Source organism: Acidovorax sp. MR-S7 (assembly GCF_000400995.2).
Classification (GTDB): domain Bacteria; phylum Pseudomonadota; class Gammaproteobacteria; order Burkholderiales; family Burkholderiaceae_C; genus MR-S7.
The window spans coordinates 231,377-287,572 of record NZ_DF238950.1 but is presented as its reverse complement, the minus strand read 5'-3'; the positions used below and the strand labels follow the sequence as shown (position 1 = coordinate 287,572).

49 protein-coding genes, 2 pseudogenes and 1 riboswitch (2 of these 52 only partly in view) are annotated in these 56,196 nt (G+C 69.7%); of the genes and pseudogenes, 33 read left to right on the top strand and 18 right to left on the bottom strand.

The genetic code is table 11. From position 1 onward, the window contains the following. The 14 genes and pseudogenes from murF to thiC form a co-directional block, all read left to right on the top strand. Positions 1-857, top strand: partial view of a UDP-N-acetylmuramoyl-tripeptide--D-alanyl-D-alanine ligase gene (gene murF / locus AVS7_RS17505; RefSeq protein WP_024001753.1) — the 3' portion only. 505 nt of this gene lie to the left of the window's left edge; only the last 857 of its 1,362 coding nucleotides appear in the window; its start codon lies beyond the left edge, outside the window; the stop codon is at positions 855-857. Continuing rightward, positions 848-2,026 carry a phospho-N-acetylmuramoyl-pentapeptide-transferase gene (mraY, locus tag AVS7_RS17500; protein WP_020230906.1) on the top strand — a complete coding sequence of 393 codons (1,179 nt, stop codon included), beginning with the start codon at positions 848-850 and terminating at the stop codon, positions 2,024-2,026. The genes murF and mraY overlap by 10 nt, the downstream gene beginning before the upstream one ends. After that, on the top strand, positions 2,023-3,825 hold the full coding sequence (gene murD / locus AVS7_RS17495) for a UDP-N-acetylmuramoyl-L-alanine--D-glutamate ligase (protein ID WP_020230905.1): 1,803 nt from the start codon (positions 2,023-2,025) through the stop codon (positions 3,823-3,825). The genes mraY and murD overlap by 4 nt, the downstream gene beginning before the upstream one ends. After that, positions 3,822-5,099, top strand: a complete 1,278-nt coding sequence (gene ftsW / locus AVS7_RS17490) for a putative lipid II flippase FtsW (protein ID WP_020230904.1) — start codon at positions 3,822-3,824, stop codon at positions 5,097-5,099. Before murD ends, ftsW begins: the two co-directional genes overlap by 4 nt. Before the next feature lie 107 nt (positions 5,100-5,206). Then, entirely contained in the window at positions 5,207-6,247 is a 1,041-nt protein-coding gene (gene murG, locus AVS7_RS17485) for an undecaprenyldiphospho-muramoylpentapeptide beta-N-acetylglucosaminyltransferase (protein ID WP_034691841.1), read from the top strand. After that, positions 6,244-7,677, top strand: a complete 1,434-nt coding sequence (gene murC / locus AVS7_RS17480; protein ID WP_020230902.1) for a UDP-N-acetylmuramate--L-alanine ligase — start codon at positions 6,244-6,246, stop codon at positions 7,675-7,677. The genes murG and murC overlap by 4 nt, the downstream gene beginning before the upstream one ends. Then, a complete protein-coding gene (locus AVS7_RS17475) occupies positions 7,674-8,645 on the top strand; it encodes a D-alanine--D-alanine ligase (protein WP_020230901.1) in 972 nt (323 codons plus the stop codon). The genes murC and AVS7_RS17475 overlap by 4 nt, the downstream gene beginning before the upstream one ends. Before the next feature lie 9 nt (positions 8,646-8,654). Beyond that, positions 8,655-9,497 carry a cell division protein FtsQ/DivIB gene (locus AVS7_RS17470; protein ID WP_020230900.1) on the top strand — a complete coding sequence of 281 codons (843 nt, stop codon included), beginning with the start codon at positions 8,655-8,657 and terminating at the stop codon, positions 9,495-9,497. A gap of 9 nt (positions 9,498-9,506) precedes the next feature. Continuing rightward, positions 9,507-10,736 carry a cell division protein FtsA gene (ftsA, locus tag AVS7_RS17465; RefSeq protein WP_034691838.1) on the top strand — a complete coding sequence of 410 codons (1,230 nt, stop codon included), beginning with the start codon at positions 9,507-9,509 and terminating at the stop codon, positions 10,734-10,736. 159 nt (positions 10,737-10,895) lie between these two features. Next, complete coding sequence (ftsZ, locus tag AVS7_RS17460) at positions 10,896-12,122, top strand: cell division protein FtsZ (protein ID WP_020230898.1); 1,227 nt, start codon at positions 10,896-10,898, stop codon at positions 12,120-12,122. Between the two features lie 126 nt (positions 12,123-12,248). Further along, positions 12,249-12,503: pseudogene (locus tag AVS7_RS25255) on the top strand (IS110 family transposase); the annotation flags it as partial. 81 nt (positions 12,504-12,584) lie between these two features. Beyond that, positions 12,585-13,508 carry a UDP-3-O-acyl-N-acetylglucosamine deacetylase gene (gene lpxC, locus AVS7_RS17455; RefSeq protein WP_020230897.1) on the top strand — a complete coding sequence of 308 codons (924 nt, stop codon included), beginning with the start codon at positions 12,585-12,587 and terminating at the stop codon, positions 13,506-13,508. 15 nt (positions 13,509-13,523) lie between these two features. Beyond that, positions 13,524-13,700 (top strand): hypothetical protein, encoded by a 177-nt coding sequence (locus AVS7_RS24930; protein ID WP_020230896.1) that lies wholly within the window; start codon positions 13,524-13,526, stop codon positions 13,698-13,700. Positions 13,701-13,704: 4 nt separating this feature from the next. Next, a riboswitch (TPP riboswitch) is annotated at positions 13,705-13,814 on the top strand. Positions 13,815-13,894: 80 nt separating this feature from the next. Then, complete coding sequence (gene thiC, locus AVS7_RS17450) at positions 13,895-15,751, top strand: phosphomethylpyrimidine synthase ThiC (protein ID WP_020230895.1); 1,857 nt, start codon at positions 13,895-13,897, stop codon at positions 15,749-15,751. A 6-nt stretch (positions 15,752-15,757) separates the two neighbouring features. Here thiC and AVS7_RS17445 read toward each other — a convergent pair whose 3' ends face one another. From AVS7_RS17445 to AVS7_RS17425, 5 genes are all read right to left on the bottom strand, one after another. Next, positions 15,758-17,377 carry a methyl-accepting chemotaxis protein gene (locus AVS7_RS17445; RefSeq protein WP_020230894.1) on the bottom strand — a complete coding sequence of 540 codons (1,620 nt, stop codon included), beginning with the start codon at positions 17,375-17,377 and terminating at the stop codon, positions 15,758-15,760. A gap of 167 nt (positions 17,378-17,544) precedes the next feature. Beyond that, positions 17,545-18,840: a TRAP transporter large permease gene (locus tag AVS7_RS17440; protein WP_020230893.1), complete on the bottom strand. Its 1,296-nt coding sequence runs from the start codon at positions 18,838-18,840 to the stop codon at positions 17,545-17,547. Further along, complete coding sequence (locus AVS7_RS17435) at positions 18,833-19,339, bottom strand: TRAP transporter small permease (protein WP_020230892.1); 507 nt, start codon at positions 19,337-19,339, stop codon at positions 18,833-18,835. Before AVS7_RS17435 ends, AVS7_RS17440 begins: the two co-directional genes overlap by 8 nt. 18 nt (positions 19,340-19,357) lie before the next feature. Beyond that, positions 19,358-20,341, bottom strand: a complete 984-nt coding sequence (locus AVS7_RS17430) for a TRAP transporter substrate-binding protein (RefSeq protein ID WP_020230891.1) — start codon at positions 20,339-20,341, stop codon at positions 19,358-19,360. Positions 20,342-20,586: 245 nt separating this feature from the next. After that, positions 20,587-21,258, bottom strand: coding sequence for a GntR family transcriptional regulator (locus AVS7_RS17425; protein WP_020230890.1), 672 nt, complete (start codon positions 21,256-21,258; stop codon positions 20,587-20,589). A 79-nt stretch (positions 21,259-21,337) separates the two neighbouring features. Between AVS7_RS17425 and AVS7_RS17420 the strand changes: the two genes are divergently transcribed. From AVS7_RS17420 to AVS7_RS17400, 5 genes are all read left to right on the top strand, one after another. Further along, positions 21,338-22,090 carry a LamB/YcsF family protein gene (locus tag AVS7_RS17420; RefSeq protein WP_020230889.1) on the top strand — a complete coding sequence of 251 codons (753 nt, stop codon included), beginning with the start codon at positions 21,338-21,340 and terminating at the stop codon, positions 22,088-22,090. 4 nt (positions 22,091-22,094) lie between these two features. Beyond that, entirely contained in the window at positions 22,095-23,708 is a 1,614-nt protein-coding gene (locus tag AVS7_RS17415; RefSeq protein ID WP_020230888.1) for a 5-oxoprolinase/urea amidolyase family protein, read from the top strand. After that, positions 23,708-25,432, top strand: a complete 1,725-nt coding sequence (locus AVS7_RS17410; RefSeq protein ID WP_034691923.1) for a biotin carboxylase N-terminal domain-containing protein — start codon at positions 23,708-23,710, stop codon at positions 25,430-25,432. The genes AVS7_RS17415 and AVS7_RS17410 overlap by 1 nt, the downstream gene beginning before the upstream one ends. Before the next feature lie 153 nt (positions 25,433-25,585). Continuing rightward, positions 25,586-27,217, top strand: coding sequence for a methyl-accepting chemotaxis protein (locus AVS7_RS17405; protein WP_020230886.1), 1,632 nt, complete (start codon positions 25,586-25,588; stop codon positions 27,215-27,217). Between the two features lie 122 nt (positions 27,218-27,339). Next, positions 27,340-27,816, top strand: coding sequence for an RcnB family protein (locus AVS7_RS17400; RefSeq protein ID WP_020230885.1), 477 nt, complete (start codon positions 27,340-27,342; stop codon positions 27,814-27,816). Here the strand turns inward: AVS7_RS17400 and ruvC are convergent. From ruvC to AVS7_RS17375, 5 genes are all read right to left on the bottom strand, one after another. Beyond that, the gene (ruvC, locus tag AVS7_RS17395) at positions 27,810-28,358 is read right to left on the bottom strand and encodes a crossover junction endodeoxyribonuclease RuvC (RefSeq protein WP_034691916.1); all 549 of its coding nucleotides are present in this window, start codon (positions 28,356-28,358) and stop codon (positions 27,810-27,812) included. The genes AVS7_RS17400 and ruvC overlap by 7 nt on opposite strands. 165 nt (positions 28,359-28,523) lie before the next feature. Continuing rightward, positions 28,524-29,225: a monofunctional biosynthetic peptidoglycan transglycosylase gene (mtgA, locus tag AVS7_RS17390; protein WP_020230883.1), complete on the bottom strand. Its 702-nt coding sequence runs from the start codon at positions 29,223-29,225 to the stop codon at positions 28,524-28,526. Continuing rightward, complete coding sequence (gene aroE / locus AVS7_RS17385; RefSeq protein WP_049696959.1) at positions 29,222-30,025, bottom strand: shikimate dehydrogenase; 804 nt, start codon at positions 30,023-30,025, stop codon at positions 29,222-29,224. The genes mtgA and aroE overlap by 4 nt, the downstream gene beginning before the upstream one ends. A 22-nt stretch (positions 30,026-30,047) precedes the next feature. Then, positions 30,048-30,902, bottom strand: a complete 855-nt coding sequence (locus AVS7_RS17380) for an energy transducer TonB (protein ID WP_020230881.1) — start codon at positions 30,900-30,902, stop codon at positions 30,048-30,050. A 94-nt stretch (positions 30,903-30,996) separates the two neighbouring features. Further along, on the bottom strand, positions 30,997-33,057 hold the full coding sequence (locus AVS7_RS17375) for a ribonuclease catalytic domain-containing protein (RefSeq protein ID WP_020230880.1): 2,061 nt from the start codon (positions 33,055-33,057) through the stop codon (positions 30,997-30,999). Positions 33,058-33,127: 70 nt separating this feature from the next. Between AVS7_RS17375 and AVS7_RS17370 the strand changes: the two genes are divergently transcribed. Continuing rightward, the gene (locus AVS7_RS17370; RefSeq protein WP_082176590.1) at positions 33,128-34,687 is read left to right on the top strand and encodes a PglL family O-oligosaccharyltransferase; all 1,560 of its coding nucleotides are present in this window, start codon (positions 33,128-33,130) and stop codon (positions 34,685-34,687) included. A 1-nt stretch (position 34,688) separates the two neighbouring features. Here AVS7_RS17370 and AVS7_RS17365 read toward each other — a convergent pair whose 3' ends face one another. After that, on the bottom strand, positions 34,689-35,273 hold the full coding sequence (locus AVS7_RS17365; protein ID WP_020230878.1) for a YqiA/YcfP family alpha/beta fold hydrolase: 585 nt from the start codon (positions 35,271-35,273) through the stop codon (positions 34,689-34,691). A 34-nt stretch (positions 35,274-35,307) separates the two neighbouring features. Between AVS7_RS17365 and rodA the strand changes: the two genes are divergently transcribed. The 5 genes from rodA to AVS7_RS17340 all read left to right on the top strand — a co-directional run bounded on the left by rodA (position 35,308) and on the right by AVS7_RS17340 (position 40,257). Next, positions 35,308-36,468 (top strand): rod shape-determining protein RodA, encoded by a 1,161-nt coding sequence (rodA, locus tag AVS7_RS17360; protein ID WP_020230877.1) that lies wholly within the window; start codon positions 35,308-35,310, stop codon positions 36,466-36,468. 43 nt (positions 36,469-36,511) lie between these two features. After that, positions 36,512-37,972: a metalloprotease TldD gene (tldD, locus tag AVS7_RS17355; RefSeq protein WP_020230876.1), complete on the top strand. Its 1,461-nt coding sequence runs from the start codon at positions 36,512-36,514 to the stop codon at positions 37,970-37,972. A gap of 45 nt (positions 37,973-38,017) precedes the next feature. Continuing rightward, positions 38,018-38,569 (top strand): hypothetical protein, encoded by a 552-nt coding sequence (locus AVS7_RS17350; protein WP_020230875.1) that lies wholly within the window; start codon positions 38,018-38,020, stop codon positions 38,567-38,569. A gap of 228 nt (positions 38,570-38,797) precedes the next feature. After that, complete coding sequence (locus AVS7_RS17345) at positions 38,798-39,913, top strand: 3-deoxy-7-phosphoheptulonate synthase (RefSeq protein WP_020230874.1); 1,116 nt, start codon at positions 38,798-38,800, stop codon at positions 39,911-39,913. Between the two features lie 35 nt (positions 39,914-39,948). After that, positions 39,949-40,257 carry a hypothetical protein gene (locus AVS7_RS17340; protein ID WP_020230873.1) on the top strand — a complete coding sequence of 103 codons (309 nt, stop codon included), beginning with the start codon at positions 39,949-39,951 and terminating at the stop codon, positions 40,255-40,257. A gap of 55 nt (positions 40,258-40,312) precedes the next feature. Here AVS7_RS17340 and mpl read toward each other — a convergent pair whose 3' ends face one another. After that, complete coding sequence (gene mpl / locus AVS7_RS17335) at positions 40,313-41,713, bottom strand: UDP-N-acetylmuramate:L-alanyl-gamma-D-glutamyl-meso-diaminopimelate ligase (RefSeq protein WP_020230872.1); 1,401 nt, start codon at positions 41,711-41,713, stop codon at positions 40,313-40,315. 194 nt (positions 41,714-41,907) lie between these two features. Between mpl and AVS7_RS17330 the strand changes: the two genes are divergently transcribed. The 8 genes and pseudogenes from AVS7_RS17330 to AVS7_RS17300 all read left to right on the top strand — a co-directional run bounded on the left by AVS7_RS17330 (position 41,908) and on the right by AVS7_RS17300 (position 48,096). Beyond that, positions 41,908-42,519 (top strand): hypothetical protein, encoded by a 612-nt coding sequence (locus AVS7_RS17330; protein WP_034691831.1) that lies wholly within the window; start codon positions 41,908-41,910, stop codon positions 42,517-42,519. After that, positions 42,516-43,070 (top strand): TlpA disulfide reductase family protein, encoded by a 555-nt coding sequence (locus AVS7_RS17325; RefSeq protein WP_020230870.1) that lies wholly within the window; start codon positions 42,516-42,518, stop codon positions 43,068-43,070. Before AVS7_RS17330 ends, AVS7_RS17325 begins: the two co-directional genes overlap by 4 nt. Before the next feature lie 109 nt (positions 43,071-43,179). Next, on the top strand, positions 43,180-43,635 hold the full coding sequence (gene accB, locus AVS7_RS17320) for an acetyl-CoA carboxylase biotin carboxyl carrier protein (protein ID WP_020230869.1): 456 nt from the start codon (positions 43,180-43,182) through the stop codon (positions 43,633-43,635). A gap of 45 nt (positions 43,636-43,680) precedes the next feature. Next, complete coding sequence (gene accC / locus AVS7_RS17315) at positions 43,681-45,030, top strand: acetyl-CoA carboxylase biotin carboxylase subunit (protein ID WP_020230868.1); 1,350 nt, start codon at positions 43,681-43,683, stop codon at positions 45,028-45,030. An 85-nt stretch (positions 45,031-45,115) separates the two neighbouring features. After that, positions 45,116-46,006: a 50S ribosomal protein L11 methyltransferase gene (gene prmA / locus AVS7_RS17310; protein WP_020230867.1), complete on the top strand. Its 891-nt coding sequence runs from the start codon at positions 45,116-45,118 to the stop codon at positions 46,004-46,006. Between the two features lie 56 nt (positions 46,007-46,062). Then, positions 46,063-46,167, top strand: a pseudogene (locus AVS7_RS25355) (zinc-ribbon domain-containing protein); the annotation flags it as partial. A gap of 333 nt (positions 46,168-46,500) precedes the next feature. Then, on the top strand, positions 46,501-47,175 hold the full coding sequence (locus tag AVS7_RS25245; protein WP_234450031.1) for a DUF3426 domain-containing protein: 675 nt from the start codon (positions 46,501-46,503) through the stop codon (positions 47,173-47,175). A gap of 24 nt (positions 47,176-47,199) precedes the next feature. Then, on the top strand, positions 47,200-48,096 hold the full coding sequence (locus tag AVS7_RS17300; RefSeq protein WP_020230865.1) for a carbohydrate kinase family protein: 897 nt from the start codon (positions 47,200-47,202) through the stop codon (positions 48,094-48,096). Between the two features lie 69 nt (positions 48,097-48,165). On the opposite strand, the gene AVS7_RS17295 is transcribed toward AVS7_RS17300, so the two are convergent. The 6 genes from AVS7_RS17295 to AVS7_RS17270 form a co-directional block, all read right to left on the bottom strand. Beyond that, positions 48,166-48,657: a hypothetical protein gene (locus AVS7_RS17295; RefSeq protein WP_024001749.1), complete on the bottom strand. Its 492-nt coding sequence runs from the start codon at positions 48,655-48,657 to the stop codon at positions 48,166-48,168. 183 nt (positions 48,658-48,840) lie between these two features. Further along, positions 48,841-50,034, bottom strand: a complete 1,194-nt coding sequence (locus AVS7_RS17290; protein ID WP_020230863.1) for a ribonucleotide-diphosphate reductase subunit beta — start codon at positions 50,032-50,034, stop codon at positions 48,841-48,843. Between the two features lie 142 nt (positions 50,035-50,176). Continuing rightward, the gene (locus tag AVS7_RS17285; RefSeq protein WP_020230862.1) at positions 50,177-53,086 is read right to left on the bottom strand and encodes a ribonucleoside-diphosphate reductase subunit alpha; all 2,910 of its coding nucleotides are present in this window, start codon (positions 53,084-53,086) and stop codon (positions 50,177-50,179) included. Between the two features lie 351 nt (positions 53,087-53,437). Next, positions 53,438-54,028: a 1,6-anhydro-N-acetylmuramyl-L-alanine amidase AmpD gene (ampD, locus tag AVS7_RS17280; RefSeq protein WP_020230861.1), complete on the bottom strand. Its 591-nt coding sequence runs from the start codon at positions 54,026-54,028 to the stop codon at positions 53,438-53,440. Next, the gene (locus AVS7_RS17275; RefSeq protein ID WP_020230860.1) at positions 54,012-55,493 is read right to left on the bottom strand and encodes a sigma-54 dependent transcriptional regulator; all 1,482 of its coding nucleotides are present in this window, start codon (positions 55,491-55,493) and stop codon (positions 54,012-54,014) included. Before AVS7_RS17275 ends, ampD begins: the two co-directional genes overlap by 17 nt. Then, positions 55,493-56,196 carry the 3' end of a PAS domain-containing sensor histidine kinase gene (locus AVS7_RS17270; RefSeq protein ID WP_034691909.1) on the bottom strand. 973 nt of this gene lie beyond the right edge of the window, so 704 of the gene's 1,677 nt are visible here — the last part of the coding sequence; its start codon lies off the right edge, out of view; the stop codon is at positions 55,493-55,495. Before AVS7_RS17270 ends, AVS7_RS17275 begins: the two co-directional genes overlap by 1 nt.

The following is a 56,196-nucleotide window of genomic DNA, read 5'->3' as shown; positions in this document are numbered from 1 at the left end:
TGAACCATCCCGGCGAGATCGCCTACCTCGCGGACATCGCCCGGCCGACGGTGGCGCTGGTCAACAACGCGCAGCGCGAGCATCTCGAATTCATGCACACCGTGGAAGCCGTGGCGCGCGAGAACGGCAGCGTGCTCGCCGCGCTGCCCGCCGACGGCGTGGCCGTGTTCCCCGCCGCCGATGCGTTCACGCCGCTCTGGCGCGAACTGGCGGGCGCGCGCCGCTGCGTCACGTTCGGCGATGCGGGCGAGGTGCGCTGCGCATCCGCGCAGTGGCGGGGCGGCGGCTGGGCCGTGCGCATCGCCACGCCGCAGGGCGTCTTCGATACGCACCTGTCTATCGCGGGCCGCCACAACGTGACGAACGCGCTGGCTGCCACTGCCTGCGCCGTCGCGGCGGGGGTGCCGCTCGATGCGATCGCGCAGGGCCTTGCGGCCTTCGTGCCGGTCAAGGGCCGCTCGCGCGCCTTCAGCGTGCGTGGCATCACCGTGGTGGACGACAGCTACAACGCCAACCCCGACTCCGTGCGTGCGGCCATCGACGTGCTGGCCGGCCTGCCCGGCCCGCGCCTGCTGGTGCTGGGCGACATGGGCGAGGTGGGCGAGCAGGGCCCGCAGTTCCACGCCGAGGCCGGCGCGCATGCGCGCGCGAGCGGCATCGAGCAGGTGTTCGCGCTGGGCGCCTTGAGCGCCCACGTGGCGGGCGCGCGGCATTTCGACGACATGGCATCGCTCATCGCGGCGGTGCGTGCATGCCTGCCCGAGGTGGGCAGCGTGCTGGTGAAGGGATCACGATTCATGAAGATGGAACAGGTGGTGCAGGCCATCGAAACCCAGGGGGAGGCCGCATGCTCCTGATGCTGTCGCAGTGGCTGCAAGGCCTGTCGCCGGAATTCAGCTTCCTGCGCGTGTTCCAGTACCTCACCTTCCGCGCGGTAATGGCGGCCCTGACAGCGCTGCTCATCGGCCTGTTCGTGGGGCCGAAGGTGATCCGCATGCTCACCGCGCTCAAGATCGGCCAGCCGATCCGCGGCTATGCGATGCAGTCGCACTTGTCCAAGAGCGGCACGCCCACGATGGGCGGCGTGCTGATCCTGGGTGCCATCACCCTCTCGACGCTACTGTGGTTCGATCTTTCAAACCGCTTCGTGTGGATCGTGCTGGCCGTCACGCTGGGCTTCGGCGCCATCGGCTGGGCGGACGACTGGCGCAAGGTGGTCAACAAGGACCCCGAGGGCATGCGCTCGCGCGAGAAGTATTTCTGGCAGTCGCTGATCGGCCTGGCGGCGGCGCTCTACCTCGTGTTCTGCATCTCCGAGAACTCCAATGCGCGCGTGTTCGAGCTGTTCATCACCTGGGTGCAGTCGGGCTTCTCGCTGGACCTGCCGCCGCAGGCCGGGCTGCTCGTGCCCTTCTTCAAGGAGGTGAGCTACCCGCTGGGCGTGCTGGGCTTCGTGATCCTGACCTACCTCGTCATCGTGGGGTCGAGCAACGCGGTCAACCTGACCGACGGGCTGGACGGCCTGGCGATCATGCCCGTCATCATGGTCGGCTCGGCGCTGGGCATATTCGCCTACGTGACGGGCAACGCGGGCCATGCCAAGTACCTGCTGTTCCCCTACATCGCGGGCTCGGGCGAGCTGCTGATCTTCTGCGCCGCCATGGCCGGCGCGGGCCTGGCCTTCCTGTGGTTCAACACCCATCCCGCGCAGGTCTTCATGGGCGACGTGGGTGCGCTGGCGCTGGGCGCGGCGCTGGGCACCATCGCCGTCATCGTGCGCCAGGAGATCGTGCTGGCCATCATGGGCGGCATCTTCGTGGTCGAGGCGCTGTCGGTGATGCTGCAGGTCACCTGGTTCAAGTACACCAAGCGCCGCTACGGCGAGGGCCGGCGCCTGCTGAAGATGGCGCCGCTGCACCACCATTTCGAAAAGAGCGGCTGGAAGGAGACGCAGGTCGTCGTGCGCTTCTGGATCGTCACCATGCTGCTGTGCCTCGTGGGCCTCACGACACTGAAACTGCGATGAACGACGAGCGCCACGACCTCCCGAACCCCGAGGTGCCCGCTGCCGAAGCGGCGGCCCCGGCGCCTGCGCCCGTGCCGGCGCCCCTGCCGGCGCCCGCGTTCGACTACACGGCCCCCGCGGTTTCCGCCGCGGCGCAGGCCAAGGAGTTCGTCGCGCGCATCTTCGCGGACGTGGGCGCCGCCGACGAGCCCGCCGAGGCGCACCAGGAAGCCACGGAAGGCGCGGCGGCCGAGGCGCCTCCGGAAAGCCCGCTTCCTGCCATCCGCCCCGGCGAAGCGCTGGACTACATGGCGGGCCGCAGCGTGCTCATCCTGGGCCTGGGCGCCTCGGGCCTGGCGATGGCGCGCTGGTGCGCGCGCTCCGGCGCGCAGGTGACGGTGGCCGACACGCGCGAGAACCCGCCGCAGCTCGCCCAGCTCCGCGCCGAGCTGCCGCAGGCGCAGTTCATCGCCGGGCCGCTCGACGCAGACCTGGTCGAAGGCCGCGCGCTGCATGCGGTGTACCGCTCGCCGGGCCTGGCGCCAGCGGAGATTGCTCCTGTAATGATAGCTGTCAGCGCTTGCCAGATAAGCGCTGATGGCGAATTGGGCTTGTATTCCGAGGCGCTGCGCGAACTGCGCGCGCGCCACGGCTACGCGCCCGCCGTGCTGGCCATCACGGGCACCAACGGCAAGACCACGGTCACCTCGCTCACCGGCCTGCTCGTCGAATGCGCGGGCAGGAGCGTGGCCGTGGCGGGCAACATCGGCCCCACGCTGCTCGATACGCTGGGCCAGCGCATCGACGCGGGCACGTTGCCCGAGGTCTGGGTGCTGGAGTTGTCCAGCTTCCAGCTCGACGGTGCGCGCGGCTTCGCGCCTGCGGCAGCCGCCGTGCTCAACGTCACGCAGGACCACCTGGACTGGCACGGCAGCCTGCAGGCCTACGCGCAGGCCAAGGCGCGCATCTTCGGCGAGGCCGGCCTGATGGTCCTGAACCGCGAGGACGCGCTGGTCATGGACATGCTGCCCCCGCCCGTGCGCGTGAAGCTGCAAAAGCCCCAGCTGCGCGCCCACGTCACCTTCGGCGCCGACATGCCGCAGCGCCCGGGCGACTTCGGCATCGAGGTGCTCAAAGGCATGGCCTGGCTGGTACGCGCGCAGGACGCGGACGAAACCGCCAAGCGTTCCAAGGCGCACGAGGAAGAACTGCACGTGCAGCGCCTCATGCCCGCCGACGCGCTGCGCATCCGCGGCCGGCACAACGCCACCAACGCCCTGGCCGCGCTGGCCCTGGCGCAGGCCGCGGGCTGCGCGCTCGCGCCCATGCTGTACGGCCTGAGCGAATACCGCGGCGAGCCGCACCGCGTGGAGCCCATCGGCACCGTGCGAGAGGTGGAGTATTTCGACGACAGCAAGGGCACCAACGTGGGCGCCACGGTGGCTGCCCTCGCGGGCCTGGGCGCGGACCGGCGCCTGGTGGTCATCCTGGGCGGCGACGGCAAGGGGCAGGACTTCTCGCCGCTGGCCGCGCCCGTGGCGCGCCATGCGCGCGCCGTGGTGCTGATCGGGCGCGACGCGCCGCAGATCCGCGCCGCGCTGCAGGGCGTGGGCGTGCCGCTGGCCGACTGCGCCACACTGCCCGAGGCCGTGCAGGCCGCCGCGCAGCGCGCGCACGCGGGCGACGCGGTGCTGCTCTCGCCCGCCTGCGCCAGCCTGGACATGTTCGACAACTACGGCCATCGCGCCCGCGTCTTCCGCGAGGCCGTGGAGGCCCTGGCGGATGCTGCCGGGCAGCCGCTGGAAGGGGGGCTGGCATGACCGCCGCAGCAGCGCCGCGCACCAATGCCTGGCAGCGCCTGCTCGGCTGGCTGGGCGCGCTGCCCGCCAAGACCGCCGACGTGCTGCCCGTGCGCGTGGGTGGCACCGAATACCGCCGCACCACCGCCACGCCCGCGCGCGTGCTGGGCTTCGACCAGGCGCTGTGCTGGGTGGTGGTGCTGCTGCTCGCGTTCAGCGTGGTCATGGTGTATTCGGCCTCGATCGCCATGCCGGACAACCCGCGCTTCGGCAAGATCGCGCCCACGCACTTCCTCGTGCGCCACGTGCTGGCGATCGGCGTGGGCTTCGTGGGCGCGCTCATCGCGTTCCAGATCTCCATGAACACCTGGGAGCGCATGGCGCCGTGGCTGTTCGTGGCCTCGATCGTGCTGCTCATCGCGGTGCTGATCCCGCACGTGGGCACGGTGGTCAACGGCGCGCGGCGCTGGCTGTCGCTGGGCATCATGAACTTCCAGCCGTCCGAGCTGGCCAAGTTCGCCGTGCTGGTCTACGCCTCGGACTACATGGTGCGCAAGATGGAGGTCAAGGAGCGGTTCTTCCGCGCCGTGCTGCCCATGGCCGCCGCCGTGGCCGTGGTGGGCGCGCTGCTGCTGGCCGAGCCCGACATGGGGGCGTTCATGGTGATCGCCGTGATCGCCATGGGCATCCTGTTCCTGGGCGGCGTGAACGCGCGCATGTTCTTCCTGATCGCGTTCATCCTGGTGATGGCGTTCGCGGCCATGGTCTGGTTCTCGGACTGGCGGCGCGAGCGCATCTTCGCCTACCTCGACCCGTGGAGCGAGAAGCACGCGCTGGGCAAGGGCTACCAGCTCTCGCACGCACTGATCGCCATTGGCCGCGGCGAGATCTTCGGCGTGGGGCTGGGCGGCAGCGTGGAGAAGCTCCACTGGCTGCCCGAGGCGCACACCGACTTCCTGCTGGCCGTGATCGGCGAGGAGTTCGGCCTGGTGGGCGTGCTCACGCTCATCGTGGCCTTCCTCTGGATGACGCGGCGCATCATGCACATCGGCCGCCAGGCCATCGCGCTCGACCGCGTGTTCTCGGGGCTCGTGGCGCAAGGCGTGGCGATCTGGATCGGCTTCCAGGCGTTCATCAACATGGGCGTGAACCTGGGCGCGCTGCCCACCAAGGGGCTGACCCTGCCGCTCATGAGCTTCGGCGGCTCGGCCATCCTCATGAATCTTGTCGCCATCGCGGTCGTTCTGCGCGTGGACTATGAGAACAAGCTGCTGATGCGGGGAGGCCGCGCATGACGCACATGAGCGCCGCACGGCCGCCCGAAGGTGCGAAGGCCCCCTTGGGGGGCAGCGAGGACACGCCAGTGCCGAGCGTGGGGGCTCCAGTTCTGACCGCCCTCATCATGGCCGGCGGCACCGGCGGCCACATTTTCCCTGGCCTGGCCGTGGCCGAGGAGCTGCGCGCGCGCGGCTGGCGCGTGCACTGGCTGGGCACGCCGGGCAGCATGGAGTCGCGCATCGTGCCCCCGCATGGCTTCGCCCTGGAGACCATCGACTTCTCCGGCGTGCGCGGCAAGGGCCTCGTCACGCTGGCGCTGCTGCCGCTCAAGCTGCTGCGCGCGTTCTGGCAGGCCCTGGCCGTGGTGCGGCGCGTGCGGCCCGACGTGGTCGTGGGCCTGGGTGGCTACGTCACCTTCCCCGGCGGCATGATGGCCGTGCTGGCCGGCAAGCCGCTGGTGCTGCACGAGCAGAACTCCGTGGCCGGCATGGCCAACAAGGTGCTCGCGGGCGTGGCCGACCGCATCTTCACGGCCTTCCCCGGCGTGTTCAAGAAGGGCCAATGGGTGGGCAACCCGCTACGCGCGGCGTTCACGCAGAAGGCCGGCCCCGCCGAGCGCTTCGCGGGCCGCACGGGGCCGCTCAGGCTGCTCGTCGTGGGCGGGAGCCTGGGCGCGCGCGCGCTCAACGAGATCGTGCCGCAGGCGCTCGCGCTGATCCCCGAGGGGCAGCGGCCCACCGTCACGCACCAGAGCGGCGCCACGCAGATCGACGCATTGCGCGCGAACTATGAAGCCGCGGGCGTGCAGGCCGAGTGCACGCCGTTCATCGACGACACGGCCACGGCCTATGCCGACGCCGACCTGATCGTCTGCCGCGCGGGCGCCAGCACCGTCACCGAGATTGCCGCCGTGGGCGCGGCGGCCGTGTTCGTGCCCTTCCCGCATGCGGTGGACGACCACCAGACCGCCAACGCGCGCTTCCTCGTCGACGCAGGCGCGGGCTGGCTCGTGCAGCAGTCCGACCTCACGCCGCGCTGGCTCGCCGATTTGCTATCGACTACGGAGCGCCCTGCGCTTGTCCACAAAGCGCTGGAGGCCAAAAAGATGCAAAAGACCAACGCCACCCGCGAGGTGGCGACCGCCTGCGAGGAGCTGGCCGCATGAAGCACGCGATTCGCCACATCCATTTCGTCGGCCTGGGCGGCGCGGGCATGTGCGGCATCGCCGAGGTGCTGCACAACCTGGGCTACCAGATTTCGGGCTCGGATCTTTCCGACAGTGCCACGCTGCGCCGCCTGCAGTCGCTGGGCGTGGCCACGCACGTGGGCCACGCGGCGGCGAACATCGAGGGCGCCGATGCGGTGGTCACCTCCACGGCGGTGCAGGCGGACAACCCCGAGGTGCTGGCCGCACGCGAGAAGAAGATCCCCGTGGTGCCGCGCGCCATCATGCTCGCCGAGCTGATGCGCCTGCGCCGCGGCATCGCCATCGCGGGCGCGCACGGCAAGACGACTACGACCAGCCTCGTCGCCTGCGTGCTGGCCGAGGCGGGGCTGGACCCGACCTTCGTGATCGGCGGGCGCCTCAACAGCGCGGGTACCAACGCCAAGCTGGGCCAGGGCGAGTACATCGTGGTGGAGGCCGACGAGTCCGACGCCTCCTTCCTCAACCTGCTGCCCGTGATGGCCGTCGTGACCAACATCGACGCCGACCACATGGAGACCTACGGCCACGACTTCGGCCGGCTCAAGCAGGCGTTCGTCGACTTCCTGCACCGCATGCCGTTCTACGGCACGGCCATCCTGTGCGTGGACAGTCCGGCGATCCGCGACATCCTGCCGAGCGTGACCTGCCCGGTCACGCGCTACGGCCTCACGGACGACGCCGAGGTGCGCGCCATCGACGTGCGCGCCGTGGGCACGCAGATGCACTTCACCGTGCAGCGGCGCAACGGCGTCACGCTGCCCGACCTGCAGGTGAAGCTCAACCTCGCGGGCGAACACAACGTGCTCAACGCGCTGGCTGCCATTGCGGTGGCGGTGGAGCTCAACGTGCCCGACGACGCGCTGCTGCGGGCGCTGGCCACCTTCACCGGCGTGGGCCGGCGTTTCCAGGGCCATGGCGACCTGCCCGCTCAGGGCGGAGGGCGCTTCACGCTGATCGAGGACTACGGCCACCACCCGGTCGAGATGGCCGCCACGCTGGCCGCCGCGCGCGGCGCATTCCCCGGCCGCAGGCTGGTGCTGGCCTTCCAGCCGCACCGCTACAGCCGCACGCGCGACTGCTTCGAGGACTTCGTGAAGGTGCTGGGCAACGCCGACGCCGTGCTGCTCACCGAGGTCTATGCGGCGGGCGAGGCGCCCATCGTCGCGGCCGACGGCCGTTCGCTGGCGCGCGCGTTGCGCGTGGCGGGCGCGGTGGAGCCGGTGTTCATCGACAAGGTGGCCGACCTGCCCCAGCGCATTGCCGCGCTCGCGCAGGGCGGCGACGTGGTGCTCTGCATGGGCGCGGGCTCCATCGGCGCGGTGCCCGCCAAGGTGGTGGAGTTGCTTCGAAAAAATGAGCTTCCTGCGCTTGAAGGACGGGCGTTATGAGCCAATTTGATTCAAAGATCGACGTGCGTGCACTGGGCAAGGTGGCCGTGCTCATGGGCGGCTCGTCCGCCGAGCGCGAGGTGTCCCTGATGTCCGGCGGCGGCGTGCTCCAGGCGCTGCGCGCGCGCGGCGTGGATGCGCATGCGTTCGACCCCGCGCACGCCGACCTGTCCGAACTCAAGACCCACGGCTACGCGCGTTGCTTCATCGCGTTGCACGGCCGCCATGGCGAGGACGGCACGGTGCAGGGCGCGCTGGAGCTGCTGGGCATTCCCTACACGGGCCCGGGCGTCATGGCCTCAAGCATCGCCATGGACAAGATCATGACCAAGCGCATCTGGCGCTTCGAGGGCCTGTCCACGCCGGACTGGCGCCTGGTCGCCGGCAGCGCCGAGACGGCGCAGGCGTTCCGGGAGCTGGGCTCGCCGATGATCGTCAAGCCCTCGCGCGAGGGCTCCACCATCGGCCTGACCAAGGTGACCTCGCTCGGCCAGTGCGAGCAGGCCTACCGCCTCGCCGCGCAGCACGACCCCGAGGTGCTGTGCGAGCAGTTCATCGAAGGCGACGAAACCACCTGCCCCGTGCTGGGGCAGGGCGCCGGCGCCACGGCGCTGCCCGTGATCCGCATCGTCGCGCCCGAGGGCAACTACGACTACCAGAACAAGTACTTCACCGACGTCACGCAGTACCACTGCCCGAGCGGCCTGCCCGAGGACGAGGAGCGCGAGATCCAGCGCATCGTCGTCGCGGCCTTCCGCACGCTGGGCTGCCGCGGCTGGGCGCGCGCGGACATCATGATCCGCGCCGGCGACCGCAAGCCCTTCCTGCTGGAGATCAACACCTCGCCGGGCATGACCGGCCACTCGCTCGTGCCCATGTCGGCGCGCGCGGCCGGCATCAGCTACGAGGACCTGTGCCTGCGCATCCTCGCGGGCGCGTCGCTGGACGCGCTGCAGGGACGGAGCTAGGAGCCCAGCATGGCCACCGCGCTGCCCGCACCGCTCGACGTCAAGCTCATGAACCTGACCGCCACGGTCCTGTTCATGGGCGCGGTCGTGGGTGTGCTGGCGGCGGGCGGCGGCTGGCTGTTGCGGCATCCGGCCTTCGCGATCGGCCGCATCGCCGTGGAGGGCGAGCTGGTGCACACCAGCGCCGTGGCCCTGCGCGCCAACGTGGCGCCGCAGCTCGTGGGCAACTTCTTCACGCTGGACCTGGAGGCTGCGCGCCGCGCGTTCGAGCAGGTGCCCTGGGTGCGGCGCGCCTACGTGCACCGCGAGTTCCCGAGCGGTTTGCGCGTGCAGCTGCAGGAGCACGACGCGGTCGCCTACTGGGGCGCGGAGGGCAGCGCCACGCTGGTCAACAGCCATGGCGAGGTGTTCGAGGCCGGCAGCGACGACCTGGAGCAGGACAACCTGCCGCGCCTGGTGGGCGTGCCCGAGCGCTCGGCCGAGATGCTGCGCGTGTACCAGCGCCTGGCGCCTGTGCTTGCGCCCCTGCAATCGGACATCGACACGCTGGAGCGCACCGGCCAGGGCGGCTGGCGCGCCACGCTGGACAGCGGCGCGGTGCTGGAGCTGGGCGGCGGCGACGAGGCCGCGCTGATGGAGCGCGTGCGCCGGCTCGTGAACACCCTGCCGCGCGTGGCGCAGCAGCAGGGGCGGCGCGTGGACGCCCTGGAATATGCGGACCTGCGGCACGCCAGCGGCTACGCGCTGCGGCTGCGCGGCGTGACCACCGTGAGCGGCGATGCGCCCGCGCCCAAGCCGGCGGCCAAGCCCAAGGCACCCGCCAGGCCCGCACAGAACAACCACCGGGGGTAGGACTCAAAGATGGCAAGAGAATACAAAGACGTAGTCGTGGGGTTGGACATCGGCACCGCCAAGGTCATGGCCGTGGTGGCTGAGGTGATGCCGGGCGGCGAGCTCAAGCTCGCCGGCCTGGGCGTGGCCCCGAGCAACGGCCTCAAGCGCGGCGTGGTCGTGAACATCGACGCCACGGTGCAGAGCATCCAGCAGGCGCTGAAGGAGGCCGAACTGATGGCCGACTGCAAGATCCAGCGCGTCTACACCGGCATCACCGGCAGCCACATCCGCGGCCTCAATTCGAGCGGCATGGTGGCCGTGAAGGACAAGGAAGTCACCCAGGCCGACGTGGCGCGCGTGGTGGAGACGGCCAAGGCCATCAACATCTCCAGCGACCAGCGCCTGCTGCTCGTGGAGCCGCAGGAGTTCGTGATCGACGGGCAGGACGTGAAGGAGCCCATCGGCATGAGCGGCATCCGCCTGGAGGCCAAGATCCACATCGTCACCGGCGCGCAGAGCGCGGCCGAGAACATCATCAAGTGCGTGCGCCGCTGCGGGCTGGAGGTCGAGCAGCTCATGCTCAACCCCCTGGCCAGCAGCCAGGCCGTGCTGACCGACGACGAGCGCGAGCTGGGCGTGGCCGTGGTGGACATCGGCGCGGGCACGACCGACGTGGCCATCTTCACCGGCGGCGCGATCCGCCACACGGCCGTGATCCCGATCGCGGGCGACCTCATCACCAGCGACATCGCCATGGCGCTGCGCACGCCCACCAAGGACGCCGAGGACATCAAGGTCGAGAGCGGCTATGCCAAGCAGCTCCTGGCCGACCCCGAGGCGCAGGTGGAGGTGCCGGGCCTGGGCGACCGCAGCCCGCGCATGCTGAGCAAGCAGGCGCTGGCCGGCGTGATCGAGCCGCGCGTGGAAGAGATCTTCTCGCTCGTGCAGCAGGTCGTGCGCGAGTCGGGCTACGAGGAAGTGCTGTCGTCAGGCATCGTGCTCACGGGCGGCAGCGCTGTCATGCCGGGCATGGTGGAGCTGGGCGAGGACATCTTCCTCAAGCCCGTGCGCCGCGGCATTCCCAAGTATTCGAGCGCGCTGGCCGACATGATCGCCCAGCCGCGCGCGGCCACCGTCATGGGCCTGCTCGAAGAGGCGCGCCTGGCGCGGCTGCGCGGCTTCAAGGTGGCGGCCAAGAGCGGCTCGGTGAAGACCGCGTTCGGCCGCATCAAGGACTTCATCGTGGGGAACTTCTGACATGGCCGCCACACAGCTCTGGCTGGCCCGTGCGGGCCCGCCCCGCCGCAAGAGAGGGCGATGGCGAAGTACCGCGCCGCCGCCCGACGGGACCACCCGCCACAAGCAAGCACACAACCCCTATTCGCACATCACAACGCAAGTTTCAGGAGCACCAACATGACCATCGAAATGATCGAGTCCGAAGAGTTCAACCAGGGCACGCAGATCAAGGTGATCGGTGTCGGCGGCGGCGGCGGCAATGCGGTCGCGCACATGATCGCGCGCAGCGTGCAGGGCGTGGAATTCGTCTGCGCCAACACCGACTCCCAGGCACTCGCACGCAGCCCAGCGCACCGCACCATCCAGCTGGGCAGCAACGGCCTGGGCGCCGGCAGCAAGCCCGACAAGGGCCGCGAAGCCGCAGAGGCCGCGCAGGAAGACATCCGCCAGGCCATCGCCGGCGCGCACATGCTGTTCATCACGGCCGGCATGGGCGGCGGCACGGGCACCGGCGCCGCGCCCGTGATCGCGCGCGTGGCCAAGGAGATGGGCATCCTCACCGTGGGCGTGGTCACCAAGCCGTTCGACTGGGAAGGCGGCCGCCGCATGAAGAACGCCGACGAGGGCCTGACCGAGCTGGAGGCCAACGTCGACTCGCTGATCGTCGTGCTCAACGAGAAGCTGCTCGAGGTGCTGGGCGACGACATCACCCAGGAAGAAGCCTTCGCGCACGCCAACGACGTGCTCAAGAACGCCGTGGGCGGCATCGCCGAGATCATCAACGAATACGGCCAGGTGAACGTCGACTTCGAGGACGTGCGCACCGTCATGGGCGAGCCCGGCAAGGCCATGATGGGCACGGCCACGGCCAGCGGCCCTGACCGTGCGCGCATCGCCGCCGAGCAGGCCATCGCCTGCCCGCTGCTGGAGGGCATCGATCTGTCGGGCGCCAAGGGCGTGCTGGTGCTGGTCACGGCCAGCAAGGGCAGCTTGAAGCTGGCCGAATCGCGCCTGGCGATGAACACCATCAACGCCTATGCCTCGCCCGATGCGCACGTCATCTTCGGCGCCGCCTACGACGACACGCTGGGCGACGAGATCCGCGTGACCGTCGTGGCCACCGGCCTGTCGCGCGCCAACGCCCGCCGCCAGCCCATGCAGGTGGTGCAGGGCAGCCTGCGCACCGGCACGGACAACGTGGCCTACCAGATGCCCATGGCCGGCGCCGCCGTGGCCGGCGGCGTGCTGGGCGGCACGGCGGCCCAGGCCGACTACGGCAACATGGCCGTGCCCAGCGTGTGGCGCACCAACCGTACCCAGGCCGCGGCGCGCGTGGACGCGCTGTCCTCGGGCGGCATGGACGACCTGGAGATCCCGGCCTTCCTGCGCAAGCAGGCCGACTGAGCCTCTTCTGTCGTGCACCTGCCGGCCGCGCCTTCCTGGGCGCGGCCGGCTTTAGTGAGATGGTCACCCCTTTCAGAGGGGGGCGAAGCACACCATCTTTGTCTCCGCTCACCCTGGTAGCGCAAGCTGCCAGGGTGTTGTTCCTGCAGTGGAGGCCATCATGGACACAGTGACGTTGGTCTCGACCTGGGCAAACATACCTTCCACCTACACGGCCAGGATCGTAAGGGCCTGCCAGTGTTCCGCAGGAAGCTCAACTGCAAGCAGCTCTTCGAGTTCTTTGCCACGCTCCTCCGTTGCACGGCCGCCATGGAAGCCTGCGCCGGAAGCCCACTACTTGGCGCGCAAACTCATCGTCATGGGCCAGAGGTCAAGCTGATCTAGCCGAATTGCCTGTGCGGCTATCGCGCCGATAGCGTGATTTCCCGTGCCCCATAAGGGGGCGCCCGGTAAAATCGCCGGATGCTCCAGCAACGCACCATCAAGACCCTGACCCGCGCCGTCGGCGTGGGCCTGCACAGCGGCCAGCGGGTCGAGTTGACGTTGCGCCCGGCTCAAGCAGACACGGGCATCGTGTTCCGCCGCGTCGACCTGCCGGAGCCGGTGGACATCCCCATCACCGCGATGGCCGTGGTCGATACGCGCATGGCCTCGACCATCGGCGCGGGCGGTGCCAAGGTGCACACGGTGGAGCACCTCATGTCCGCCTGCGCGGGCCTGGGGCTGGACAACCTCTACATCGACATCACGGCGGAGGAAGTGCCCATCCTCGACGGCTCCTCGGCCTCGTTCGTGTTCCTGCTGCAGAGCGCGGGCGTGGAGTTGCAGAACGCGCCCAAGCGCTTCATCCGCGTCAAGCGCCCCGTCGAGGTGCGCGAGGGCGACGGGAACCATCTGAAATGGGCGCGGCTCGACCCGTACCACGGCTTCAAGCTGCGCTTCGAGATCGACTTCGCCCATCCGGCCGTCGATTCCACGGGCCAGAGCGTGGAGTTCGATCTGGGCAGCGGCAACTACACGCGCGACATCGCGCGCGCGCGCACCTTCGGCTTCACCAAGGACGTGGAGATGCTGCGCTCCAACGGCCTCGCGCTCGGCGGCGGCCTGGACAATGCCATCGTCATGGACGACTACAAGGTGCTCAACAGCGACGGCCTGCGCTACGACGCCGAGTTCGCGCGCCACAAGATCCTCGACGCCATGGGCGACCTGTACCTCGTGGGCAAGCCGCTGCTGGCCGCCTACAGCGCCTTCCGCTCGGGCCACGCGATGAACAACCTGCTGCTGCGCGAACTGCTCGCGCACGAGGACGCGTGGGAGATCGTCACGTTCCAGAACGAGCGCCACGCCCCCGCGGGCTTCGCGCAGCCTGCGCGGGCTTGGTGACGGGGCGGCCGTGCGATGCTGATCTTCCGCTGGGCCGTGATGCTGCTACTGCTCGCGGCGGCCGTCTCCTTCGCCTTCTTCGCTGCCACGGGCCAGCAGCACTACAAGCGCTTCGGTCTGGTCATCGTCAAGTGGACGATCATCGCGGCCTTCATGTTCTTCGCGGTGCTGGTCCTGGAGCGTTTGGCGTAAACTGCGCCTCGCTCCGGGGTGCACGTAATGGCGTGCTGAGACGGCGGACCTGACCGCCGGAACCGCGAACTTGATCTGGTTAGTACCAGCGTAAGAAGAGCTGCAGTGGGAATCCGTGCGTGTGCCATGGCACGTGCGCGGGCCATCCCGCCGATTTGCGGAGCATTCCATCCACCTTCACTGGAGTGCCCGCCATGAACGCCCCCGACAAGTTCGCCCAGCTGCTCGCCCTTACGCGCGAGCCCTTTCCCGCATCCACCAAGTCGTACATCGGCGGCAGCGCGCCGGGCCTGCGCGTGCCCGTGCGCGACATCGCGCTCACCAACGGCGAGGTGGTGAGCGTGTACGACACCTCGGGCCCCTACACCGATCCCTCCGTGCAGATCGACGTGCGCCAGGGCCTGGCCAGCGTGCGCGGCGCCTGGATCGCCGCACGCGGCGACACCGAGAGCTACGAGGGCCGGGTGCGCCAGGCGCTCGACGATGGCCAGAAGGGCGAGGACGGCGAACGCCTCGCGCGCCTGCGCGCCGAGGCGGCCGCGCTGCAGCGCCGGCCGCTGCGCGCCAGGAACGGTGCCAACCACACCGGCAACGTTACGCAGATGCACTACGCGAAGCGCGGGATCGTCACGCCGGAGATGGAATACGTGGCCCTGCGCGAGAACGGCCGCCGCGAGTGGATGCAGCAGTACATGCAGGACGTGGCGCGCGAGCAGCGCCTGGCCGGCAACCCCCTGGGCGCGAGCATCCCGAAGTTCATCACGCCCGAGTTCGTGCGCGACGAGGTGGCGCGCGGCCGTGCCATCATCCCCGCCAATATCAACCACCCCGAGGTGGAGCCGATGGCCATCGGGCGCAACTTCAAGGTGAAGATCAACGCCAACATCGGCAACTCCGCCGTCACCTCCAGCATCGAGGAAGAGGTGGAAAAGATGGTCTGGGCCATCCGCTGGGGCGCGGACAACGTGATGGATCTCTCCACCGGCAAGAACATCCACACCACGCGCGACTGGATCGTGCGCAACGCGCCCGTGCCCATCGGCACCGTGCCGATCTACCAGGCGCTGGAGAAGGTCGGCGGCATCGCCGAAGACCTGACCTGGGAGATCTTCCGCGACACGCTGATCGAGCAGGCCGAGCAGGGCGTGGACTACTTCACCATCCACGCGGGCGTGCGCCTCGCGTTCATCCACCTCACGGCGCAGCGCCGCACCGGCATCGTCTCGCGCGGCGGCTCCATCATGGCGAAATGGTGCATGGCGCACCACCGCGAGAGCTTCATCTACGAGCACTTCGAGGACATCTGCGACATCATGAAGCAGTACGACGTGTCCTTCAGCCTCGGCGACGGCCTGCGCCCCGGTTGCGCGAGCGACGCCAACGACGAGGCGCAGTTCGCCGAGCTGCGCACGCTGGGCGAACTCACGCAGACCGCGTGGAAGCACGACGTGCAGACCATGATCGAAGGCCCGGGCCACGTGCCCATGCACATGATCCAGGCCAACATGACCGAGCAGCTCAAGCACTGCCACGAGGCGCCGTTCTACACCCTGGGCCCGCTGACCATCGACATCGCGCCGGGCTACGACCACATCGCCAGCGCCATCGGCGCGGCCATGATCGGCTGGATGGGCACGGCCATGCTCTGCTACGTGACCCCCAAGGAGCACCTGGGCCTGCCCGACCGCGACGACGTGAAGCAGGGCATCATCGCCTACAAGATCGCCGCGCACGCGGCCGACGTGGCCAAGGGCCACCCGGGCGCCCGTGCGCGCGACGACGCATTGAGCCAGGCGCGCTTCGACTTCCGCTGGCAGGACCAGTTCAACCTGGGCCTGGACCCGGACACCGCGCGCGAATTCCACGACGAGACGCTGCCCAAGGACTCGGCCAAGGTGGCGCATTTCTGCTCGATGTGCGGCCCCAAGTTCTGCTCGATGAAGATCACGCAGGAGGTGCGCGAGTTCGCGCAGCAGGGGCTGCAGGAGAAGGCGGCGGAATTCAACCGCACGGGCGGCGAGCTGTACGTGCCGATCCAGCCCGTGGCCTGACGGCGTTCAGGCGCCGGGCAGCAGGGCGGGCTGCGGCGGCTCGCCCGCCCGCGGCGCGGGCAGCACGAAGCGGCTGATCAGCGCGCTCAGCTCGCGCGCCTGGGTGTGCAGGCCCTCGGCCGCGGCGGCCGATTCCTCCACCAGCGCGGCGTTTTGCTGCGTCATCCGGTCCAGGCCCGAGACGGCCTGGTGGATGGCGGCGATGTCGCGGTCCTGCGCCTGGGCATGGGCGGTGATCTCGCCCATGGTCTGCGCGGCATGCCCGACCGCCGCGACGATGCGCTGCATGGTGGCGCCGGCCTGGCCCACGAGGTGGCTGCCCGCCTCCACCTGCTGCACCGATGCGCCGATCAGCGCCTTGATCTCCCGGGCGGCCTGGGCCGAGCGGTTGGCCAGGCTGCGCACCTCCTGCGCCACCACGGCGAAACCGCGGCCCTGCTCGCCTGCGCGCGCGGCCTCCACGGCGGCGTTGAGTGCCAGGATGTTGGTCTGGAACGCGATGGAGTCGATCACGCCTGTGATGTCGGCGATCTTGCGCGAGCTGGCCGTGATCTGGCCCATGGTGCCCACCACCTGCGCGACCACGCCGCCGCCCTCGCGCGCCACCCCCGCAGCCTCGGCCGCGAGGGCCTCGGCGCGGCGCGCCGCATCGGTGGATTCGTGCACCTTGCGCGTGACGTGCTCCAGCGCCGCGGCCGTCTGCTGCAGGCTCGCGGCCGCCTCCTCGGTGCGGCTGGAGAGGTGGGCGCTGCCGCCCGCGATCTCGTGCGAGGCGCCGCTGATGTTCTGCGCGGCGGACTGCACCTGCCGCGCGACGGTGCGCAGCGCGTCCTGCATCACGGCCAGCGAGGCCAGCATGCGGCCCGTCTCGTCGCGCGCATGGCCTGTGATCTCCTGGCGCAGGTCCAGCCCCGCCACGCGGTCGGCCGTGGCGCTGGCCAGCGCGATGGGGCGGGTGATGCTGCGCACGAGCCACAGCGCCAGCAGCGTGCCCAGCACGAGCGAGAGCGCGCCGAAGGCGATCTGGGCGATGCGCGCCAGCGCGCTGAGCCGGGCGACCTCGGCGGCGGCGGCGTCGATCGCCGTGCGCTGCGCCTGCGTGAGCGCCTGCAGCGCATCGAGCAGGCCTGCGGCAGCGGGCACGAAGCGCTCGGCATAGGTCTTGCGGATGCGCTCGGTCAGGCCCGCGTCGCGTGCCGCGACGAGTTCGGTGCGTGCCTTCAGGAAGCCCTGGCCGGCTGCCTGGATGCGCGCGAGCCGCTCGGCGTCCTCGGCGGCGTCGAGCCGCTGCGCGAGCTGGGCGACGAGCGCGTCGTACTGCGCCTGGGTGCGCGCGATGTCGGCGCCCAGGATCTCGCCCACCTCGGGCTCCGAGCTCAGCGCCACGGCCTTGTCGCGCTCGGCATTGATGGACTGCAGCCGGAAGGCGTCGGCCACGAGGCGCTCCGTGCCCACGCTGCGCTCCACCATCGCCTGGGTGGCGGCGTGGATGCGCACGAGGGAGCGCACGCCGATGGCCGAGCCCGCGAGGCCGAGGGCGAGCACGGCCAGGAAGACGGTGACGAGGCGCCGGCCCAGGGCGCTGGAGGGGGAAGAGGGGCGGGGAGCGGATGCTGGTGCGGTCATGGGCGGGTCGATCAGGACCCGCCCACTATGCGGTGCAGTTGTGACAATTTGTTTTAAGCGCACGCCGCATCCGGATTTGCGGGTGTGCTCTGATGCTCCTGAAAGAGGAGCTGCCAGCGCTTTCTGGGTAAGCGCTGGCGGCCAAAAAGGCTTGAACCTCGCTGCGCCTACATCTTTTCCGGCAGCATCGTGACGATGCCGGGGAAGAACCACAGGATGACCAGCGCCAGCACCATCAGCAGGAAGTAGGGCGCGCAGACCCGGGCGATGTAGGTGATCTGCTTGCCCGTCATGCCCTGCAGCACGAACAGGTTGAAGCCCACGGGCGGGGTGATCTGCGCCGTCTCCACCGTGATGACGAGGAAGATGCCGAACCACAGCGGGTCGATGCCCGCGGCCTGGATGATGGGCAGCACCACGCTCATGGTGAGCACGATGGTGGAGATGCCGTCGAGGAAGCAGCCGATCAGCACGTAGAAGATGCCCAGCACGATGATGAGCATGGCGGGCGACAGGCCCAGCCCGCCCACGAATTCGGCGAGCTGGCGCGGCAGGCCGATGTAGCCCATCGACAGCGTCATGAACGCCGCGCCCGAGAGGATCAGCCCGATCATGCAGTAGAGCCGCGTGGCGCCGAACAGGGATGCCTTGAAGCTCTCCCACGTGAGCGACTGCTGCGCGGCCGACAGTACCAGCGCGCCGGCCACGCCGATGCCCGCGGCCTCGGTGGCCGTGGCGATGCCGGTGTAGATGCTGACGATCACGCTGCCGATGAGCACCACCACGGGGATCAGGTGGCGGGCTTCGTAGACCTTCTCGCGGAAGGTGAGCTGGCCGTCGGCGCGCGGCACCTTCTCGGGGTTGAGCAGCGCCCAGACCATGATCCAGCCGCTGAACAGCACGGCCAGCATCAGGCCGGGCAGCACGCCGGCCATGAACAGCTTGGAGATCGACAGCTCGGCCGACACGCTATAGACGATCAGGATGATCGACGGCGGGATCAGGAGGCCCAGCGTGGCCGGGCCGCCGAGGGAGCCGATGGTCTGCGCCTCGGGGTAGCCGCGCTTTTGCAGCTCGGGCAGGTTCATCTTGCCCACGGTGGCGCAGGTGGCCGCCGACGAGCCCGATACCGCCGCGAAGATGGTGCAGCCGATCACGTTGGTGTGCAGCAGCCGCCCCGGCAGCGCGTTGACCCAGGGCGCGAGGCCCCGGAACATGCTCTCCGACAGGTTGGTGCGGTAGAGGATCTCGCCCATCCACACGAAGAGCGGCAGCGCCGTGAGCGTCCACGAGCTGGCCGAGCCCCAGATGGTCATGGCCATCGCGTCGCCCGCCGCGCGGGCGGTGAAGAACTCCATGCCGAACCAGGCGACGCCTGCGAGCGTGAGGCCCACCCACACGCCGCCGCCCAGGAGGGCCAGCAGCACCACGATCAGCGCGATGCTGGCGGTGATTTCATTCATGGTGTGCGTCCTCGATGTCGCGGGGCTTGCGCTGGCCCCGCAGTTCCAGCACCAGTTCGTCGCAGAAGGCGATGAAGAACACCAGCGTGCCCAGCGCCATGAAGATCTGCGGGATCCACAGCGGCGTGGCGTCGATGCCGACGGAGATGTCGTCGATCTCCCACGACTGCCACACCAGCCGCGCCGAGTAGAACGCGAGGAAGCCCGACAGCAGCGTGGCGATGACGAGGCACGCCACCTCCAGCGCCTTGTGCGCGCCGCCCTTGAGCGCGCCCAGCAGCAGCGTCACGCGGATGTGCTCGCCCGCCTTGAGCGTGCTGGCCAGCGCCATGAAGCCCGCGCCCGCCATGGCGTAGCCCGCGTAGGCATCGCTGCCCGGCGCGTGGAAGCCGAACAGGCGGCTCACGATGGTGAGCAGCACCATCGCCAGCACGCCGATCATGAAAAGCCCCGCCACCCAGGCGCTGGCGGAGTACAGGCCGTCGAGCCATCTGCGCATCGTACGTCCCCGGTGGATTTACTTGGAGGCCTTGTAGGCGTCCAGCATGGCCTTGCCTTCGGCGCCGGCCTTCTCGGTCCATTCCTTGATGACCACGTCGCCCACCTTGGCGAGGTCGGCCTTGAGCTGCGCGGAGGGCTCCTCCACGCTCATGCCGCCGGCCTTGAGCGTGGCGATGGAGCGCGCATCCACCTCGCGCGACTCCTTCCAGCCGCGCTCCTCGGCGGCGGCCGCGGCCTTCAGCACGGCGTCCTGCTCGGCCTTGGGCAGCGCGTTGAAGGCCTTCTTGCTCACCGTCACGGCGTTCTTGGGGATCCAGGCCTGCACGTTGTAGTAGTGCTTGAGGTGCTCGAACAGCTTGTTGTCGGCGCCCGTGGCGCTGGAAGTGATCAGGCCCTCGACCACGCCGGTGGCCAGCGCCTGCGACAGTTCGGCTTCCTGGATGGTGGCGGGCTGCGCGCCCACCAGCTCGCCGATGCGCGCCGTGGTGGGCGAATACACGCGCCACTTCATGCCCTTGAGGTCGGCGGCGGACTGGATCGGCTTCTTGGTGTAGATGCCCTGGGGCGGCCAGGCCACGGAATACAGCAGCACCTGGCCCTGCTTGTCGAGCAGCTTCTGCAGCGCGGGCTTTTGCGCCTGGTAGAGCTTGAACGCTTCGTCGTAGCTGCCGACCAGGAAGGGCAGGCCATCGACGCCGAAGATCTGCGATTCGTTCTGGAAGCTGACCAGGAAGAACTCGCCCATCTGCGCGTTGCCGGTCTGCACGGCGCGCTTGATCTCGGGCATCTTGAACAGCGACGCGCCAAAGTGCGGCGTGATCTTGAGCTTGCCCTGGGTGGCGGCGTCCACGTCCTTGACGAACTGCTCGTTGTTCTTGGAGTGGAAGTTGAAGGCCGGGTAGGCCGTGGCGAAGTCCCACTTGGTCTGGGCGAGCGCGCTGCCCGCAAAGCCGACGGTGGCGGCCAGGGCGGCGGTGGCGCAAAGGATTCGACGCTTCATGGATGGCTCCTTCAAGGGTAGGGGTTCAGGGGAATGCCTGTGCAAGGACGGTTGTGTCCAAGGCAATTCGCGTGCCAAACGTACCACCTTGTGGGTGAGGAGTCATCAGGGATTTCAACGATACGCGCTGCTCGTTGATGTTGTAGTGTTGAATTGTCGGAAACTTGATTAGAGATTGTTCAACCAAATTTGGTGCATTGCCTTGGCATCTGCACCGCGTTGGTGACGGCATGCACCTTGGCACATCACGGAACCTGTCTGGCGTAGACCGCCAGCACCATGCGCTCGGACTGCACGAGGTAGGCCTCCAGTTCGCGCGCGGCGGCGGCGGTCTGCCCGTCCACGAACATCTGCAGCAGCCGGGCGTTGTAGTCCACGTAGGGCGCGTGCAGGTATTCGGGATCGTCCAGCATGCCGAAGGCCAGGCGCAGCTCGGCGGCGATGTCCTCGAACATGGCCGACAGGCGTGCGCTGTCGCTCAGGGCGACGATGGCGGCGTGGAAGGCCATGTTGGCCGAGCCCACGCGCTGCCAGTCGCGCGCCTCCAGGGCGACAGTGGCGTCCTCCACGGCCTGGCGCATGCGCTTGTGGGCCGGGTGCAGGGGCCAGGCCTTCTCCAGCGCCTGGCACTCGATGAGGCGGCGCACGCGGTAGATGTCGATGATGTCGGCGATCGAGGGCACCACCACCGACACGCCCCGGTTGGGCTCGTGCAGCAGCAGCCCTTCCTTGATGAGGGTGCGGAACACCTCGCGCAGCGTGTTGCGCGAAATGTCGAGCTGTTGGGCGAGCTGGGCCTCCGACAGCCGCTGGCCGGCGCGCAGCTGGCCGTTGATGAGCTGCTGGCGGATGGTGTCGGCCACGGTGTCGGTCAGGCTGGCGGGCTCGGAGCGGTTGGTGAAATGCCGGGACTGCATGGAATGCCTTTTGCTGGGAAATTTGCCACTGCCTGTTGAACAATCAACGGGCCCCATTTGACAAAACGAGGATACAACGATGGACATCAACAGCGACCTGGGTGAAAGCTATGGTGCATGGCGCATGGGCGACGACGCCGCCATGCTCGACGTGGTGACCAGCGCCAACGTGGCCTGCGGCTTCCACGCGGGCGACCCTGCGGGCATCCTGCAGACCGTGCAGGGCGCCGCCGCGCGCGGCGTGGCCGTGGGCGCGCACGTGTCGTACCCCGACCTGGTGGGATTCGGCCGCCGCAACATGGACCCCACCAGCACCGAGCTGGTGGCCGACGTGGTCTACCAGATCGGTGCACTGCAGGGCCTGGCCCAGGCGGCGGGCACGCGCGTGCGCTACGTCAAGCCGCACGGCGCGCTCTACAACACCATCGCCTACGATGAGCGCCAGGGCAACGACGTGATCACCGCCATGCTGGAGATCGACCCCGGCCTCACGCTGCTGGCGCTGGCGGGCTCGCCGCTCATCGAGCGCGCCCGCGCGCGCGGCCTGCGCGTGGTGGCCGAGGCGTTCGCCGACCGCGCCTACAACGACGATGGCTCGCTCTACTCGCGCCGCCTGCCCGGCGCGGTGCTGCACGACCCCGACGAGGTGGCCGAGCGCATGCTGCGCATGGTGCAGACGGGCGAGCTGGTGAGTGTCACCGGCAAGACCATCCGCATGGAGGCCGGCTCCATCTGCCTGCACGGCGACAGCCCCGGCGCGGTGGCGATGGCGCGCCGCGTGCGCGAGCGGTTGGCGCAGGCGGGCGTGGAGCTGCGCGCCTTCGTGGACTGACCCCATGCACATGCGTTTCATCTCCGCCAGCGACGCGGCGCTGCTCGTCGAGCTGGAAAGCCTCGCCGCCGCCATGGCGCTGCACCGCGCGCTGCTGGCGCGGCCCGTCGCGGGCGTGCAGGAGCTGGTGCCCGCGGCACGCACGCTGCTCGTGCACTACCGGCCCGCCGCCATCGCGCTGCCCGCGCTGACCGAGGCGCTGCGCGAGCGCGGCGCGGTGGCGGACATTCATGAAACCGGCGCGCAGCCGGGCCGCACCGTCGAAATCCCCGTGTGCTACGACGGCGAAGACCTGCCCGAGCTGGCCGAACTGCTCGGCCTCGACGTGCGCGAGGTCATCGCCCGCCACACCGGCCAGCCCTGGCAGGCCGCGTTCGCGGGCTTCGCGCCGGGCTTCGTCTACATGGCAGGCGGTCACGCGAGCTTTCGCAACGTGCCGCGCCGCCAATCGCCACGCACCAAGGTGCCTGCGGGCGCCGTGGCGCTGGCGGGGGACTTCAGCGCCGTCTATCCCAGCGCCAGCCCCGGCGGCTGGCAGCTGATCGGCGTGACCGGCGTGCCCATGTGGGACATGCGCCGCGCCGAGCCTGCCTACGTGCAGCCGGGTTTCCAGGTGCAGTTCCGCGACGCGGGCCAGGCTGCGCTGCACGTCAGCCTGCCGCCCTTGAGAAAGTCAGAGCCAAAAACACCTCCAGCGCTTGATGGTCAAGCGCTACCAGCTATTGAAATCGTAGCGACAGGCCTGCAGGCGCTGGTGCAGGACGCGGGCCGTGCCGGCATGGCGGGCCTGGGCCTGTCGCCCTCCGGCGCACTGGATGCTGCCGCCATGCGCGAGGCCAACCGCCTCGTCGGCAACCCCGTGCATGCGCCCGTGCTGGAGAACGTGCTGGGTGGCCTGCAGCTGCGCTGCCACGGGCAGGCCACCGTGGCCGTTACCGGAGCCGATGCGCCGCTCACGCTGCGCGCCGCCGATGGCCGCGCGTGGCCAGTCTCCAGCCACCAGGGCGTGGCGCTGGACGACGGCGATGTGCTCGTCATCGGTGCGCCCACGGCGGGCGTGCGCTGCTACGTCGCCGTGCGCGGCGGCTGGCAGGTGGAGCCGGTGCTGGGAAGTTGCGCCACCGACACGCTCGCGCAGGTCGGCCCGCCCGCACTGCAGGCTGGCCAGCGCTTGTTGGTGGACAGCCAGCCCGTGCAAGCCGCGCAGGCCGCCAGTGAAGCCGTCGTGCTGCCCCGGCCCGGCGAACTGGTCACGCTCGACGTGGTGCTAGGCCCGCGCACCGACTGGTTCACGCCCGAAGCGCTGCAGACCTTTGCCGCGCAGGAGTGGCGCGTCACGCCCCAGTCCAACCGCATCGGCATGCGCCTGGAAGGCGCGCAGCCGCTCGCGCGCAGCCGCCATGACGAGCTGCCCAGTGAGGGCACGGTGACAGGCGCCATCCAGGTGCCCATCAGCGGCCAGCCCGTGCTGTTCCTGGCCGACCATCCCCTGACCGGCGGCTATCCCGTCATCGGCGCCGTCGCCAGCCACCACCTGGGGCTGGCCGCGCAAATCCCCGTGGGCTGCCGCGTGCGGTTCAACGTCATCGCTCCGTTCTTCGAGCAGGTCACACCATGATTACCAAAGTCCTGATTGCCAATAGAGGCGAGATTGCTGTTCGGGTGGCCCGCGCCTGCCGCGACTACGGCGTGCGCTCCGTCGCCGTCTATGCCGACCCCGATGCCGACGCGCTGCACGTGCGCGCCGCCGACGAGGCCTATGCGCTGCAGGGCATGCGCCCGGCGGACACCTACCTCGACATCGCCAAGCTCATCGACGTGGCCCGGCGCAGCGGCGCCGACGCGGTGCACCCCGGCTACGGCTTCCTGTCGGAGCGCGCCGAGTTCGCGCGCGCCGTGATCGCGGCGGGCCTGGCCTGGATCGGCCCGCGTCCCGAGACCATCGAGGCCCTGGGCGACAAGGTGGCCGCGCGCCGCATCGCGGCCCAGGTGGGCGCGCCGCTCGTGGCGGGCACGCCTGGCCCCGTCTCCAGCGCCGCCGAGGTGCTGGCCTTCGCAGAGCGGCACGGCCTGCCGATCGCCATCAAGGCCGCGCACGGCGGCGGCGGGCGCGGGCTGAAGGTGGCCTGGCGCATAGAGGAAGTGGCCGAGCTGTATGAATCCGCCGTGCGCGAGGCCACGGCCGCCTTCGGGCGCGGGGAATGCTTCCTGGAGCAGTTCCTCGACCGGCCGCGCCACATCGAGGCGCAGATCCTCGCCGACCAGCACGGCCGCGTGGCCGTGGTCGGCACGCGCGACTGCTCGCTGCAGCGGCGCAACCAGAAGCTGGTCGAGGAGGCGCCCGCGCCCTTCCTCACCGACGCCCAGCGCGAGCACATCCACCGCGCCGCGCGCGACATCTGCGCGGCGGCGGGCTACGTGAGCGCGGGCACGGTGGAGTTCCTGCTGGGCCAGGGCGGGCAGATCTCGTTCCTCGAAGTCAACACCCGCCTGCAGGTGGAACACCCCGTGACCGAGGAAACGGCGGGCGTGGACCTGGTGGTGGAGCAGCTGCGCATCGCCGACGGCCATCCGCTTTCCTTCACCGAAGCGCCGCCCCCGCGCGGCCACAGCATCGAATTCCGCATCAACGCCGAAGACCCCGGGCGCGGCTACCTGCCCACGCCCGGGCGCATCACGCGGTTCGACGCGCCCGGCGGCCCCGGCGTGCGCGTCGATAGCGGCGTGGAGGCGGGCAGCACCGTGCCCGGCAGCTTTGATTCGCTGATGGCCAAGCTCGTCGTCACCGGTGCCACGCGCCAGCAGGCCCTGGCCCGCGCACGGCGCGCGCTGCGGGAGTTCGAGATCGAAGGCGTGGCCAGCGTGCTGTCTTTCCACCGCGCCGTGGTGGAAGATGCCGCCTTCACCGGCGAGCAGGGCTTCGCCGTGCACACCCGCTGGATCGAGACCGAGATGGCCGCGCGTTTCGACGCCGCCGCGCGGCCCGAGGCCGAGAGCGCGGCGCCGCTGCTGCGCACCTTCGTGGAGATCGACGGCAAGCGCGTGCGCCTGGGCCTGCCCGCGGGGCTTGCGCTGCCGCAGTCCGCTGGTGCTTCTGCGCCAACGCCCGCCGCCGCGCCGGCCAGCGCACCCGGCGACGTGCCGGCTCCGCTCACCGGCAGTCTCGTCGCCTGGCACAGGCAGACGGGCGATACGGTGGAGGCCGGCGAGGTGATCGGCGTGATGGAAGCCATGAAGATGGAAACCGCCCTGCACGCGCCGCAGGCGGGCACGCTGCGGTGCCTGGCAGCGGCGGGCGAGGTGCTGGCTGCGGGGCAGGTGGTGGCGCGCGTCTCCCCGTAGGCGCGGGGGCGCCCGGCGCCAGCCGGTGAATACCCTCTGTCGGGACCGATTCTTGCAACATAAAGTTGCAAAGTTGTCCGCCCACAAGGCGGAGCTTTGTGGCAGGCGGCGGGTGCCGTCCTGTCCGGACCGTGTTCAGCCAAAAGGAACGACATGACCACCCTGGGGCGCCTCTCCATCCGTGCACGCCTGTATTTCGCCACCGTCTTCTCCCTAGTCCTGCTGGCCGTCGTCGGCGCCATGGGCTACACCGCGCTGGACCGTACGCGCGGCATCCTGCAGGAGCTGTTCGCGCAGCGGGTGCAGACCCTCACCGACATGGCCAACCTGCGCACCAGCCTGGGGCACCTGCGCCGCGCGGAGAAGGACATCATCATCAACTTCAACAACGCCGTGGAGGTGGAGGCGCTGCGCGAGGGCTGGGGCCGCCAGCTCGCGGCGCTGCGCAAGGACCTCGCGCAGGTGCGCGCGGTGCAGGCGGGCGAGGCCGATTTCACCGCTGCTATCGACCAGTCGCTGGGGGAGATCCGGCAGTACGAGAGCGGCCTGGTGCCGATCTTCGAGCAGATCGAGCGCGCCCAGCTCGACGGCGCGGGCGCGGGCGCCTACGCCGAGCGCCTCAAGGGCCACATGGAGGCCACCGATGCGCTGTTCGCCAGCCTCGCCACGCACGCGCGCGACCGCATGGACGAGGCGCGCGCCGCGTTGGACGCGCGCACGGCCACCATGGCGGTGCTGATCGCGGGCGCCGTGGTGCTCGGCCTGGCCGTGCTGGTGCCGCTCACGCTGTTCAGCGTGCGCTCCATCACCCAGTCGCTGGCGCAGGCGCGCGAGCTGGCCGAGCGCATCGCGGGCGGCGACCTCTCGCACGAGGTGCGCGCGCGCCAGGACGACGAGATCGGCAGCCTCATCAACGCCATGGGCCGCATGCAGGACGCCCTGCGCGCCCTCGTGGGCCAGGTGCAGCAGGCGGCGGGCAGCATCTCCACCGCCAGCGCCGAGATCGCCACCGGCAACCAGGACCTGAGCCAGCGCACCGAGCAGACGGCCGCCAGCCTGCAGCAGACCGCCTCGTCCATGGAAATGCTCACCGGCACGGTGCAGCAAAGCGCCGAATCGTCGCGGCAGGCCAGCGGCTTCGCGGCGTCGGCCGCCGAGGTGGCGGTGCGCGGCGGCGCCGTGGTGGCGCAGGTGGTGGACACCATGGGCGAGATTTCCGACAGCTCGCGGCGCATCGGCGACATCACGGGCGTGATCGACTCCATCGCGTTCCAGACCAACATCCTGGCGCTCAACGCCGCGGTGGAGGCCGCGCGCGCCGGCGAGCAGGGCCGGGGCTTCGCCGTGGTGGCCAGCGAGGTGCGCAGCCTGGCGCAGCGCTCGGCCGAGGCGGCCAAGGAGATCAAGGAGCTCATCGGCGCGTCGGCCCAGCGCGTGGAAGGCGGCGCGCGCCTCGTGGCCCAGGCCGGCGAGACCATGACCGAGATCGTGGGCAGCGTGCGCAAGGTCTCGGACATCGTGGCCGAGATCACCGCCGCGGCGTCGGAGCAGGCCGGCAGCATCGGCCAGGTGGGCGAGTCCGTGAACGACCTGGACCGCATGACCCAGCAGAACGCCGCGCTGGTGGAACAGTCCGCGGCGGCCTCGCAGTCGCTGCGCGAGCAGGCGGAGCAGCTGGCGCGGGCCGTCCGCCGCTTCAAGCTCGGCGCCGCCGCCACGGCCGTGCCGGCCCCTGCCGCGGCCCTGGAGCTGCCCGCCGTTCCCCTGGCGGTGGCTGCCGCGTAACGGATGCAAAGCGCAGGTAATCCACCGGCAAATCTTGGGTAAAAGCGCTGCCCGGGCGTGCCGCGCGGGCGCTGGCAGGTGCACCATGGAGGCGTGTTCACTGCCCAGGAAGGAGGCACGACATGCCCGCCATCACGACCACTCCCGCAACCCCCCGCGCTGCCGCAGGCGTGCGGCGGCGCCCCGCCGCGGCCTGGGGCGCCGCCTGCATGGCGCTGCTGATGGGGCTGTCCGCCGTCGGCGCGCAGGCCCAGCCGCGAGACCACCGCCAGGAGCCGCGGCATGACCAGCGCTACGACCAGCGCCACCGTCCCAGCCACATGCAGCCCCGCCCGCCCGGGCCGCCGCAGATGCGCCCCCGCCCCGGCCCGCCGCCGCATGCGCAGGGCCCCTGGCGCGGCGCGGGTCCGGACCGCCGCTGGCACCGGGGCGACCGCCTGCCGCCCGCGTACCGCACCCGCCACTACGTGGTGAACGACTGGCGCGTGCACCACCTGCGCCCGCCGCCGCGCGGCTACCACTGGGTGCAGTACGGCTCGGACTACCTGCTGGTGGCCATCGCCACGGGGGTGATCGCGCAGCTCATCCTGAGTCAGTAACTGCGCCCGCCCTTGTACATCGCGTGCTGGCGCCGAGACAGCGGCGCCACCTGCGCGATGCGGGCCATCGCCGCGCCCGCGTGCGCATGCGTGACGGCCAGGCCCAGCGCGTCGGCCGCATCGGTGCCGGGCAGGCCCGGCAGCTGCAGCAGGCGGCGCACCATCTCCTGCACCTGGGCCTTGGCCGCGCGGCCGTGGCCCACCACGGCCTTCTTCATCTGCAGGGCCGTGTATTCGGCCACTGGCAGGTTGGCGTTCACCAGCGCCGTCAGCGCGGCGCCGCGCGCCTGGCCCAGCAGCAGGGTGGACTGCGGGTTGACGTTCACGAACACGATCTCCACCGCCGCCGCGTCGGGCTGGTAGCGCGCCGCGACCTCGCTGATGCCGTCGAACAGCACCTTGAGCCGCCCGGGCAGGTCGCCCAGCGCCAGGCCCGTGGTACGGATGGTGCCGCTGGCGACGTAGCTCAGGCGGTGGCCGTCGACGTCCACCACGCCGAAGCCGGTGGTCTGCAGGCCGGGGTCGATGCCGAGGATTCTCATTTCAGTGATCCAGGACGCTACGCGCTGCCGGTGGCGCACGAAATCGGCGCGGCCCATGTGCGGGCAGCCGCGCAAGGGCCGCCCCGCCGCGCTGGCTGCGTCCCCCTCCGGTAGCGCGTAGCGCTAAGAGAGAGGGGGAAGGCGCGAAGCGACTCAGGGGGTGTTTCATGGAAGTTCCGCCCGTCCCATGCGGGCCAGGATGGTGCGCGTGCGCCCTGCGAGGTAGGCCGAGCCCGGCGCTTTCTCGAAGCGCTTGGGCGCGGGCAGCATCACCGCCAGGCGTGCGGCCTCGCTCGCGCTGAGCTGGCTGGCGCTCTTGCCGTAGTAGCGGCGCGCGGCGGCTTCGGCGCCGAACACGCCCGCGCCCCATTCCACGTTGTTCAGGTAGATCTCCAGGATGCGCTGCTTGGGCAGCAGTTGCTCCAGGGCCAGCGTGAGCACGAATTCCTGCCCCTTGCGCACGAAGGTGCGCTCGCCCGACAGCAGCAGGTTCTTGGCGAGCTGCTGGGTGATGGTGGAGCCGCCGCGGATCTTCGGCGCGCGGGCCTTGGCGGCGGCCTGCTCCTCGGCCTTGGCGTTGCGCTCCCAGGCGCGTTCGATCGCGTTCCAGTCCACGCCGTCGTGGTTGACGAAGCCGTCGTCCTCCGAGGCGATCACGGCGCGCTTGAGATGGTCGGAGATGCGCCCGTAGGGCACCCATTCCTGGCGCCAGCGCAGGTCGTGGCGCAGCGCCCAGGCTTCGGAGCGCTGGAAGGCGGTGGACTGCGGGTCGATCACCGCCATGGCGGCGATGCGCAGCACGAAGAACAGTTGCAGCGCGGCAAGGGCGAGCAGCACGAGGCCGAGCCAGCGCAGCAGGGGCTTCATGCGCTGCGCAGCTCGGCCAGCACCTGGGCCGAGGGCGGGCGCATGCCGCGCCAGATCAGGAAGGCCTCGGCCGCCTGCTCGACGAGCATGCCCAGGCCGTCGCGCGGCGTGGCGCCGTGGGCGCGGGCCCAGGCCAGGAAGCCTTCTGCCGCGGGGCCGTACATCATGTCGTAGGCCAGGCTGCCGGGGCGCAGCACGTGCGCGGGCACGGGCACGGCGTCGCCTGCGAGGCTGCTGGCGGTGGCGTTGACGATGAGGTCGAAATCACGCTCCAGCGCTTGTGGGGCAAGCGCGAGCAGCTCCGTTGTGTGTAGCGCCGCCAGCGCTGCGTGGCTGGCGGTGAGCGCCTCGGCCTTGGCCAGCGTGCGGTTGGCCACGGTGACGTGGCGCGCGCCGGCGGCGATCAGCGGTCCCAGCACGCCGGCCGCCGCGCCGCCCGCGCCGACCAGCAGCACGTCGCGCCCGGCCAGGGCGAAGCCCGCGTTGCGCTCGATGTCGGCCACCAGGCCCAGGCCGTCGGTGTTGTCGGCGTGGATGGCGCCGCCCTCGAAGACCAGCGTGTTGGCCGCGCCGGCGAGCTGCACGCGCTCGCTGCGCGTGGTGGCGCACTGCGCGGCCTCCAGCTTGAAGGGCACGGTGACGTTGCAGCCGCGCCCGCCCTGCGCCGCGAAGTCGCGCAGCGCCTGCGGGAAGCCGTCCAGCGGCACCAGGCGGGCCTCGTAGCGCAGCGGCGCGCCCGTGAGTTCGGCGAAGCGCGCATGGATGCGCGGCGAGCGGCTGTGGGCGATGGGATGGCCCATCACGCAGTAGAGGTCGGTGGGGTCAGCGGACACTGGTTTCGAGGGTCTGGTCACGGGTGAACTTGAAGCGCGAGACCACGGCGATCTGGTCAGCCTGGGCGCGCATGGCGGGGCCGAAGTGGCCGAACGGGCCGGCCCCGCGGGCGATGGCCTCGGCGCGGCGGTCCAGCAGGCGGTTGCCCGAGCCCTGCACGACTTCGGTTTCCAGCACGCGGCCGTCGTGGTTCACGGTGACGATCATGATGAGCTCGCCGTAGAGCTTCCTGCCCGCCTGCTCGGGGAAGTTCTGCGTGCCCTTGTCCTCGATCTTGCGGCGCAGGGCGTCGTAGTAGACCGCGTCCACGCGCTCCATGGTGGCGGGGCTGACGTAGCGCTTGCGCGGGCGGGCGTTTTCCTCGTTGATGCGCTTCTCGATCTCGGCCAGCAGCTTCTGGAGCTGGCGGCGCTTCTCGTCCTGGTCCTGCCGCTCGGCGCTCTGGCTGGGCTGGCGCAAGTCGGGCACGGGCAGCGTGGCGATCTGCTGGCGCACCTGGGCCAGCAACTGGCTCTGCTGCTCGAGCATGCTGTCCATCTTGCGCTGCGCGTCCTCCAGGTCGTCGCCGATGGCGGTGAGGGCGGAGTAGGGCAGGGGGCTGGTGGCGCGCCCCTGCTCGGCGGCGCCACCGCCTGCGAGCGACGCCTGGGCGATGGCCTGGGCCTTGTCGGGGCGCTCCTTGGACTGGGCATTGACCAGGATCACCTCCAGCGGCGTGTCCTGGAAGACGCGGTTGAAGCCTTCCGGGTCGACGAAGCGCACGGTGAGCAGCGCCGCGTGCACGGCGATGGAGACGCCCAGGGCGATCTGCAGCGTGGAGAAGCGGCGCAGGAAATTTTTCATCGACGGGCCGCCCCTAGATGAAAAAGCGGCCCCCCCAGGGGGCGCCCGGCGTAGGGGCAGCGACCCGCGTAGCGGCGGAGCGTGGGGGTCATGTTCACGGGGCCGGATTATCGGGCTCGTTCATATCGACGGCGATGGCGATGGGGCCGGCCACGGCATCGTCCTCGCCGCCGTCCTCTTCGTCCACCGGGCCGTCGTCGGACGGGTCCTGCGGATCGTCCAGGCGGGCCACCAGGGTGCCGCTCACGTCCAGCGCGATCTCGTCGATCTCGCCCAGCCGCACGCGCACGCGCGCGCCGCGCGGCAATTGCTGCGCGCCCAGCACGGGCAGCACCAGCGGCAGGGTGTCGGCGCGCACCAGGAAGCCGCCGTTCACGCCTTCCTTGATGACGGTGGCCTCCAGCTCGGCGATCTGGTTCTGCTGCAGGTACTTGAGCGTCCAGAAGCGCTCCATGCCGGCCTGGTAGCCGTTGTAGGCGCCATAGGCCGCGTCGAAGCCGCTGATGATGGAGAACAGCTCCGCGTCCTTGGGCTTGAACGGCGCGGCCAGCGCGGCGGTCTTGCCGTGGCGCGCGCAGGCGATGATCTGCCACTGGTTCACCAGGTCCACGTAGCGGCGCAGCGGCGAGGTGGCCCAGGCGTAGCTCTTCACGCCGATGCCCGCGTGCGGCAGCGCCTTGGTGCCCATGCGCACCTTCACGCCGGGCGCTAGACTGGCCTGGCTGCGGTAGATGCCGGGCACGCCGTGCTCGGCCAGCATCTGGCCCCAGGCGCTGTTGGCGACGATGGCGGCCTCGGCCACGATCAGGTCCAGCGGCGCGCCGCGCTTGCGCGTGCCGATCTGCACCGTCTCGCTGCCGTCGGGCTCGCCCTCGTGGCCCTGCAGGCGGAAGGTGTAGTCGGGCCGGTTGAAGTTCTCGGGCTTGCCGCGCACCGCTTCGCGCCCGATCTTGAGCTGGCGCGCCAGGCGGTGCAAAAAGGAGAGCTGCTTGCGCTTGTCCAGCAAGGGCTGGGGCGTGTTTTCATGCTCAACGGCGGGGTCGGCCAGCCAGGCTTCGGTGACGATGTGGTCGAGCTGGTCGTGGCGGAAGTTGACCACCACCGGCACGCGCTCCAGGCGCGTCTCGGTGGCGGTGATGGCCAGCGTGGCCTCGTCCACCGTGGCGTAGAGCGACACGGCCGGGTTGGCCCGGCCCGCGTCCAGCGTGTAGATCTGCACCACGTCGTCGGGCAGCATGGTGATCTTGTGGCCCGGCATGTAGACGGTGGACAGGCGCGTGCGGCCGAGCTGGTCCAGCGGCGAGCCGGGCACGATGGCCAGGCCCGGCGCGGCGATGTGGATGCCCACCGTCACCGTGCCCGTGCCCAGGCCCTGCACGGACAGGGCGTCGTCGATCTCCGTGGTGCTGGAATCGTCGATGGAGAACGCCTCCACCGGCGCCAGCGGCAGGTCCGAGGGCGGCTGCGGCGCGGCGATGGCGGGAAAGCCCGTGCCCTTGGGGAAATGGTCGAACAGGAAGCGCTTCCAGTGGAACTGGTAGGGCGAATCGATCGCGCCGGCCGCCTGCAGCAGCGCCAGCGGGGCCTTCTGCGCGGCGCGGCTGGCCTCCACCACGGCCTTGTACTCGGGCGCGTTCTTGTCGGGCTTGAAGAGGATCTTGTAGAGCTGCTCGCGCACGGGCTGCGGGCAGGTGCCGGCGGCCAGCTCGCGCGCCCAGGCCTCGATCTGCGCCTGGATCTGCTGCTTCTTCTCGATGGCCGCCAGCGCCTGCTGCAGGATGTCGGCCGGCGCCTTCCTGAAGCGCCCCTTGCCCGCGCGGCGGAAGTAGTGCGGCGCCTCGAAGAGGGCGATCAGCATCGCGGCCTGCTCGGCGACGGGCGCGGATGCGGAGAAATAATCGCGCGCCAGGTCGGCGAAGCCGAACTCTTCCTCGGGCGCGAATTCCCAGGCCAGCGGAAGCTCGATGGTGGCGGCCAGCGCGCGCGCGCCGGCCAGCAGCTCGGCCGGCGCGGGCTTGTCGAATTTCAACAGGATGTGGGCGGCCTTGACCTTGACGCGCTTGCCCGAGTCCAGCTCGATCTGCGCCGAGCTTTCGGCCTCGGAAAGGATGCGGCCGGCCTGGAACTTGCCGGCGTCTTCAAACAGTGCATGCATAGGGACGGCATTTTCCCACGCACGCCCATGCACAATGCCCGGCCACACACCGGCCATGTTCCGGCGCCGTATGTCCCCCCTGAATTCCCCTCTCTCATCGTCCCGGCCATCCTGGCCGCATGGCGGCGCCATCGCGCTCGTGGCGCTGGCGGCGGGGCTGCCCTTCGTCTTCGGCGTCACGCAGGCGCCGCAGACCAGCTTCTGGCCGCTGATGGCCAGCGCCGCCTGCGCCTGGGGCATCGCCGCGCTGGCCTGGGCGGGCCGGCTCCCCGGCACGCGCCTGGGGTGGGGCCTGGCCTGGGGGCTGCTGCTGGGTGCGGTGGCGGGCGCGTGCATCGGGCTGCTGCAGTACTTCGTGGGCGATCCCGGCTGGGCGCCCTGGGTCCACCCCGCCGCGCCCGGCCAGGCGCTGGGCAACCTGCGCCAGCGCAACCAGCAGGCCACCCTGATGCTGCTGGGCCTGTGGGCGCTTCTGTGGCTGGTGGCGCGGCTGCAGGCCGTGGCGGGGGAGCGCCCTGCGTCCCGCTGGCCGCTGGCGCTGGCCGTGGCCGTGCCCTGGGCCGTGGTGCTGCTGGCCGCCTGCGCGGCGGCCACGGCCTCGCGCACCGGCGCGCTGGAATGGCTGGTGCTGCTGGGCCTGCTGCTGCTGTGGCGGCGCGGCCAGGGCGCGCTGGCGCCTGCCGTGGCCGCCGTGGGGCTGGCGGCCTACCTGCTGGCCGCGTGGTGGCTGCCCGAACTGCTGGCGCAGTGGACGGGCGTGCGCGCGGACGGCCTGTTCTCGCGCCTGGCCGACGAATCCAGCCGCTGCACCAGCCGCCGCGTGCTCTGGGCCAACGTGCTGCACCTGATCGGCGAGCGGCCCTGGACGGGCTGGGGCTGGGGCGAGCTGGACTACGCGCACTACATCACCGCTTTCCCTGGCGAGCGCTTCTGCGTGCTGCTGGACAACGCCCACGACCTGCCGCTGCACCTGGCCGTGGAGCTGGGCCTGCCCGTGGCGCTGCTGCTGTGCGGCGGCGCGCTGTGGGCCGTGTGGCGCGCCCGCCCGTGGCACGAGACGCAGCTCCTGCGCCGGCTGGCCTGGGGCGTGCTGGCCCTGGTGGGCGTGCACAGCCTGCTGGAGTTCCCGCTGTGGTACGGCCCCTTCCAGCTGGCGGCGCTGCTGGCCGTGGCGGTGCTGCTGCCGCCGAAGGTGTGGCAGGCGCTGCGGTGGCCGGTGGGCGCGGCGCTGCTGGCGGCGCCCGTGCTGGCCTGGATGCTGGCGCGTGACTATGCGCAGGTCAGCGCCCTCTACCGCCCCGTGGCCGAGCGTCCCGCCGCGCTGCGCGGGCTCACGGCGCAGGAGGCAGCGCGGCGCGTCACCTTCTTCCGCGCGCCGGCCGAGTTCGCCTGGCTCACCACCACGCCCGCCACGGCCGCCAACGCGCAGGCCATGCACGCCACGGCCCTGCGCCTGCTGCACTACTCGCCCGAGCCGCGCGTGGTCGAGAAGCTCATCGCCAGCGCCCGCCTGCTGGGGCGGGAGGACGAGGCGGCGCTGCACGAGGATCGCTACCGCCGCGCCTACCCGCGCGACTACGCGCGCTGGCGCAGCGGTGCGCCGGCCACGGGCGCGCCGCAGCGCGATTGACTCACACCAGGTTGCAAAAGCGCAGCACCTCGTCCAGGTGCCGGGGATAGTCGTTCAGCGCATGCTCGCCGCCCGGCAGCACGCGCTGGGTGGCCTGGGGGTAGCGCGCCACCATCTCGCGCCAGTCCAGCACCTCGTCGCCCTGGGTGGCGATGAGCAGCTCCGGCCCCGAGGGCGGCAGTCCGCGCACGTCGAGCGCCTGCAGCTCGGAGATGAACTCCGGGCGGAAGAAGAAGCGCTCCTCGGGGTTGTGCCAGGCGGTCTGCTCGCCGATGTAGCGCGCGAGGTCGCGCGCCGGATCGACGGCGGGGTTCAGCAGCACGCTGGGGCAGTGCGCCTGCTGCGCGACCCAGCTCGCGTAGAAGCCGCCGAGCGAGGAGCCGATCACCGCCATGCGCGAACGGGGCCAGGGCGCGATGCCGTCCGCCACCAGCGCCATGGCCTCGCGCGGCGAGGGGGGCAGCTGAGGGCACCAGAAGGTCGCGCCGGGGTGGCGTTCGGCCACGCGCTCGGCCGTCAGCCGGGCCTTGGCGGACTGGGGCGAGGAGCGAAAGCCGTGCAGGTAGAGCAGGTGGGTGGCGGGCATGGGGCGAGGATAATCGCGGGCGCACGACATTACCATGGCCACCGCGACCTTCGACTCCCCCACCCTGGCGCAGCGCATCCTGCCGTTCTTCCGCGGCTTCGACTGGCCGCTCATCGCGCTGCTGCTGGTGCTGGCCTCCATCGGCCTCACGGCCATGTATTCCTCGGGCTACGACCACGGCACGCGGTTCGTGGACCACGGGCGCAACATGCTGCTGGCGGCGGGCATCCTGTTCGTGGTGGCGCAGGTGCCGCCGCAGCGCCTGATGATGCTGGCCGTGCCGCTCTACACGCTGGGCGTGGCGCTGCTGGTGGCGGTGGCGCTGTTCGGCATCACCAAGAAGGGTGCGCAGCGCTGGATCAACGTGGGCGTGGTCATCCAGCCGAGCGAGCTGCTCAAGATCGCCACGCCGCTGATGCTGGCCTGGTGGTTCCAGAAGCGCGAGGGACAGCTGCGCGCGCTGGACTTCGTGGTGGCCGCCGTGCTGCTCGCCGTGCCCGTGGGGCTGATCATGAAGCAGCCGGACCTGGGCACCTCGCTGCTGGTGATGGCGGCGGGCCTGTCGGTGATCTTCTTCGCGGGCCTGCCGTGGCGGCTGGTGGTGCCGCCGGTGCTGGTGGGCGTGGTGGGCATTGCGCTCATCGTGTGGTTCGAGCCGCAGCTGTGCGCCGACGGCGTGGACTGGCGCGTGCTGCACGAATACCAGCGCCAGCGCGTGTGCACGCTGCTCGACCCCACGCGCGACCCGCTGGGCAAGGGCTTCCACATCATCCAGGGCATGATCGCCATCGGCTCGGGCGGCGTCTGGGGCAAGGGCTTCATGGCCGGCACGCAGACGCACCTGGAATTCATCCCCGAGCGCACGACCGACTTCATCTTCGCCGCCTATTCCGAGGAGTTCGGCTTGGCGGGCAACCTCACGCTGATCGCCTGCTTCATCCTGCTGGTGTGGCGCGCCCTGGCCATCGCCGCGGGGGCACCCACGCTGTTCGGCCGGCTGATGGCGTCGGCCGTGGCCATGATCTTCTTCACCTATGCCTTCGTGAACATGGGCATGGTCAGCGGCATCCTGCCCGTGGTGGGCGTGCCGCTGCCCTTCGTGAGCTACGGCGGCACGGCCATGGTCACGCTGGGGCTGGCGCTGGGGGTGCTGATGTCGGTGGCGCGCGCCCAGCAGCAGGCCGAGGACGCGTAGCCGCGCGCAAGCGGGGGCATGCCCCGCTGCCTACAATCCCCGGATGATCTCCCGCGAACCCACCATCGAACGCTTAGGCCTGGCCCGCGAGCTGCTGCTCACGCCCTTCGGACTGGATGAATCCCACCTCTCCCGCGCGCTGGCGGAGATCCGCGCGCACCGCGTGGATGATGCCGACCTGTACTTCCAGTACACGCGCAGCGAGGGCTGGAGCCTGGAGGAGGGCATCGTCAAGACGGGCTCCTTCAGCATCGACCAGGGCGTGGGCGTGCGTGCCGTGAGCGGCGAGAAGACGGCCTTCGCCTATTCCGACGACATCTCCGAGGCCTCGCTGCTCGATGCTGCCCGCACCGTGCGGTCTATTTCGGCCACGGCGCAGGCTGGTAAAGGGCGGGTAGCTCCCAAGAAGATAGCAAGCAGCCGTTCGCTCTACCCGCACATCGACCCCATCGCCTCGATGGACAGCACGGCCAAGGTGCAGCTGCTGGAGCGCGCCGAGCAGCGCGCCCGCGCCAAGGACCCGCGCGTGGTGCAGGTCATGGCGGGCCTGGCGAGCGAGTACGACGTGGTGCTCGTCGCCCGCGCCGACGGCACCCTGGCGGCCGACGTGCGCCCGCTGGTGCGCCTGTCGGTCACGGTGATCGCCGAGCAGAACGGCCGGCGCGAGGTGGGCTCGGCGGGCGGCGGCGGGCGCTTCGGCTTGGCCTATTTCACCGACGAGCAGATCGGTCAGTACGTGGACGAGGCCGTGAACGCGGCCCTGGTCAATCTGGAGTCGCGCCCCGCACCCGCGGGCGAGATGACCGTGGTGCTCGGCCCCGGCTGGCCCGGCGTGCTGCTGCACGAGGCCGTGGGCCACGGGCTGGAGGGCGACTTCAACCGCAAGGGCTCGTCGGCATTCAGCGGCCGCATCGGCCAGCGCGTGGCCGCCAAGGGCGTGACCGTGCTGGACGACGGCACGCTGGCCGACCGCCGCGGCTCGCTCAACGTGGACGACGAGGGCCACGCCACCCAGCGCAACGTGCTCATCGAGGACGGCATCCTCAAGGGCTACATCCAGGACGCGATGAACGCGCGCCTGATGGGCGTCACGCCCACGGGCAACGGCCGCCGCGAGAGCTACGCCCACATCCCCATGCCGCGCATGACCAACACCTACATGCTGGGCGGCGACAAGGATCCGCAGGAAATCGTCGCTTCCATCAAGAAGGGCCTGTACGCCACCAACTTCGGCGGCGGGCAGGTGGACATCACCAGCGGCAAGTTCGTCTTCTCGGCCAGCGAGGCCTATTGGGTGGAGAACGGCAAGATCCTCTACCCGGTCAAGGGCGCCACCATCGTGGGCAGCGGCCCCGAGTCGCTCAAGAAGGTCAGCATGATCGGCAACGACATGCGGCTGGACAGCGGCGTGGGCACCTGCGGCAAGGAAGGCCAGAGCGTGCCCGTGGGCGTGGGCCAGCCCACCATGCGCATCGACGGGCTGACCGTCGGCGGCACCGCCTGACCGCGGCGGCCCACCCCGCCCGCACACTCGGCGCAGGGCAGCCCCATGTCCGCACCATCCTCCAGCCGGCTGCACCACACGCCTGCCTCGTTCGCCGGGCTGAGCCGCTTCCTGCGCGAAGGCGTGGCCCAGGAGGAAACGCGCGAACTGCGCGGCAGCCTGGGCGCGCTGTCGGAGCACATCGAAGCCGCCACGCGCGCGCGGCGGACCAGCGCCGACGCGCAGGCCGTGGCGCGCAGCATCAAGGCGCTGGCGCGCTGCGCCCGCGAGCACCAGCTCCAGCTCACCGGCATGGGATCGGCGTGGCACGCGCTGCACGAATTCGGCGCCTACCAGCGCGCACTGCGCGAGCTGCGGGACGCGCTGGCGCGCTGGCAGGAGGCGCTGCAGCAGCGCAGTCCGTCGGAGGCCGAGCGCTTCGGCGAATTCGAGCGCCTGGCCTGGCGCACGCTGGGCGAGGCGCTGCTGGTGCTGGACATGTACGAGCAGGGCGACGCCCATCCCGGCGACTCCGGCATGGGCCGCACGCCGCGTCCGGCGCGCAGGCGCCCGCTGTTGTCGCGCCTGCGTGGCTGGCTGGCGCGTGTAGCGTCATAGCAACGCCGCCCGTATGTTGCGCCGCCGCAAACCGTGCTACATTGAAGCGCATGCCAGTCCGTAGCGCGTTTTACTTTTACTTTTGGTTCTCTGTCCCCGGCGGATGAGAGGTATGCGCGCACCCTGACTGAGCCCCCTTCTCAAAGAAAACCGCCGAAGCTGAAAAGCCCGGCGGTTTTTTTTTGCCTTTCCCCTAGACCCCCTTCCATACCCCCGAGAGGACACCCCATGACCGCCCCTGCTTCCAGCGATGCCTGGTACCGCAACGTCGAGAAGACCAGCCAGACCGACGACCAACGCATCAAGGACATCACCGTGCTTCCACCGCCCGAACACCTGATCCGCTTCTTCCCCATCCGCGGTTCGGGCATCGAATCGCTGATCGCGCAGACGCGGCGCAACATCCAGCGCATCATGTCCGGCGAGGACGACCGCCTGCTGGTCATCCTCGGCCCCTGCTCGATCCACGACCCGGCGGCCGCGCTGGAATACGCGCGCAAGCTCCAGGCCGTGCGCGAGCAGTACAAGGACACGCTGGAAGTCGTGATGCGCGTCTATTTCGAGAAGCCCCGCACCACCGTGGGCTGGAAGGGCCTCATCAACGACCCCTACCTGGACGGCAGCTACCGCATCGACGAGGGCCTGCGCATCGCGCGCCAGCTGCTCATTGACATCAACCGCCTGGGCGTGCCGGCGGGCAGCGAGTTCCTGGACGTGATCTCGCCGCAGTACATCGGCGACCTGATCTCCTGGGGCGCCATCGGCGCGCGCACCACCGAGAGCCAGGTGCACCGCGAGCTGGCCTCGGGCATCTCGGCGCCCATCGGCTTCAAGAACGGAACGGACGGCAATATCCGCATCGCCACCGACGCCATCCAGTCCGCCAGCCGCGGCCACCACTTCCTGTCCGTGCACAAGAACGGCCAGGTGGCCATCGTGCACACGGCGGGCAACAAGGACTGCCACGTGATCCTGCGCGGCGGCAAGGCCCCCAACTACGACGCGGCCAGCGTGGAGGCCGCCTGCAAGGACCTGCAGGCCGCCGGCCTGCCGGCCACGCTGATGGTGGACTGCAGCCATGCCAACAGCAGCAAGCAGCACGAGCGCCAGCGCGACGTGGCACGCGACATCGCCGGCCAGATCGAGGGCGGCTCGCGCAGCGTCTTCGGCGTGATGATCGAGAGCCACCTGCACGCCGGCGCGCAGAAGTTCACGCCCGGCAAGGACGATGCGGCGCAGCTCGAATACGGCAAGAGCATCACCGACGCCTGCCTGGGCTGGGACGACTCCGTCGCCTGCCTGGCCGACCTGGCCGCCGCCGTGCAGGCGCGCCGCGCCGTGTAAGCTCGGGGATTCATTACCACGGAAGGCAACGAACCATGCACAGCGAAGTTTTGGTCACCCTGGCGCCCGGGCAGGAATTCCAGCTGGACCCGCAGGGCACGCCCCTCTCGCACGAGGAAGCGCGCCGCTGGCTGGACGACGAATTCACCCGCCTGGAGTGCGAGCCCCTGCGCGCCAGCGGCAAGGTGCTGCTGGCCGACAAGGTGTTGACCGTGGCGAATGCGGCAGGCGCCACGCTGATGGCCGACGCGGCCTGGTCGTCCCAGTTCGCGCGCGCCACCGTCGCGGCGTTGTCCAAGCCGATCGTGCGCGTGGATGTGCCGGCGATGGCGGTCAGCTTCTAAAGCAGAAGATTCAAGCTGAATTGGCTGCCAGCGCTTGTGTAGCAAGCGCTGGCAGCTATTTTTTTGAGAGCGCGTCGAGCAGCCGCGCGTGGATGCCGCCGAAGCTGCCGTTGCTCATGCAGATGATGTGGTCGCCGGGCCGGGCCGCCTCGGTGATCTGCGCCAGCAGCGTGGGAATGTCCGCTGCCGTGCGCGCCCGCGCGCCCAGCGGGGCCAGCGCCTCGGCAGCGTCCCAGTCCAGGCCCGCCGTGTGGCAGAAGGCCAGGTCGGCCGCCTCCAGCGCCCAGGGCAACTGGGCCTTCATCGTGCCCAGCTTCATGGTGTTGCTGCGCGGCTCGAACACGGCCAGGATGCGGCTGCCAGGGCTGTCCGCCTGGATGCTGCGGCGCAGCCCGTCCAGCGTGGTGCGCAGCGCCGTGGGGTGGTGGGCGAAGTCGTCGTACACGCGGATGCCCGCAGCGGTGCCGCGCAGCTCCATGCGGCGCTTGACGTTCTGGAAGCGCGCCAGCGCCTCGGCTGCCTGGGCGGGGGCCACGCCCACGTGTTCCGCCGCTGCGATGGCGGCCAGCGCGTTGAGCTGGTTGTGCACGCCCGACAGGGACCAGCGCACGTGCGCCACGGCGCGGCCGCGCCGCAGCACCTCGAAATCGTGTGGCTCGCCGTGCGCGGTGAAGTCGCTCACCGTGGCGCCGAAGGCGGCCACCTGGCTCCAGAGTCCCAAGTGCAGCACGCGCGCCAGGCTTTCCTCCAGTCCGTTGGCCACCACGCGGCCCGAGGGCGGCACGGTGCGCACCAGGTGGTGGAACTGGCGTTCGATGGCGGCCAGGTCGTCGAAGATGTCCGCGTGGTCGAACTCCAGGTTGTTCAGCACGGCGGTGCGCGGCCGGTAGTGCACGAACTTGCTGCGCTTGTCGAAGAAGGCGGTGTCGTACTCGTCCGCCTCGATTACGAACAGCGGCCGCTCCTGGCCCGCCGCCTGCGCGCCCAGGCGCGCGGAGATGCCGAAGTCGAGCGGCACGCCGCCCACTAGGAAGCCTGGCGACAGGCCTGCCGCCTCCAGCACCCAGGCCAGCATCGATGTGGTGGTGGTCTTGCCGTGCGTGCCGGCCACGGCCAGCACGTGGCGGCCTTGCAGCACGTGCTCGGCCAGCCACTGCGGGCCGCTGGTGTAGGGCGCGCCCGCGTCGAGGATGGCCTCCATCAGCGGGAACTTCGGCGTGCCGTCCGGCAGCCGGGCGCGGCTCACCACGTTGCCGACCACGAACACGTCGGGCCGCAGCGCGAGCTGGTCGGCGCCGTAGCCTTCGATGAGCTCGATCCCCAGGGCGCGCAGCTGGTCGCTCATGGGGGGGTAGACGCCAGCGTCGCAGCCGGTCACGCTGTGGCCTGCCTCGCGGGCCAGCGCGGCCACGCCGCCCATGAACGTGCCGCAGATGCCCAGGATGTGGATATGCATGGGCGCCGATTCTAAGGCGGGGTGCCGAATGGGCCTGCAGCGCTCGCGGGTCAAGCGCAGGCAGCTATGAAAAACGGAGTGAGTCGTGCGGCTGCTGCGTGCAATGCCCCTGTGCCGTGCGCGTTGTCCGTGCCGTGTCAAGGCTGCGCCATGGCATTCGGTCCACAATGCCACGTCTGCCCGGGACCATCGCCATGGAAAACGCCCTCGTCACCGAAATCGCCAACGTCGCCGCCCGCCTGGTTGTCGAGGAGGGCATGGAGTGGGGGCCGGCCAAGCGCCGTGCCGTCAAGGCGCTGGGCCTGCCCGCGCGCACGCCCTTGCCCGACAACGACCTGGTCGAGGATGCGGTGCGCGAGTACATCGGCCTCTTCCATGCCGACACTCAGCCGATGGAGCTGCGCGCGCTGCGCGAGCTGGCGCTGGTGTGGATGCAGCGCATGCAGGCCTTCCGCCCCTACCTGGGCGGCGCCGTCTGGCACGGCACGGCCACGCGGCTGTCGGATATCTATTTGTCTTTGTTCTGCGACGACTCCAAATCCGCGGAGATCGCCCTCATCGACCACCACGTGAACTACGAGCCGCGCACGGTGACGGGCTTGCGCGGCGAGCCGGTCGACGCGCTGAGCCTGAGCAGCCGCTCGCCCGTCCTGGGCGAGGAGATCGGCGTGCACCTGCTGATCTACGATCTGGACGACCTGCGCGGTGCCCTGCGCCCCGACGCGCGCGGCCGCGCGCCGCGCGGCGATGCCGACGCCGTGCGCAAGCTGCTGCAGGAGTCGCCTTCTTCCCCTCTTGCTCCATGAACGATTCGCTCTCTCCTGCTTCTTCCGACATCTCGCGCCGCCGCTGGCTCACCGTCGGCATCGGTGCGCTCGCGGCGCTGGGCGGCGCGGGCTTCGCGTTGTGGCGCCTGCAGCCGCAGCCGGTGCGTGACGGCGCGGCCGAGGCGCTGTGGGGCGCGAGCTTCGACGGCCCCGCGGGCGAGGCCGTGCGCATGGCGTCCTTTCAGGGCAAACCCTTGCTGCTGAACTTCTGGGCCACCTGGTGCCCGCCGTGCGTGGACGAGCTGCCGCTGCTCAACCGCTTCCACGCCGAGCACCGCGCGAAGGGCTGGCAGGTGGTGGGCCTGGCGATCGATCAGCCCTCGAACGTGCGTCAATTCCTGCAGCGGCTGCCGCTGGATTTTCCGGTCGCGCTGGGCGGCCTGGCGGGATCCGACATTGGGCGTGCACTGGGCAACGAAAAAGGGGGGTTGCCGTTTACCGTGCTGTTCGGGGCAGATGGCAACATTTTGAAGCGTAAAATGGGTCAGCTGACGGCGCAGGACCTGCAAGAGTGGTCCAAAACGTTGTGAGTGCCGTGTCTCGTCAAAAGGAGATGATGGCAAAAGGGGGAAGTTCGGTGAAATAGGCCGAAATTGGAGTAAATTCACGCCCCATTCCGTTTTAGCCGTTGGAGCCCCCATGGATTTGCGAAAACTCAAGACCCTGATCGATCTGGTCTCCGAGTCGAATGTTTCCGAACTCGAGATCACCGAAGCCGAAGGCAAGGTGCGTATCGTCAAGGGTGGTGGCGCTGTCGTGCAGCAATTCGTTGCCGCGCCCGTGCAAGCACCCGTTGCCGCTCCCGCCACCGCTCCGGCCGCGCCCGTAGCCGAATCGCCCGCACCTGTTGCCGCCCCCACGGGGCATGTGGTGAAGTCGCCCATGGTGGGCACGTTCTACCGCGCGTCCAGCCCGGGGGCCAAGCCCTTCGTCGAGGTGGGCAGCCAGGTCAAGGAGGGCGAGACCATCTGCATCATCGAGGCTATGAAGATCCTCAACGAGATCGAGGCCGACAAGAGCGGCACGGTGACCCGCATACTGGGCGAGAACGGCCAGGCCGTCGAATACGGCCAGCCGCTGTTCGTGATCGAGTGACCCGCCCGATGAGTTTCCCAACCCCCGCCATGCGAGGGCCTGTTTATGTTTAAGAAGATCCTCGTCGCCAATCGCGGCGAAATCGCCCTGCGCATCCAGCGCGCCTGCCATGAGCTGGGCATCAAGGCCGTGATGGTCTATTCCGAGGCCGACCGCGACGCCAAGTACGTCAAGCTGGCCGAGGAAGCCGTGTGCATCGGCCCGGCGCCCTCGCCGCTGTCGTACCTGAACATGCCGGCCATCATCTCGGCGGCCGAGGTGACGGATGCCGAGGCCATCCACCCCGGCTACGGCTTCCTGTCGGAGAATGCCGACTTCGCCGAGCGCGTGGAAAAGAGCGGCTTCCAGTTCATCGGCCCCACGCCCGAGTCCATTCGCATGATGGGCGACAAGGTGTCGGCCAAGCAGGCCATGATCCGCGCGGGCGTGCCCTGCGTGCCTGGCTCCGACGGCGAGTTGCCCGACGATCCGGTGCAGATCCGCCGCATCGCCAAGAGCGTCGGCTACCCGGTGATCGTCAAGGCCGCCGGCGGTGGCGGCGGGCGCGGCATGCGCGTGGTGCACACCGAGGCCGCGCTGGTCAACGCCGTGCAGATGACCAAGGCGGAGGCACAGGCCGCCTTCGGCAACCCGGCCGTGTACATGGAGAAGTTCCTCCAGAACCCGCGCCACATCGAGATCCAGGTGCTGGCTGACAAGCACCGCAACGCCGTCTACCTGGGCGAGCGCGACTGCTCCATGCAGCGCCGCCACCAGAAGGTGATCGAGGAAGCGCCGGCGCCGGGCATTCCGCGCAAGCTCATCGAGAAGATCGGCGAGCGCTGCGTGGCCGCGTGCAAGAAGATCGGCTACCGCGGCGCGGGTACGTTCGAGTTCCTCTACGAGAACGGCGAGTTCTACTTCATCGAGATGAACACGCGCGTACAGGTGGAGCACCCGGTGACCGAGTGGATCACCGGCGTGGACATCGTGCGCACGCAGATCATGGTGGCCGCGGGCGAGAAGCTGCCGTTCACCCAGCGCCAGATCCAGATCCAGGGCCACGCCATCGAATGCCGCGTGAACGCCGAGGACCCCTACAAGTTCACCCCGTCGCCGGGCCGCATCACCATGTGGCATGCGCCGGGCGGTCCGGGCGTGCGCGTGGATTCGCATGCGTACACGAACTACTACGTGCCGCCGAACTACGATTCCATGATCGGCAAGATCATCGTCCATGGCGATACGCGCGAGCAGGCGCTGGCGCGCATGCGCACGGCGCTGGCCGAGACGGTGATCGAGGGCATCAACACCAACGTGCCGCTGCACCGCGAGCTGATGGTGGACGCCAACTTCGTGGCGGGCGGCACCAACATCCACTATCTCGAAGAGTGGCTGTCCCAGCGCAAGCGCTGAGCGGCCGCACCGAGCACCTGTACGCTGGCATCCGGAGACGGGTGCCAGCTTTTTTCATGGTTTGCATGCAAGGAGGGCGAGTCCCATGTTCGAGTTGAGCCTGCTGTGTCCCGAGGACCGGGTCGAGCCCCTGAGCGATGCGTTCGATGCGCTGGAGGCGCTGAGCGTGTCGGTGGAGGACGCCGACGCCCAGACCGATGCCGAACAGGCGCTGTTCGGCGAGCCGGGCATGCCTGCACCGCGCGACGGGTGGCAGCGCAGCCGCGTCACCGCGCTGTTCCCCACGCAGGCCGCTGCCGAGGAGGCGCAGCGGCTGCTGCAGGCGCAGGACTTCTTCGAGGGCTGTGCCGTGCTCGGCATCGCTGCCGTGCAGGAGCAGGACTGGGTGCGCCTCACGCAGTCGCAGTTTGCGCCCGTGGAGATCACCCCTGATTTCTGGATCGTGCCGACATGGCACGAGCTGCCGCAGGCGGCCCGCCGCAGCATCCGGCTGGACCCCGGCCTGGCATTCGGCACGGGCACGCATCCCACTACGCGCATGTGCCTGCGATGGATCGCCCGCCAGGAAGAAGGAGGCCGCTCGCTGGGCCGCGTGCTCGACTACGGCTGCGGCTCGGGCATCCTGGCCATCGGCGCGGCCAAGTTCGGCGCGCAGGACATCGATGCCGTGGACATCGATTCAGCGGCTGTCGAGGCCACGCGGCAGAATGCACAGGCCAACGGCGTGCAGGTGAACGCCGGGCTGCCCGAGCGTGCGCAGGGCGGCTACCAGACCGTTCTGGCCAATATCCTGGCCACGCCGCTCAAGGTGCTCGCGCCTTTGCTGTGCGCCCACGTGGCCCAGGGTGGAAGCCTGGTGCTCGCTGGCATCCTGGAGCGGCAGGCGCAGGAGCTGCAGGAGACCTATGCGCCCTGGCTGGCGCTGGAGGTGGCCGACAGCGAGGACGGCTGGATTCTCATGACTGCGCGCCGTTAGAACGGTGCATTCGCTTGCGGCGCGGGCGTGGGCACCCCACCTACAATCCACAGCCGATGAGCCAGATCACGCGCTGTCCCTTCTGCGAAACGTCCTTCAAGGTCGTCGCGGATCAGTTGCGCATATCGGATGGCTGGGTCCGCTGCGGGCAGTGCAAGCAGGTCTTCGATGCCTCCCAGCACTTGCACGCCGTGGAGCAGGCGCCCCTGTTGCCGGAGGTGCCGCTGGACGCATTGCGCCCGCTCCCGGCTCCTGCCACGCTGCACACCGTGCAGGTCTGGGGCAGTGCTCGGGTGCCTCTCCCGCCGGCAGACCCCGTGGAGCCGGCCGTTGCGGCACCCGAATCGGCCTCCTGGGCGCCGCCCGTCCCGCCGCTCCCGGCATGGCATGTGCCGCATCCGCGGGTTCCGTCTTTTCTGATCGCTGACGCCCCGCAGGAGAGCGCGGCGCCGCAGGCTGCTCCACCCGCAGAGTCCCTGCCTCCCCTGCCTTCCTTGCTGACGCATGAAGCCGTGGAGGACGATGTGCCGGAAACGGCCTCCTCCGTGGAGGAAGCGCCTGCCGCCGCATTGTCAGTGGAAGAGGCGCCTGCGTCATTGCCGGTGGAAGAAGAGGATGTGGAGCCCCAGGCTGCGGGCGAGTCCTTCGATGAGCCGGAATTCGTCAGGGCCGCGCACCGCAATGCCTTCTGGCGCCAGCCCGTGGTGCGTGCCGCCGTGTTGCTCGCCGCGGTGGTGCTGGCCTGCATGCTGGCCCTGCAGGTTGCGCTGCAGGAGCGCGATGCGCTGGCTGCACGGTATCCCGCCACGCGCCCCTGGCTGGCGGAACTGTGCGCGCGCCTGCATTGCGTGCTGGAGGCACCGCGCCGCATCTCCGCCGTCGTCATCGACAGCTCGTCGTTCGCCAAGGCGCGGGACGATGCCTCTGCCTACCAGTTGCAGGTGAGCCTCAAGAACACCTCGGCCACCGTGGTGGCCATGCCGGCGCTGGAACTCACGCTGACCGATGCGCAAGACCAGGCGGTGCTGCGTCGTGTGCTGCTGCCCGGCGATGTGGCCGCGCCTGCGGAGCTCGCGGCCGGCGGCATCTGGAACGGCACCGTGGCGGTGCGCATGGCGTCGAGCGCTGCGCAGGTGGCGGGCTACCGCATCCTGGCTTTCTATCCCTGAAACTTTTGTACTGGACCTTTTTCCATGGCGGCACTGATCTGCGGTTCCCTGGCATTCGACACCATCATGACCTTCGAGGGGCAGTTCGCCGAGCAGATACTGCCGCAGCAACTGCACATCCTGAACGTGTCTTTTCTCGTACCGTCGCTGCGCCGGGATTTCGGGGGCTGCGCGGGCAACATCGCTTACAGCCTTCGGCTGCTCGGGGGCGATCCCCGGCCCATGGCCATGCTGGGCAGCGATGGCGCCGACTACATGGCACGCCTTGCGCAACTGGGCATCGACACAGGCCTGATCGGACAGGTGGACGATACCTATACGGCCCAGGCCATGATCATGACCGACCGGGACAACAACCAGATCACCGCTTTCCACCCCGGGGCCATGATGCAGGCCCACCGCAACCGGGTCGCGGCGCACGCGGACCTGCGGGTCGGCATCATCGCGCCTGATGGGCGCGACGCGATGCTGCAGCACGCGGCGCAGATGGCCGAGGCGGGCATCCCCTTCGTCTTCGATCCGGGGCAGGGGCTGCCCATGTTCCAGGGCGAGGAGCTTCGGCGCTTCATCGAGCAGGCATCATGGGTTGCCGTGAACGACTATGAAGGCAAGATGCTGTGCGAACGCACGGGCTGGACGCTGGCGGAAATCTCGCACAAGGTGCGAGGTCTGGTCGTGACGCTGGGCGCCGAGGGCTGCGAAGTCTGGGAGCGTGGCGAGCGGGTGGTGGTGCCGCCCGTGGAGCCGGCGCAGGTCGTGGACCCGACGGGCTGTGGCGACGCATGGCGTGGCGCCTTGCTGTTCGGGCTAGAGCGGGGCTGGCCTCTGGTTCGCTGCGCCGCACTGGGCAACCGCATGGGCGCGCTCAAGATCGCACAGCGGGGCCCACAGAACTACGTCCTGGATTTCGACCCCGCCTGAAGGGAGCGGCCGGCCATAAAAAAACCCGGCGCAGAGCGCCGGGTCGTGGCCGATAGGCGCTAGATCGCCTTAGGGCTTGCCCCCGGTGGGGAAAGGCCAGGCAGCCTGCGGGTTCAGCGTGGTCTGCGCCGCAGGGGCAGGCGCGGCAGCGGGAGCCTTCACCGCCTTCTTGGCAGGTGCTGCCTTCTTGGGCGCGGCGGCGGCCTTCTTGGCAGGTGCTGCCGCCTTCTTGGCCGCTACGGCCTTCTTGGCAGGTGCTGTCGCCTTCTTGGCGGGCGCTGCCTTCTTGGCCGCTACGGCCTTCTTGGCAGGCGCTGCCGCCTTCTTGGCGGGCGCTGCCTTCTTGGCCGCTACGGCCTTCTTGGCAGGTGCTGCCGCCTTCTTGGCGGGCGCTGCCTTCTTGGCCGCTACGGCCTTCTTGGCAGGCGCTGCCGCCTTCTTGGCGGGTGCTGCCTTCTTGGCCGCTACGGCCTTCTTGGCAGGCGCTGCCGCCTTCTTTGCCGGGGCGGCTTTCTTTGCCGGGGCTGCCTTCTTCGCAGCGGGTTTCTTCGCAGTTGCCATCATTTTCTCCTTGGGTCGATTTGCAAAGAGCACTCCCGGCCTGCATTGGGCAGGGAGCGATCCATGGCAACAAGGCGATGCCCGCCGCCACGAATGCGGAAAACGCCCCAGGACCCCGGCACTCTCGTGGGTGCGGTCTGCAAGGAGCGTGGTTGAAAAATCATGGCCTGGATGGAAGGAAGGTCAGTCCCAGGACAGGGCTCCGCCGGACTGGTACTCGATGACGCGCGTCTCGAAGAAGTTGCGCTCCTTCTTCAGGTCGATCATCTCGCTCATCCAGGGGAAGGGGTTCTCTTCGTTCGGGAACAGCGCCTCCAGGCCGATCTGCGTGGCACGGCGGTTGGCGATGTAGCGCAGGTAGCCCTTGAACATCGAGGCGTTCATGCCGAGCACGCCGCGCGGCATGGTGTCTTCGGCGTAGCGGTATTCCAGGTCGACCGCCTTGAGGAACAGGCCCTTGACCTCTTCCTTGAATTCGGGCGTCCACAGGTGGGGGTTCTCCAGCTTGAGCTGGTTGATCAGGTCGATGCCGAAATTGCAGTGCATCGACTCGTCGCGCAGGATGTACTGGTACTGCTCGGCAGCGCCCGTCATCTTGTTCTGGCGGCCCAGCGCCAGGATCTGCGTGAAGCCCACGTAGAAGAACAGACCCTCCATCAGGCAGGCGAAGACGATCAGGCTCTTGAGCAGCGTCTGGTCATTCTCCGGCGTGCCGGTATGGAAGGACGGGTCCATGATCGCTTCGATGAACGGGATCAGGAACTGGTCCTTCTCGCGGATCGAGGCGACCTCGTTGTAGGCGTTGAAGATCTCGCCTTCGTCGAGTCCCAGCGATTCGACGATGTACTGGTAGGCGTGCGTGTGGATGGCTTCCTCGAAGGCCTGGCGCAGCAGGAACTGGCGGCATTCGGGCGCTGTGATGTGGCGGTAGGTGCCCAGCACGATGTTGTTGGCGGCCAGCGAATCGGCGGTCACGAAGAAGCCGAGGTTGCGCTTGACGATGCGGCGCTCGTCTTCCGTCAGGCCATTGGGGTCCTTCCACAACGCGATGTCGCGCGTCATGTTCACCTCTTGAGGCATCCAGTGGTTGGCACAGGTGGCGAGATACTTTTCCCAGGCCCACTTGTATTTGAAGGGCACCAGCTGGTTGACGTCCGTCTGGCCGTTGATGATGCGCTTGTCGACCGCGGAGACGCGGCGGTGTTGCGGATTCGCGGGGGCGGGCGCGGCGGCGGCGCGCGGTGTGGAGGCCTCGACGGTTTGCAGCGCGGGCTGCTGGAAAGCCGTGGGCGGAAGCTCCACCGGGCGGTCGTTGGAGAGACTGCCTTTCGGATGTTCTTGCGATGAGGGCTTGACTTCGTCGTCCCAGGTGAGCATAGGTTTTCCAGTGGTCGGATTATGGAAGCAGTGCTTCAAAATGGAAAGCACCAAAGCGTTGCTGCGCCGTGATTTGTTGCTTCATCACACATGCGGTGCGTGGGCGTTCATCGCTGGCCGCATGTGTGTGTGCGGCGCGGGCCTACTGGCAGGCTTCGCAGGTCGGATCGTCGATGGCGCAGAACTTCACGTCCGTTGCGGGCAGCGCTGCGGCCTGTGCCTGCGCCGCTGCCGCTGCGGCCTCGAGTGCACCGGACTTGCCGGCGTCGGTGCCCGACGACACGGCATTGAGCTGGCGCGTGTTCACGGTGCTCATCTCGACGTGCGTGGCGCTCTGCGTGCGCAGGTAGTACGTGGTCTTCAGACCCCGCACCCAGGCGAGCTTGTAGGTTTCGTCGAGCTTCTTGCCCGAGGCGCCAGCCATGTAGATGTTCAGGCTCTGCGCCTGATCGATCCACTTTTGCCGGCGTGCCGCGGCTTCGACCAGCCATGTGGGCGCGACCTCGAACGCGGTGGCGTACAGGGCCTTGACGTCCTGCGGTACGCGGTCGATGGGGTGCAGCGAGCCCTTGAAGTGCTTGAGGTCCATGACCATCACGTCGTCCCACAGGTCCAGGCGTTTGAGGTCGCGCACCAGGTACTGGTTGATGACGGTGAACTCGCCCGACAGGTTGGACTTGACGGACAGGTTGCCGAACGAGGGCTCGATGGAGGCGTCCACGCCGACGATGTTGGAGATGGTGGCGGTGGGGGCGATGGCCACGCAGTTGGAGTTGCGCATGCCGTCCTGGGCGATCTTGGCGCGCAGGGCATCCCAGTCCAGGCGCGTGGTGCGGTCCACTTCCACGGGGCCGCCGCGCTCCTGCTGCAGGAGCTGCAGCGAGTCCAGCGGCAGGATGCCGCGGGACCACAGGGAGCCCTGGTAGCTGGAATAGGTGCCGCGCTCCCGGGCGAGTTCGGTCGAGGCCCAGTAGGCGTAGTAGCAGATGGCTTCCATGGAGGCGTCGGCGAACTCCACGGCGGCTTCGCTCGCGTAGGGAATGCGCAGCTCGTACAGCGCGTCCTGGAAGCCCATCAGGCCCATGCCCACGGGGCGGTGGCGCATGTTGGAGTCGCGCGCCTTGTCCACGGCGTAGTAGTTGATGTCGATGACGTTGTCCAGCATGCGCATGGCCGTGGCCACGGTCTTGCGCAGCTTGTCGTGGTCGACGCTGCCGTCCTTGAGGTGGCGCGCGAGGTTCACCGAGCCCAGGTTGCACACCGCGGTCTCGGTGTCGCTGGTGTTGAGCGTGATCTCGGTGCACAGGTTGGACGAGTGCACCACGCCCACGTGCTGCTGCGGAGAGCGGATGTTGCACGGGTCCTTGAACGTGATCCAGGGGTGGCCGGTCTCGAACAGCATCGAGAGCATCTTGCGCCACAGATCCACGGCCGGGATGCGCTTGAAGAGCCGCAGCTCGCCGCTGTCGGCCTTGGCTTCGTAGGCGAGGTAGGCGCGCTCGAAGGCCTGGCCATACAGGTCGTGCAGCTCGGGCACGTCCGATGGGGAGAACAGCGTCCAGTGGCTCTTTTCCATCACCCGCTTCATGAAGAGGTCGGGAATCCAGTTGGCCGTGTTCATGTCGTGCGTGCGGCGGCGGTCGTCGCCGGTGTTCTTGCGCAGTTCCAGGAACTCCTCGATGTCCAGGTGCCAGGACTCCAGGTAGGTGCAGACGGCGCCCTTGCGCTTGCCGCCCTGGTTCACGGCCACGGCCGTGTCGTTGACCACCTTGAGGAAGGGCACGACGCCTTGGGATTCGCCGTTCGTGCCCTTGATGCGGGCACCCAGGGCGCGCACGCGCGTCCAGTCGTTGCCCAGGCCGCCCGCGAACTTGGACAGCAGGGCGTTTTCCTTGATGGATTCGTAGATGCCGTCCAGGTTGTCGGGCACCGTGGTCAGGTAGCAGCTCGACAGTTGCGAGCGCAGCGTACCGCTGTTGAACAGCGTGGGCGTGCTGCTCATGAAGTCGAAGGACGAGAGCAGCTCGTAGAACTCGATGGCGCGCGCGTTGCGGTCGTCCTCCTGCAGCGCCAGGCCCATGGCCACGCGCATGAAGAAGGACTGGGGCAGCTCGATGCGCGTCTTGCGCACGTGCAGGAAGTAGCGGTCGTACAGCGTCTGCAGGCCCAGGTAGTCGAACTGTTGGTCGCGCTCGGCCTTCAGCGCGGCAGCGAGGCGGGGCAGGTCGAAGTCGAGCAGGCGCGGGTCGAGCAACTCGTGCTCCACGCCCTTGTGGATGAATTCGGGGAAGTGCGCCGCATAGGCCGGGCCCATCTCGGCGGGCACGACGTCCTTGGCCAGCACCTCGCGCACGATGGTGTGCAGCAGCAGGCGCGCGGTGGCGTAGGTATAGCCCGGATCCTTCTCGATGAGAGTGCGCGCTGCGAGGATGGAGGCCTTGTACACCTCTTCCATGGGCACGCCGTCGTACAGGTTGCGCATGGTTTCCGCCACGATGGGCGTGGCCTGCACGTCGGTGCCCAGGTGGGCGCAGGCGGCTTCGATCAGGGACTGCAGCCGCAGCACGTCCAGCTCGACGCGCTGGCCGTTCTCCAGCACGTGCAGCGCTGCGGCCTGGGGCAGCAGTTGCTCCTGGCGCTGGGCGCGCTCCTGGGCGCGGCGCTCGCGGTAGAGCACGTAGGCGCGCGCGACCTCGTGGTGGCTGCCGCGCATGAGGCACAGCTCCACCTGGTCCTGCACGTCCTCGATGTGGAAGGTGCCGCCGTTCGGGCGCGAGCGCATGAGCGCACGCACCACGGTCTGGGTCAGCTCGTCCACCACGTCGCGCACGCTGGCGGAGGCCGCGCCCTGCGTGCCGTGCACCGCCAGGAAGGCCTTCATCATGGCCACGGCGATCTTTTGCGGCTCGAAAGGCACGACCGCGCCGTTGCGGCGGATGATCTGGTAGTGGGCGTACGGATGTTCCGGCGCGGCGCCCTGTTCTTCGCCCGTGGCGGGGGCGTGCGAGGGCCGTGCGGTGTCGGCGGCGGATGGATGAGGCGCAGCTTGCATGTATTCCTCTCTGGGTGTGGTCGGGAATGGCCAAGCGGGCTGGAACTGACCGCCGGGCACGAAGTGGCAGGCATCGCTGCACACTATATCTAGGGTGTCGGTAGGGTTCAAGACACTACCGGTAGTGTATCCGTGCCAGGTGCGCGCTGCGCCAAGATGCGTGACCGAATGTTGCTGGGCGGATGCCTTCACCGGCCTCCAGGCCCTTGGCGTGCTTGCGGGGAGCAGGTGCGGGCCAGCAACGGCGCGCGTTTCCCGGCCTTTGTCCGCCGAAAGCGCGGCCATGCCAGCGCCTGTGCCGGGTTGCCGGGATGCGGCCTGCGCGTCGTCAAAACCCTTTTTTCGGAAGGGTCAGTGGGTTCCAGGAGGCAGCAGGATGCCTGTGCCGGCGAATGCACTCCGCAGAGCATGCCAGTCGAACCCCGCTCCCGGATCGTGCTTGCGGCCGGGGGCGATGTGCTCGTGCCCGGCGAGATAGCGGATGGGGTAGCGCTGTGCGAGCGCCGTGCACAAGGTGCGCAGCGCAGCGTACTGCGCGGCTTCGAACCCGTGGCCCTCCAGGCCTTCGAGCTCGATGCCGACGGAGTCGTCGTTGCAGGCGCCGCGGCCCCGGTAGTGCGAGGGCCCTGCGTGCCAGGCGCGCTGGTCGCAGTCCACGTATTGCCAAAGGGCGCCCTGCCGGGTGACGAAGAAGTGGGACGACACCTGCAGTCCGCGGATCTGCCCGTAGTAGGGGTGCGCGTCCCAGTCGAGCTGGTTGGTGAACAGGTCGTGCACGCCGGTGCCGCCGTATTGGCCTGGCGGCAGGCTGATCGAGTGCACCACGATCAGGTCGATCTCGGCGCCTGCGGGCCGGGGGCCGAAGTTGGGCGATGCGGCGTGGCGCGCGGGGCGGTACCACCCGCCGCTCCACAGGGGCTGCCGCTCACTCCGTCTCGCCATGGCTGTCGCCGTCCTGGGGCACGGCGATATTCAGCCGGTCGATGCGGTAGCGGATCTGGCGCAGGCTGATGCCCAGCCGCGCTGCGGTGGCCGTGCGGTTGAAGCCGGCCTCGCGCAGCGCACGCACCAGGATCTCGCGCTCCTGCTGGTCCAGCCAGGCCTGCAGGTCGTGGGGCAGCGGCATGTCGGCCGTCACGACGGAGCTGGCGGGGCTGGCGGCGGGTCGTGCCTGCCCTGCCGGCAGGGGGCAGAAGGGCGGTGCCTCGCTGGCGCATTCGAGCTGCAGCTCGCCGCCGTCGCTCAGCGCGACGGCACGGTGCAGCAGGTTCTCCAGCTCGCGGACGTTGCCGGTGAGCGGGTGCTGGGCGATGCGCTGGAGCGCGGCGTCGGTCAGCCGGGGCGGCGTGATGCCGGACTCGTGCGCGATGCGCGCCAGCAGGGCCTCGCACAGCGCGGGCAGGTCTTCGCGCCGCTCGCGCAGCGGGGGGATCAGCAGCTCGATCACGTTGAGCCGGTAGTACAGGTCCTGGCGGAACCGTCCGGCCTGCACGTCCGCCGCCAGGTCGCGGTGCGTGGCGCTGACGATGCGCACGTCCACCGGTTCTTCCTGCGTGGAGCCCAGCGGGCGCACGCTGCGCTCCTGGATGGCGCGCAGCAGCTTGGACTGCATGGCCAGGGGCAGGTCGCCGATCTCGTCGAGGAACAGCGTGCCGCCCCGGGCTGCCTGGAAGTAGCCGTCACGGTCTTGCGTGGAGCCGGTGTACGAGCCCTTGCGCGCACCGAAGAATTCCGCCTCGAGCAGGTTTTCGGGAATCGCGCCGCAATTGACGGCGACGAGCGGCCCGTCCGCGCGCTGGCTGCTGGCGTGCAGGGCGCGCGCCACCAGCTCCTTGCCCGTGCCCGATTCGCCGTGGATGAGCACCGGCGCCATGCTGCGCGCCACCTTGGCGATGCGCTGCTTCACGTTGCGCATGGGTTCGGAGTCGCCGATGAGGCCTTGCAGCGCAGGGTCCTGCGTTTCTGTCCACGTGCTGGAGGCCGGGGGGTGGCCGGGCCGGGGCGCACGCGGCTGCAGCACGCCGCCCATGCCTTGCACCGCCGAGGCCACGACGGCGCGGAACTGCTTCAGATCCACCGGCTTGGTCAGGTAGTCGAACGCGCCCGAGCGCAGCGCCTCCACGGCGTTCTCGGCCGAGCCGTAGGCGGTCATGACCACGCAGCGCTCGCGGCGCTGCTGGTCGCGCAGGTCGCGCAGCAGTTCCATGCCGAAGCCGTCGGGCAGGCGCATGTCGGTGATCACCGCATCGAAGCGCTGCACCTGCAGCTGCTGGCGCGCCTCGCTCACGCTGGCGGCGGTCTCCACGCGGTAGCCTTCGCGCAGCAGCGTCAGCTCGTACAGCGTGCGCAGGTCGGGCTCGTCGTCCACGACGAGGATGGAGGCATTGGCGGTGGCGGAGGCAGACATCAGACCACGATTGTGTCAAACAGCGAAGCGGTGGTGTCCGCGGGCCGGCTGGTGCCGCGGAACGTGACGGTGAAGGCGTTGCCCGGCACCGGGCCGCGCGCCAGGTGCCGGGTGATGCGCTGGTAGCCGATGGAGGCGCCGTGGCGCTGGCACAGCTCGCGGCAGATGTACAGGCCCAGGCCGCTGGAGCGGCTCTCCGACGAGAAGAAGGGCTCGAACAGGTGCCGCTCCACCGACTTGTCCAGCGGTGCGCCATCGCTCCAGACCTGCAGGCCCGCCTTGCCGCCGGCGGTGGCGCGCGTGGTGATGTAGAGCGAATCGGGCTCGGGGCCCATGTAGCGCAGGGCGTTGTCCAGCAGGTTCACCAGCACGCGCCGCAGGTGCTCGGGGTCGAACTCGACCTGCGCGGCGCCCGCGTCCAGCACCAGCTGCGCCCGGCGCCGCGCGGGGTCGTGCGACTGCCAGTCCTGCCATGCCTGCAGCACCATGGCGTCCAGCGCCAGGGTGGTGGAGGCGCTGTGGCTGATCTGGTGCTGCACGCGGGCGATGTCGAGCACATCCTCCGTGATGCGCACGAGGCGTTCGGCGTTCTGCCGCACCATGTGCGACAGGCGCTTGTGGCCGGGGTCGGTCAGTTCCTCGTCCAGTAGCTCGTTGGCCTGGGCGATGGCCGCCAGCGGGTTGCGGATCTCGTGCGCGACCG

Bases quoted from the DNA above. Each gene is read 5' to 3' on its own strand.
- AVS7_RS17420 (WP_020230889.1), top strand. From the start codon at position 21,338: ATGGACATCAACAGCGACCTGGGTGAAAGCTATGGTGCATGGCGCATG.
- ftsZ (WP_020230898.1), top strand. From the start codon at position 10,896: ATGACCATCGAAATGATCGAGTCCGAAGAGTTCAACCAGGGCACGCAG.
- AVS7_RS17330 (WP_034691831.1), top strand. From the start codon at position 41,908: ATGGAAAACGCCCTCGTCACCGAAATCGCCAACGTCGCCGCCCGCCTG.
- accC (WP_020230868.1), top strand. From the start codon at position 43,681: ATGTTTAAGAAGATCCTCGTCGCCAATCGCGGCGAAATCGCCCTGCGC.
- ftsW (WP_020230904.1), top strand. From the start codon at position 3,822: ATGACCGCCGCAGCAGCGCCGCGCACCAATGCCTGGCAGCGCCTGCTC.
- ampD (WP_020230861.1), bottom strand. From the start codon at position 54,028: ATGGCGAGACGGAGTGAGCGGCAGCCCCTGTGGAGCGGCGGGTGGTAC.
- AVS7_RS17350 (WP_020230875.1), top strand. From the start codon at position 38,018: ATGTCCGCACCATCCTCCAGCCGGCTGCACCACACGCCTGCCTCGTTC.
- murG (WP_034691841.1), top strand. From the start codon at position 5,207: ATGGCCGGCGGCACCGGCGGCCACATTTTCCCTGGCCTGGCCGTGGCC.
- tldD (WP_020230876.1), top strand. From the start codon at position 36,512: ATGATCTCCCGCGAACCCACCATCGAACGCTTAGGCCTGGCCCGCGAG.
- lpxC (WP_020230897.1), top strand. From the start codon at position 12,585: ATGCTCCAGCAACGCACCATCAAGACCCTGACCCGCGCCGTCGGCGTG.
- accB (WP_020230869.1), top strand. From the start codon at position 43,180: ATGGATTTGCGAAAACTCAAGACCCTGATCGATCTGGTCTCCGAGTCG.
- AVS7_RS17325 (WP_020230870.1), top strand. From the start codon at position 42,516: ATGAACGATTCGCTCTCTCCTGCTTCTTCCGACATCTCGCGCCGCCGC.
- AVS7_RS17365 (WP_020230878.1), bottom strand. From the start codon at position 35,273: ATGCCCGCCACCCACCTGCTCTACCTGCACGGCTTTCGCTCCTCGCCC.
- AVS7_RS17425 (WP_020230890.1), bottom strand. From the start codon at position 21,258: ATGCAGTCCCGGCATTTCACCAACCGCTCCGAGCCCGCCAGCCTGACC.
- AVS7_RS17440 (WP_020230893.1), bottom strand. From the start codon at position 18,840: ATGAATGAAATCACCGCCAGCATCGCGCTGATCGTGGTGCTGCTGGCC.
- AVS7_RS17380 (WP_020230881.1), bottom strand. From the start codon at position 30,902: ATGAAAAATTTCCTGCGCCGCTTCTCCACGCTGCAGATCGCCCTGGGC.
- ftsA (WP_034691838.1), top strand. From the start codon at position 9,507: ATGGCAAGAGAATACAAAGACGTAGTCGTGGGGTTGGACATCGGCACC.
- AVS7_RS17415 (WP_020230888.1), top strand. From the start codon at position 22,095: ATGCACATGCGTTTCATCTCCGCCAGCGACGCGGCGCTGCTCGTCGAG.
- AVS7_RS17435 (WP_020230892.1), bottom strand. From the start codon at position 19,339: ATGCGCAGATGGCTCGACGGCCTGTACTCCGCCAGCGCCTGGGTGGCG.
- AVS7_RS17345 (WP_020230874.1), top strand. From the start codon at position 38,798: ATGACCGCCCCTGCTTCCAGCGATGCCTGGTACCGCAACGTCGAGAAG.
- AVS7_RS17405 (WP_020230886.1), top strand. From the start codon at position 25,586: ATGACCACCCTGGGGCGCCTCTCCATCCGTGCACGCCTGTATTTCGCC.
- prmA (WP_020230867.1), top strand. From the start codon at position 45,116: ATGTTCGAGTTGAGCCTGCTGTGTCCCGAGGACCGGGTCGAGCCCCTG.
- mraY (WP_020230906.1), top strand. From the start codon at position 848: ATGCTCCTGATGCTGTCGCAGTGGCTGCAAGGCCTGTCGCCGGAATTC.
- ruvC (WP_034691916.1), bottom strand. From the start codon at position 28,358: ATGAGAATCCTCGGCATCGACCCCGGCCTGCAGACCACCGGCTTCGGC.
- murC (WP_020230902.1), top strand. From the start codon at position 6,244: ATGAAGCACGCGATTCGCCACATCCATTTCGTCGGCCTGGGCGGCGCG.
- AVS7_RS17445 (WP_020230894.1), bottom strand. From the start codon at position 17,377: ATGACCGCACCAGCATCCGCTCCCCGCCCCTCTTCCCCCTCCAGCGCC.
- AVS7_RS17300 (WP_020230865.1), top strand. From the start codon at position 47,200: ATGGCGGCACTGATCTGCGGTTCCCTGGCATTCGACACCATCATGACC.
- AVS7_RS17430 (WP_020230891.1), bottom strand. From the start codon at position 20,341: ATGAAGCGTCGAATCCTTTGCGCCACCGCCGCCCTGGCCGCCACCGTC.
- AVS7_RS17290 (WP_020230863.1), bottom strand. From the start codon at position 50,034: ATGCTCACCTGGGACGACGAAGTCAAGCCCTCATCGCAAGAACATCCG.
- murD (WP_020230905.1), top strand. From the start codon at position 2,023: ATGAACGACGAGCGCCACGACCTCCCGAACCCCGAGGTGCCCGCTGCC.
- mpl (WP_020230872.1), bottom strand. From the start codon at position 41,713: ATGCATATCCACATCCTGGGCATCTGCGGCACGTTCATGGGCGGCGTG.
- thiC (WP_020230895.1), top strand. From the start codon at position 13,895: ATGAACGCCCCCGACAAGTTCGCCCAGCTGCTCGCCCTTACGCGCGAG.
- AVS7_RS24930 (WP_020230896.1), top strand. From the start codon at position 13,524: ATGCTGATCTTCCGCTGGGCCGTGATGCTGCTACTGCTCGCGGCGGCC.
- AVS7_RS17470 (WP_020230900.1), top strand. From the start codon at position 8,655: ATGGCCACCGCGCTGCCCGCACCGCTCGACGTCAAGCTCATGAACCTG.
- AVS7_RS17370 (WP_082176590.1), top strand. From the start codon at position 33,128: ATGTCCCCCCTGAATTCCCCTCTCTCATCGTCCCGGCCATCCTGGCCG.
- AVS7_RS17375 (WP_020230880.1), bottom strand. From the start codon at position 33,057: ATGCATGCACTGTTTGAAGACGCCGGCAAGTTCCAGGCCGGCCGCATC.
- rodA (WP_020230877.1), top strand. From the start codon at position 35,308: ATGGCCACCGCGACCTTCGACTCCCCCACCCTGGCGCAGCGCATCCTG.
- AVS7_RS17295 (WP_024001749.1), bottom strand. From the start codon at position 48,657: ATGGCAACTGCGAAGAAACCCGCTGCGAAGAAGGCAGCCCCGGCAAAG.
- AVS7_RS17340 (WP_020230873.1), top strand. From the start codon at position 39,949: ATGCACAGCGAAGTTTTGGTCACCCTGGCGCCCGGGCAGGAATTCCAG.
- mtgA (WP_020230883.1), bottom strand. From the start codon at position 29,225: ATGAAGCCCCTGCTGCGCTGGCTCGGCCTCGTGCTGCTCGCCCTTGCC.
- AVS7_RS17275 (WP_020230860.1), bottom strand. From the start codon at position 55,493: ATGTCTGCCTCCGCCACCGCCAATGCCTCCATCCTCGTCGTGGACGAC.
- AVS7_RS17400 (WP_020230885.1), top strand. From the start codon at position 27,340: ATGCCCGCCATCACGACCACTCCCGCAACCCCCCGCGCTGCCGCAGGC.
- aroE (WP_049696959.1), bottom strand. From the start codon at position 30,025: ATGGGCCATCCCATCGCCCACAGCCGCTCGCCGCGCATCCATGCGCGC.
- AVS7_RS17475 (WP_020230901.1), top strand. From the start codon at position 7,674: ATGAGCCAATTTGATTCAAAGATCGACGTGCGTGCACTGGGCAAGGTG.
- AVS7_RS17285 (WP_020230862.1), bottom strand. From the start codon at position 53,086: ATGCAAGCTGCGCCTCATCCATCCGCCGCCGACACCGCACGGCCCTCG.